The sequence below is a fragment of the Marinobacter alkaliphilus genome (assembly GCF_055394375.1).
Window position 1 is genome coordinate 3,717,179 of record NZ_AP043751.1, and the last position, 57,671, is coordinate 3,774,849.

Annotated in this window: 54 protein-coding genes (1 of these 54 cut by a window edge); 42 read left to right on the forward strand and 12 right to left on the reverse strand. The window is 57.0% G+C overall.

Features of this window, described 5'->3' with window-relative positions:
- Positions 1-2,556, forward strand: partial view of an HD domain-containing phosphohydrolase gene (locus tag ACZ5Q2_RS16975; protein WP_058093085.1) — the 3' portion only. It extends 246 nt beyond the left edge of the window; the window shows 2,556 of its 2,802 coding nt (coding positions 247-2,802); the start codon falls outside the window, past its left edge; it ends in the stop codon at positions 2,554-2,556.
- A gap of 50 nt (positions 2,557-2,606) precedes the next feature.
- Entirely contained in the window at positions 2,607-3,389 is a 783-nt protein-coding gene (djlA, locus tag ACZ5Q2_RS16980; protein ID WP_058093084.1) for a co-chaperone DjlA, read from the forward strand.
- Positions 3,390-3,398: 9 nt separating this feature from the next.
- Here the strand turns inward: djlA and ACZ5Q2_RS16985 are convergent, their stop codons facing one another.
- Entirely contained in the window at positions 3,399-4,037 is a 639-nt protein-coding gene (locus ACZ5Q2_RS16985; RefSeq protein ID WP_230714374.1) for a methyltransferase family protein, read from the reverse strand.
- 154 nt (positions 4,038-4,191) lie between these two features.
- On the opposite strand from ACZ5Q2_RS16985, the gene ACZ5Q2_RS16990 reads away from it, so the two are divergent.
- Positions 4,192-5,658 (forward strand): amidase, encoded by a 1,467-nt coding sequence (locus ACZ5Q2_RS16990; protein WP_061331669.1) that lies wholly within the window; start codon positions 4,192-4,194, stop codon positions 5,656-5,658.
- Here the strand turns inward: ACZ5Q2_RS16990 and ACZ5Q2_RS16995 are convergent.
- From ACZ5Q2_RS16995 to ACZ5Q2_RS17010, 4 genes are all read right to left on the reverse strand, one after another.
- Positions 5,628-7,496, reverse strand: coding sequence for a sensor domain-containing diguanylate cyclase (locus ACZ5Q2_RS16995; protein ID WP_061331668.1), 1,869 nt, complete (start codon positions 7,494-7,496; stop codon positions 5,628-5,630). The genes ACZ5Q2_RS16990 and ACZ5Q2_RS16995 overlap by 31 nt on opposite strands.
- 164 nt (positions 7,497-7,660) lie before the next feature.
- Positions 7,661-8,383 carry a pseudouridine synthase gene (locus ACZ5Q2_RS17000; protein ID WP_061331667.1) on the reverse strand — a complete coding sequence of 241 codons (723 nt, stop codon included), beginning with the start codon at positions 8,381-8,383 and terminating at the stop codon, positions 7,661-7,663.
- Positions 8,383-11,460: an efflux RND transporter permease subunit gene (locus ACZ5Q2_RS17005; protein WP_432210653.1), complete on the reverse strand. Its 3,078-nt coding sequence runs from the start codon at positions 11,458-11,460 to the stop codon at positions 8,383-8,385. The genes ACZ5Q2_RS17000 and ACZ5Q2_RS17005 overlap by 1 nt, the downstream gene beginning before the upstream one ends.
- Positions 11,461-11,465: 5 nt before the next feature.
- A complete protein-coding gene (locus tag ACZ5Q2_RS17010) occupies positions 11,466-12,548 on the reverse strand; it encodes an efflux RND transporter periplasmic adaptor subunit (protein ID WP_061331666.1) in 1,083 nt (360 codons plus the stop codon).
- A 342-nt stretch (positions 12,549-12,890) separates the two neighbouring features.
- Between ACZ5Q2_RS17010 and ilvG the strand changes: the two genes are divergently transcribed.
- The 3 genes from ilvG to ilvD all read left to right on the forward strand — a co-directional run bounded on the left by ilvG (position 12,891) and on the right by ilvD (position 16,853).
- Positions 12,891-14,588, forward strand: a complete 1,698-nt coding sequence (gene ilvG, locus ACZ5Q2_RS17015; protein WP_061331665.1) for an acetolactate synthase 2 catalytic subunit — start codon at positions 12,891-12,893, stop codon at positions 14,586-14,588.
- A complete protein-coding gene (locus ACZ5Q2_RS17020; protein WP_061331664.1) occupies positions 14,585-14,866 on the forward strand; it encodes an ACT domain-containing protein in 282 nt (93 codons plus the stop codon). Before ilvG ends, ACZ5Q2_RS17020 begins: the two co-directional genes overlap by 4 nt.
- 310 nt (positions 14,867-15,176) lie before the next feature.
- Complete coding sequence (gene ilvD / locus ACZ5Q2_RS17025; RefSeq protein ID WP_061331663.1) at positions 15,177-16,853, forward strand: dihydroxy-acid dehydratase; 1,677 nt, start codon at positions 15,177-15,179, stop codon at positions 16,851-16,853.
- 470 nt (positions 16,854-17,323) lie between these two features.
- Here ilvD and cynS read toward each other — a convergent pair whose 3' ends face one another.
- The 4 genes from cynS to ACZ5Q2_RS17045 are packed head-to-tail and all read right to left on the reverse strand — an operon-like array spanning position 17,324 to position 21,010.
- On the reverse strand, positions 17,324-17,767 hold the full coding sequence (gene cynS / locus ACZ5Q2_RS17030; protein ID WP_061331765.1) for a cyanase: 444 nt from the start codon (positions 17,765-17,767) through the stop codon (positions 17,324-17,326).
- A gap of 28 nt (positions 17,768-17,795) precedes the next feature.
- A complete protein-coding gene (locus tag ACZ5Q2_RS17035; RefSeq protein WP_061331662.1) occupies positions 17,796-18,698 on the reverse strand; it encodes an ABC transporter ATP-binding protein in 903 nt (300 codons plus the stop codon).
- Positions 18,699-18,755: 57 nt separating this feature from the next.
- Positions 18,756-19,583 (reverse strand): nitrate ABC transporter permease, encoded by an 828-nt coding sequence (ntrB, locus tag ACZ5Q2_RS17040; RefSeq protein WP_072677764.1) that lies wholly within the window; start codon positions 19,581-19,583, stop codon positions 18,756-18,758.
- Positions 19,584-19,585: 2 nt separating this feature from the next.
- Positions 19,586-21,010, reverse strand: a complete 1,425-nt coding sequence (locus tag ACZ5Q2_RS17045; RefSeq protein WP_152437621.1) for an ABC transporter substrate-binding protein — start codon at positions 21,008-21,010, stop codon at positions 19,586-19,588.
- A 303-nt stretch (positions 21,011-21,313) separates the two neighbouring features.
- Between ACZ5Q2_RS17045 and ACZ5Q2_RS17050 the strand changes: the two genes are divergently transcribed.
- Positions 21,314-23,212, forward strand: coding sequence for a sigma 54-interacting transcriptional regulator (locus tag ACZ5Q2_RS17050; RefSeq protein WP_432210652.1), 1,899 nt, complete (start codon positions 21,314-21,316; stop codon positions 23,210-23,212).
- 126 nt (positions 23,213-23,338) lie between these two features.
- The gene (locus ACZ5Q2_RS17055) at positions 23,339-23,668 is read left to right on the forward strand and encodes a hypothetical protein (RefSeq protein WP_156471731.1); all 330 of its coding nucleotides are present in this window, start codon (positions 23,339-23,341) and stop codon (positions 23,666-23,668) included.
- Between the two features lie 88 nt (positions 23,669-23,756).
- On the opposite strand, the gene ACZ5Q2_RS17060 is transcribed toward ACZ5Q2_RS17055, so the two are convergent.
- From ACZ5Q2_RS17060 to ACZ5Q2_RS17070, 3 genes are all read right to left on the reverse strand, one after another.
- Positions 23,757-24,935, reverse strand: a complete 1,179-nt coding sequence (locus ACZ5Q2_RS17060) for a thiolase family protein (protein WP_152437618.1) — start codon at positions 24,933-24,935, stop codon at positions 23,757-23,759.
- Between the two features lie 467 nt (positions 24,936-25,402).
- Complete coding sequence (locus ACZ5Q2_RS17065; protein ID WP_432210651.1) at positions 25,403-26,551, reverse strand: acyl-CoA dehydrogenase family protein; 1,149 nt, start codon at positions 26,549-26,551, stop codon at positions 25,403-25,405.
- A gap of 80 nt (positions 26,552-26,631) precedes the next feature.
- Positions 26,632-27,393 carry an SDR family NAD(P)-dependent oxidoreductase gene (locus ACZ5Q2_RS17070; protein WP_152437616.1) on the reverse strand — a complete coding sequence of 254 codons (762 nt, stop codon included), beginning with the start codon at positions 27,391-27,393 and terminating at the stop codon, positions 26,632-26,634.
- 104 nt (positions 27,394-27,497) lie between these two features.
- On the opposite strand from ACZ5Q2_RS17070, the gene ACZ5Q2_RS17075 reads away from it, so the two are divergent.
- From ACZ5Q2_RS17075 to ACZ5Q2_RS17240, 34 genes are all read left to right on the forward strand, one after another.
- Positions 27,498-27,938, forward strand: a complete 441-nt coding sequence (locus ACZ5Q2_RS17075; protein WP_432210650.1) for a MerR family transcriptional regulator — start codon at positions 27,498-27,500, stop codon at positions 27,936-27,938.
- A gap of 49 nt (positions 27,939-27,987) precedes the next feature.
- A complete protein-coding gene (locus tag ACZ5Q2_RS17080; RefSeq protein WP_432210649.1) occupies positions 27,988-29,154 on the forward strand; it encodes an isovaleryl-CoA dehydrogenase in 1,167 nt (388 codons plus the stop codon).
- Positions 29,155-29,331: 177 nt separating this feature from the next.
- Complete coding sequence (locus tag ACZ5Q2_RS17085) at positions 29,332-30,939, forward strand: carboxyl transferase domain-containing protein (RefSeq protein WP_432210648.1); 1,608 nt, start codon at positions 29,332-29,334, stop codon at positions 30,937-30,939.
- 14 nt (positions 30,940-30,953) lie between these two features.
- The gene (locus ACZ5Q2_RS17090) at positions 30,954-31,757 is read left to right on the forward strand and encodes an enoyl-CoA hydratase-related protein (protein ID WP_432210647.1); all 804 of its coding nucleotides are present in this window, start codon (positions 30,954-30,956) and stop codon (positions 31,755-31,757) included.
- A gap of 2 nt (positions 31,758-31,759) precedes the next feature.
- Positions 31,760-33,754: an acetyl/propionyl/methylcrotonyl-CoA carboxylase subunit alpha gene (locus ACZ5Q2_RS17095; RefSeq protein WP_432210646.1), complete on the forward strand. Its 1,995-nt coding sequence runs from the start codon at positions 31,760-31,762 to the stop codon at positions 33,752-33,754.
- A complete protein-coding gene (locus ACZ5Q2_RS17100; RefSeq protein WP_061331655.1) occupies positions 33,754-34,662 on the forward strand; it encodes a hydroxymethylglutaryl-CoA lyase in 909 nt (302 codons plus the stop codon). The genes ACZ5Q2_RS17095 and ACZ5Q2_RS17100 overlap by 1 nt, the downstream gene beginning before the upstream one ends.
- A 145-nt stretch (positions 34,663-34,807) precedes the next feature.
- Positions 34,808-35,383 carry a peroxidase-related enzyme gene (locus ACZ5Q2_RS17105; RefSeq protein ID WP_432210645.1) on the forward strand — a complete coding sequence of 192 codons (576 nt, stop codon included), beginning with the start codon at positions 34,808-34,810 and terminating at the stop codon, positions 35,381-35,383.
- A 53-nt stretch (positions 35,384-35,436) separates the two neighbouring features.
- Positions 35,437-37,137 carry an AMP-binding protein gene (locus ACZ5Q2_RS17110; RefSeq protein ID WP_432210644.1) on the forward strand — a complete coding sequence of 567 codons (1,701 nt, stop codon included), beginning with the start codon at positions 35,437-35,439 and terminating at the stop codon, positions 37,135-37,137.
- Between the two features lie 411 nt (positions 37,138-37,548).
- Entirely contained in the window at positions 37,549-38,064 is a 516-nt protein-coding gene (locus tag ACZ5Q2_RS17115) for a flavodoxin family protein (protein WP_432210643.1), read from the forward strand.
- Between the two features lie 238 nt (positions 38,065-38,302).
- A complete protein-coding gene (locus tag ACZ5Q2_RS17120; protein ID WP_464597179.1) occupies positions 38,303-38,458 on the forward strand; it encodes a GDCCVxC domain-containing (seleno)protein in 156 nt (51 codons plus the stop codon).
- Between the two features lie 46 nt (positions 38,459-38,504).
- Positions 38,505-39,206, forward strand: a complete 702-nt coding sequence (locus ACZ5Q2_RS17125) for a VIT1/CCC1 transporter family protein (protein WP_227510316.1) — start codon at positions 38,505-38,507, stop codon at positions 39,204-39,206.
- 104 nt (positions 39,207-39,310) lie between these two features.
- Positions 39,311-39,679, forward strand: coding sequence for a SecDF P1 head subdomain-containing protein (locus ACZ5Q2_RS17130; RefSeq protein WP_061334013.1), 369 nt, complete (start codon positions 39,311-39,313; stop codon positions 39,677-39,679).
- 183 nt (positions 39,680-39,862) lie between these two features.
- Positions 39,863-41,068 (forward strand): ISL3 family transposase, encoded by a 1,206-nt coding sequence (locus ACZ5Q2_RS17135; RefSeq protein ID WP_011785425.1) that lies wholly within the window; start codon positions 39,863-39,865, stop codon positions 41,066-41,068.
- 42 nt (positions 41,069-41,110) lie between these two features.
- Positions 41,111-41,485, forward strand: a complete 375-nt coding sequence (locus ACZ5Q2_RS17140) for a hypothetical protein (protein WP_432210642.1) — start codon at positions 41,111-41,113, stop codon at positions 41,483-41,485.
- A 72-nt stretch (positions 41,486-41,557) separates the two neighbouring features.
- Positions 41,558-42,586: an IS630 family transposase gene (locus tag ACZ5Q2_RS17145; protein WP_054645368.1), complete on the forward strand. Its 1,029-nt coding sequence runs from the start codon at positions 41,558-41,560 to the stop codon at positions 42,584-42,586.
- 137 nt (positions 42,587-42,723) lie between these two features.
- Complete coding sequence (locus tag ACZ5Q2_RS17150) at positions 42,724-43,116, forward strand: hypothetical protein (RefSeq protein WP_432210641.1); 393 nt, start codon at positions 42,724-42,726, stop codon at positions 43,114-43,116.
- A gap of 135 nt (positions 43,117-43,251) precedes the next feature.
- Positions 43,252-43,719, forward strand: coding sequence for a hypothetical protein (locus ACZ5Q2_RS17155; RefSeq protein WP_432210640.1), 468 nt, complete (start codon positions 43,252-43,254; stop codon positions 43,717-43,719).
- A 104-nt stretch (positions 43,720-43,823) separates the two neighbouring features.
- Positions 43,824-44,288 carry a hypothetical protein gene (locus ACZ5Q2_RS17160; RefSeq protein WP_082780663.1) on the forward strand — a complete coding sequence of 155 codons (465 nt, stop codon included), beginning with the start codon at positions 43,824-43,826 and terminating at the stop codon, positions 44,286-44,288.
- A gap of 511 nt (positions 44,289-44,799) precedes the next feature.
- Positions 44,800-45,531 (forward strand): hypothetical protein, encoded by a 732-nt coding sequence (locus tag ACZ5Q2_RS17165; RefSeq protein ID WP_061334051.1) that lies wholly within the window; start codon positions 44,800-44,802, stop codon positions 45,529-45,531.
- Positions 45,532-46,064: 533 nt separating this feature from the next.
- Positions 46,065-46,343 carry a hypothetical protein gene (locus tag ACZ5Q2_RS17170; RefSeq protein ID WP_432210639.1) on the forward strand — a complete coding sequence of 93 codons (279 nt, stop codon included), beginning with the start codon at positions 46,065-46,067 and terminating at the stop codon, positions 46,341-46,343.
- Positions 46,344-46,463: 120 nt separating this feature from the next.
- Positions 46,464-46,781: an antibiotic biosynthesis monooxygenase family protein gene (locus tag ACZ5Q2_RS17175; protein ID WP_432210638.1), complete on the forward strand. Its 318-nt coding sequence runs from the start codon at positions 46,464-46,466 to the stop codon at positions 46,779-46,781.
- 796 nt (positions 46,782-47,577) lie between these two features.
- Entirely contained in the window at positions 47,578-48,051 is a 474-nt protein-coding gene (locus ACZ5Q2_RS17180; protein WP_432210637.1) for a hypothetical protein, read from the forward strand.
- Positions 48,052-49,323: 1,272 nt separating this feature from the next.
- Positions 49,324-49,665, forward strand: coding sequence for a hypothetical protein (locus tag ACZ5Q2_RS17185; protein WP_061334043.1), 342 nt, complete (start codon positions 49,324-49,326; stop codon positions 49,663-49,665).
- 172 nt (positions 49,666-49,837) lie between these two features.
- On the forward strand, positions 49,838-51,409 hold the full coding sequence (locus tag ACZ5Q2_RS17190; RefSeq protein ID WP_094625389.1) for an IS1182 family transposase: 1,572 nt from the start codon (positions 49,838-49,840) through the stop codon (positions 51,407-51,409).
- 202 nt (positions 51,410-51,611) lie between these two features.
- Positions 51,612-51,953: a hypothetical protein gene (locus ACZ5Q2_RS17195; RefSeq protein WP_061334043.1), complete on the forward strand. Its 342-nt coding sequence runs from the start codon at positions 51,612-51,614 to the stop codon at positions 51,951-51,953.
- A 125-nt stretch (positions 51,954-52,078) separates the two neighbouring features.
- On the forward strand, positions 52,079-52,363 hold the full coding sequence (locus ACZ5Q2_RS17200) for a hypothetical protein (RefSeq protein WP_230714368.1): 285 nt from the start codon (positions 52,079-52,081) through the stop codon (positions 52,361-52,363).
- 117 nt (positions 52,364-52,480) lie between these two features.
- Positions 52,481-52,891, forward strand: a complete 411-nt coding sequence (locus ACZ5Q2_RS17205) for an immunity 70 family protein (RefSeq protein ID WP_061334055.1) — start codon at positions 52,481-52,483, stop codon at positions 52,889-52,891.
- A 516-nt stretch (positions 52,892-53,407) separates the two neighbouring features.
- Positions 53,408-53,770 (forward strand): cupin domain-containing protein, encoded by a 363-nt coding sequence (locus tag ACZ5Q2_RS17210; RefSeq protein WP_230714367.1) that lies wholly within the window; start codon positions 53,408-53,410, stop codon positions 53,768-53,770.
- 93 nt (positions 53,771-53,863) lie between these two features.
- A complete protein-coding gene (locus ACZ5Q2_RS17215) occupies positions 53,864-54,274 on the forward strand; it encodes a hypothetical protein (protein WP_230714366.1) in 411 nt (136 codons plus the stop codon).
- 126 nt (positions 54,275-54,400) lie between these two features.
- On the forward strand, positions 54,401-54,649 hold the full coding sequence (locus ACZ5Q2_RS17220) for a hypothetical protein (RefSeq protein WP_432210636.1): 249 nt from the start codon (positions 54,401-54,403) through the stop codon (positions 54,647-54,649).
- Positions 54,650-54,716: 67 nt separating this feature from the next.
- On the forward strand, positions 54,717-55,091 hold the full coding sequence (gene tnpA / locus ACZ5Q2_RS17225; protein ID WP_061333259.1) for an IS66-like element accessory protein TnpA: 375 nt from the start codon (positions 54,717-54,719) through the stop codon (positions 55,089-55,091).
- Entirely contained in the window at positions 55,088-55,423 is a 336-nt protein-coding gene (gene tnpB, locus ACZ5Q2_RS17230; RefSeq protein WP_061333258.1) for an IS66 family insertion sequence element accessory protein TnpB, read from the forward strand. Before tnpA ends, tnpB begins: the two co-directional genes overlap by 4 nt.
- Before the next feature lie 75 nt (positions 55,424-55,498).
- Entirely contained in the window at positions 55,499-57,064 is a 1,566-nt protein-coding gene (gene tnpC, locus ACZ5Q2_RS17235; RefSeq protein WP_230715981.1) for an IS66 family transposase, read from the forward strand.
- On the forward strand, positions 57,064-57,294 hold the full coding sequence (locus ACZ5Q2_RS17240; protein ID WP_432210635.1) for a T6SS immunity protein Tdi1 domain-containing protein: 231 nt from the start codon (positions 57,064-57,066) through the stop codon (positions 57,292-57,294). Before tnpC ends, ACZ5Q2_RS17240 begins: the two co-directional genes overlap by 1 nt.
- Positions 57,295-57,671 lie beyond the last annotated feature (377 nt).

Here is a 57,671-nt window from a genome sequence, read left to right on the forward strand (position 1 = left end):
GCGGCAACCACACTGGACCAGCGCCTTGAGCGCCTGTCGGTACTGGCCGACATCCTGTCCAGCAGCACCATCGTCAGTGCTATTTACGCCGGCTTCGGCGACGGCGATTTCTTTCTCTTCCGCACCTTGAGCAATTCAGGGTCCGTGCAGTTTCCGGATGCTCCCACTGGCAGCCACTTCCTGTTGCAAAGCCTCGAACGGGAAGGTGAGCAACGGGTTGGGGTATGGCGTTTCTACGATACGGGGCTAAACCTGATTGAGCATCGGGTGCTGGAAAGTTATGACTACGATCCCCGCCAACGGCCATGGTATCAGGCAGCCCAGAGCGTCAGCGAACTGCAGCTATCCGCGCCATACGTCTTCTTTACCACTCAGGAAACCGGACTGACACTGTCTCAGCGGGCCAGTGCACAGCCTTCCACGGTCCTTGGCATTGACGTTACGGTGAACGATCTTGGCGCCCAGCTCGCCCAACTGCGCCAGACGCCCGGCAGCCAGATCGCCATCATCAATGATCAAGGGCAGTTATTGGCCAGTTCAGAGTTTGAGCAAGAGGCCGGTGCCGTTATCCAAACGGCCCGGCTGCAGCAAACGGAACGGGGCGTCGGCGGTTTTTCCGCAGAGGGGCGTGACTGGTATGGCGTTGCCGTGGCTCTGGATGCACTGCCGGATGAGTCACTGTCGATTGTGATTGCCATTCCCTCTGATGAACTGCTTGCAGAAGTCTGGGCCGCACTGGCCAGGCAAACCCTCATTGCCGGCGCCATCGCCCTGCTGTTGCTGGTCATCGGCTGGTTTATGGGGCGCCAGGTGGGCAAGCCGCTGGAGCAGCTGACAGACAGAGTCAGCCAGCTGTCACGCTTCCGTTTCGATACAAAGGTTCGTTCCGAGTCTCACATCCGTGAGGCGTCGCAGTTGAGCATTGCGCTGGACGACATGGCCCATACCATCCGGAGCTTCCAGAACATTTCCACCGTACTGAACCGCGGCCAGGACCTGAACCAGCTGCTGCAGGATATTCTCGAGCAGATCGTCAGCATCGTGGGCCAGAAACTCGGCGCGATCTATCTGTTCAACATTCACGATCACAAACTCGAACTGACCGTGAATGGCGGCCTTGAAATACCCAGTGCACTCAGCTCTATCCCCCCTGCCGCCGATGACAACGAACTGATCCGTGTTCTGCGCAGCCACATTCCGGGCCACTCAGTGTTTGCCATTCTCCGCAACCGCCGCCGCAAACTGATTGGCGTGTTGATTATCGAGATCGAGCACGGAGACAAAACAGAACTGAGCGATGACCTGATCCAGTTTGTTGACGAGATTGCCGGTTCTGCCGCCGTTGCCATCGAAACCCGTGAGCTGATCGAAAGCCAGCAGGCCCTGCTGGACGGCATCATTCAACTGGTGGCCAACGCCATCGACTCCAAATCCCCCTACACCGGGGGCCACTGCGAGCGGGTGCCCAAATTGGCACAGATGCTGGCTGAACAGGCTGAGAGCGCCAGTGACGGCCCGTTTGCACGCTTCAGGATGTCCGAAGACGAACGTTATGAATTCCGCCTGGCCGCCTGGCTCCACGACTGCGGAAAGATAACCAGCCCGGAATATGTGGTTGATAAGGCGGTCAAGCTTGAGACCATTCACAACCGGATACATGAAATCCGAACCCGTTTTGAGGTGTTACACCGGGATGCCGACATCCAGTACCTGAAGGCGTGCCTGGAAGGGAAAGATTCTGACGAGGCGCGGCAACAACGGGATCAGTTGCAAGAAACCCTGCAGGAGGAATTCGCGTTTCTTGCGCGGGTCAATCAAGGCAGCGAATCCATGTCGGATGACGATGTCGCGCGCATTCACGAGATAGGCAGCCGCACCTGGCTACGGAACTTTAACGATCGCCTGGGCTTGTCCGGCGACGAACAGCAAGCTCTGGAACACCAGCCAACACCCGAGCTACCCGTTATGGAAACCTTGCTGGCTGACAAACCCGGCCACTTGCGCAGCTGGGGCGACAAACTTCCCCCGGTGCGCAAAGACGATCCCCGTAACCGCTGGGGGTTCGATATGACCTTGCCCGAGCACGCCTACAATCGGGGTGAACTGCACAACCTTACGGTGCGTTATGGCACCCTCACCGACGAAGAGCGATTCAAAATCAACGAGCATATCGTGCAGACCATTTGCATGCTGGATGCCCTGCCGCTGCCAGATCGACTGGCCAATGTGCCGAGGCTCGCCGGCACCCACCACGAGCGAATGGACGGTCATGGCTACCCCTGCAGGCTGACGGGTGAAAACATGAGCATTCCGGAAAAAATCATGGCAATCGCTGATGTATTCGAAGCCCTCACCGCGGTAGACCGCCCCTACAAACGCGGTAAAACCCTCTCCGAATCCTTGGGGCTGATGGCGATTATGGTGGACAAGGGGCACCTGGACAAGGACACCTTTAACCTGTTTTTGCAGTCCCGTATCTGGCTGACCTACGCGCAACAGCACCTGCGGCCGGAACAGATTGATCCGGTGGATGAAAGCCTGTTCATGAAGCCCTGACCAAAAACACGTATATTCTACGGACTGATTTACTCGCTAAGGATATCTGAATGCTGTTCGCAATGATTTTCGGTGGCCTGATCGGTTATGCCTTTGGCCGGTTTCCGGGATTCCTGGTGGGGGCTGCCATTGGCGCATTCCTGTTCCAGCGGATGAAGAGCCGGCTGATAGGCAAGATTCAGAGCCTGCAAAACAACTTCGTTGAATCCGTGTTTGCCGTCATGGGCGCCCTGTGCAAGGCCGACGGCGTGGTGACCCGGGACGAGATTCAACTGGCGGAGGCGATGTTTGAACGGTTTCGTTTGAACGAAGAGCAAAAAGCCATCGCCCGGGACGCCTTCAACCGTGGCAAGCAACCGGATTTCGACCTGGACGCGGAGCTCAACCGCTTTTTGCAGAACTCCGGCCGCCAGCCCGCGTTTCTGCAGATGTTCCTGCAGGTTCAGGTGTCGGCGGTGGCCGCAGATGGCCAGGTACACCCGGCCGAGCACGAGATGCTGGTGCGTATTGCCCGGGGCCTTGGCCTGCCAGAAAGCCAGGTAGACCAACTGGAGGCCATGCTGCGCGGCGCCCATGCCGGGCATGCCGGCGGCAGCCCGAACTACTCCTCGGGGCAGCAGATTGAGGACGCCTACAAGGTATTGGGGGTCTCCGCCTCTGCCTCCGATGCAGAGATCAAACGCGCTTACCGCAAGCTGATGAGTGAGAACCACCCGGATAAACTGGCCGGGCGCGGCATGCCCGAGAGCATGCGGGAGATGGCGGAAGAGCGCACTCGTGAAATCAGCCACGCCTACGATGTGATCAAAGACGCCCGAAAACAGGCATCCTGACGACAGACGTCAGAACCAACGGGGCACCTTTGCCCGGTAAACCTCATAGTCCTGGCCAAAGCGCTGAGCCAGGGCTTTTTCTTCCTCTTTTGCCTGGCGGGTAATCACCAGCACACCCGCCACCAGGCAAACCAGCGAAAACGCACTGGGCAATGCCAGAAAAAAGCCCAGCTGCCCGGTCATAACCGCCAGAAACAACGGATTTCGGGAACGGCTGTAGGGGCCTTGAGTCAGTAGCCTGGCCTTATCTGCAGTGGGTGCGATACCGGAGCGCCAGTCTTCGTGCATATACGCCTGCAGGTAATTCACCGCCGTAAACGATGCCAGCAGTAACACCGCACCGGCCAACAGAACCGGCCAGTGATACAGCCAGGCAAATACCCCGAGCCAGCCATCCAGGTCGACAAAAATCCGCGCCAGACACACCAGAAGAATCGCCGCCCGAAAGACATTGAAGATGTGGCGATGCCACCAGGTCGCTTTACCCCGGGCACCGTAATGAATGTGACTGAACCCCATACGGGCGTATAAGCCCAGTGTTCTGGCAGAGAACTGCAGGCCAATCATCAGAAAAAAGATGCCGAGAAACGTTCGGACAGCGGGTTCAATCAGATCCATTGATGCATTCTGGTTCAACAGGTTGGCCATCAGCTTACTGTCTGATTCCGGTTATTGAAAGTGATCAGAATCAATCTCCAGTTCGCTGGTTTTAACGAAGCATGTGACGCGATACCCAAAATGACATGCCATCACGTTTTCAGGTAGGTTATCGTTAGACGATCTGATCAGTCTGGAGTACACCATGCAGTCCGAGCACCAAGGTCCGTTCCATTGTTTCCGTGATGATGCCATGGGTGAAGATGACGCAACCGCACTGGCGGCGCGCATTCGTGCAGGTGAAGTGTCAGCGCTGGACGTCACGAAAGCCGCCATTGAACGGGCCGAAATGGCACAAGCGGTGATTAACGGAATGGTTGCCACGGATTACGACCGAAGCCTTTCACTTGCCCGGAGCCTCACAAAGCCTGAGGCCCCGTTTGCCGGTGTGCCCACGTTTATCAAAGACAACACCGACGTTCAGGGCCTGCCAACGCGCCATGGCTCGGCGGCCGTGCCCAGCAATACCGCCAGCAAAACCAGCCCGTTCGCTGAGCAGATGCTGGCACAGGGCTACCTGTGTCTGGGCAAGAGCACGCTGCCGGAATTCGGCTTCAATGCCACCACCGAGCCAGCCCATGGCGCCGCCACCCGTAACCCCTGGAATCTGCAATATTCCTCCGGCGCCTCCTCGGGTGGCGCTGCGGCCCTGGTGGCCGCCGGCGTTGTGCCTGTGGCCCATGCCAACGATGGTGGCGGGTCTATCCGAATCCCGGCGGCCTGCTGCGGGCTGATTGGGCTGAAACCCACCCGGGGCCGTGTGGTGGATAACGAGGCCGCCAAAACCCTGCCCATCAATATTGTCAGTGATGGAGTGGTCACCCGCTCTGTACGGGATTCCGCAGGCTTCATTGCAGCTGCGGACGAGTATTTACGCAACCCGGCCCTTCCCCGAGTGGGCCATGTGCAGGGTCCGTCAGGAAAGCAGCTGAGGATCGGAGTGGTTCTGGACTCGGTGACCGGCCACAAAACAGACCCGAAAACCCGCAAAACCGTGGAGGCCACCGCGCGCTATCTCGAGAAACTCGGGCATATCATCGAGCCGATGGATGTTCCCATTCCAGCGTCTTTTCCGGATGACTTCGCGCTTTACTGGGGGTTGCTGGCCTTCGGTGTGAAACTGCAGGGGCGCAAGTTGATGCACCCTCAGTTCGATAAGCGGCAAGTTGACGGGCTGACCAACGGGCTAGAGAGCATGTTCCGGAAGAAACTCTGGAAATTGCCCGCCGCGCTCTGGCGACTCAAGCGCTCGCAGCAGGACTATGCGCGGCATATGTCACAATACGACGCCGTGCTGACCCCGGTCCTCGGCCAGACGACACCGCCGCTGGGGCACCTGAGCCCGACCGTTCCATTTGATCAGCTGTTTGAGAGGCTGACCCGATACGTGTGTTTCACCCCACTCGCCAATACCACCGGCGCACCGGCGATCTCCGTACCCATGGCACTCACAGACGCGGGCCTGCCCGTTTCCGTTCAGTTCATGGCCCGCCATGGTGATGAACGCACCTTGCTGGAACTGGCTTATGCGCTGGAGGCTGACCATCGGCTGCCCCTGATCTCAAATCTGGGAGATAGACGCTACGCGGGCGATGTAGCCGTAATGGTCTGACCCTGATGCCGGTTCGCCACCACACGATTTCTGCCTTGCCCTTTGGCCTCATAGAGTGCCTCATCGGCGCAGGAAAAGATCTCCTTGGTGGCGTCGGCACGGGACGGTGACACACTGCACACGCCGATACTGACGGTCAGATGCAGTATTTCACCGGACACCCGGAAGGCGGTCTTCTCGATTTCCTTCCGAATCCGCTCTGCTACGCGCTCGGCACCATCTCCGGGAGTATCCGGCAGCAGTACCACAAACTCTTCCCCGCCATAGCGGGCAGCGAGATCCTGGGGGCGCGTCACGTGGCGCTTGATACACTGGGCCACCATTTTCAGACAATCGTCGCCGACCAGATGGCCGTAGGTATCGTTGAATTTCTTGAAATGGTCGATATCCAGCACTAGCAGTGACACCACTTCCTCAAACCGGTAGGCATGAACCACCGATGACTGGAACGCCTTGTCGAAATGCCCCCGGTTTTTCAGGCCCGTTAGCGGGTCTGTGGCATTCAATTCCAGCAACTGCTCGTTCAGGGTTTCCAGATCCCGGGTACGTTCCTGCACCCGCTCTTCCAGCATGGCGTTGGCCTCCTGCTGCACCCGCAGCGACTTCTCCTGAGCCAGGCGAGCCTTGCGTTCTTCACGCAGGAGCCTCTGCTGGGCGGCAAATGAACGCTTCTTCTCCCGGTTCAGGCGGTCTGCCAGGGCCAGTGAGAGCAGGATGACACCGAGTGCCGAGCCCACCTGAGTGGCATTCTCTGTCAGCAGGTTGCGCGGCAGGAAGGTGAACTTGTTCAGGGCCAGTACAATTCCCCCAGACAGCATGAACACCCAGGCAACGGTGTAATAGCGAGCCGCGGGATCTTTCTTGATCCAACGCATCACGCTCAGCACCAGCATGGTCGAACAGCCCACCGCAGCGATCAGAATGGTGGGCAGAATCATGTGCTTGTAGGGAATAAACAGACCTGCCCCAGCCATCAGGCCCGCGGCCATGATCATCGCCATGGTCCACCGGTTCAACAACGGGTGATTCTCACGGGTAACGCTGATAAAGCGGATACTGAAGGCCCCACCAAAGACAATCACCAGATTCAGAAACACAATAATGGACTGATCGTTCCACCAGGTGCCTTCCGGCCAAAGGTACTGGAAACCAACCCCGTGAAGACTGGCCAGAAACAGGGGCATGGTGGTGATGTAGCCAACGTAGTAGAGAAAACTGCGCTCGCCCACGGCCATGAACACAAACAGGTTGTACAGGATCATCACCAGAACAATGCCGTAGTAGATACCTTCCAGCATACTGCGGCCCTGGTCTGCCGCATAAAACGCATCCCGCTCCCAGAGTGTCAGCGGCACCTGCATGGAGCTGGTAGTGTCCACCCGGAGGTATACCGTAACTGTTTCATTGGCTGGCAACAGCAAAGGCACAACAAAATGACGGTGGTGGATGGGCCGGTCGTAGAACGGCCGCTTGTCGCCCAGCAGAAGAGGTTCTTGAGCGTCAGGGAGGTAGACTTCGATGTGGTCCAAGACCGGGTAACCAATTTCCATGAAATTGACGGCTTCCACTCCGGTGACGTTGGTCACTCGGAAACGGAACCAGTAAACATCATCGCTATAGCCGAAGTTCGCACTTTCGTCGCCACCGGCGGTCCAGGATTCATCTGGTAACTGAGTGACCTCCGAGAACGAGGTTCGCCCGTTTTCCAACCAGTAATCGACATGGGGCGCCAGCTCCAGTCGCTTCGAGTGCTTGTCCCAGGTTGCCGGCTCTGCCAACACTGACGATGGCAGCAAAAGACTGAGGGCAAGAATGAGCAGTAACGAGAGTCTTGGCACAGTGGGCCTCGGGTATAAGCATTTAGTGTAGTTATGTGCTTATCAACGAGTATGCACCAAGCTTGGGCGCGGCGCCTGCCGCTACTACCAATCGACGCAAAATGACAAAAAAAGATACACAATGGTTATTAATCAAACACTTTTAGCCAATTGTTAAACGGGGCCTAAGAAAACACTTCAAGCACCCGGAGAAAGCTCTCTTCCGGCTCGGATACCAGTGTCAGCTCTTCGCCGGAGACCGGGTGCAACAACGACAGCCGGGTAGCCGCCAGCATCAACCGGCCCTCGCCAAACCGTTCAGCAAAATACCGGTTATGGCGCCCCCGACCATGGTTAGCATCACCGATGATGGGGTGGTTGATGTGTTTCATATGGCGGCGTAGCTGATGCTTTCGGCCGGTTTTCGGGTATAGCTCCACCAGGCTGTACCGGCTGGAGGGATAGCGTTCAATGGCCACCGGAATCTCAGTGGTCGCCAGCCTTCGGAAGTGAGTAAGCGCTTCCCGCACAGGCTGTTCGGTTCCACGTAAACGCCGGTCTTCCGGCTCATCCTTCAGCGGGTGGTCAATCACGCCGGACTCGGGCGCCCACCCCCTCACCATCGCCAGATACGTTTTCTCCACCTCGCCCGCCATCATGGCCTGCCCAACAAGGCGAGCAGTCTCCGGATCTCTGGCAAACAGCAAAACACCCGAGGTGGGCCGGTCCAGGCGATGCACCGGGTACACATGCTCGCCGCCATTCAGCGCACGGGCGTATTGCAGGGCAAACTCGGTTTCGTGTTTGTCGATGGGGCTTCTATGAACCAGAAGCCCCGCCGGTTTGTGGACCGCCAGCAGCCACTGATCGCGATAAAGTTCGACAAGAGGGTTGTCGGCGAATGGCATCAGGAATCCCGACCGAACAACGCCCGAACCCGCTGGCCGGCTTTTTCGCCCAACACCAGCAGCGCCGGCGTCAGGAGCAATGTCAGCAGCGTGGCAAAGGCAAGGCCACCGGCAATGGCGCTGGACAGCTGCGTCCACCACTGCGTTGAAGGGGCGCCCAGCCCGAGCGACGGCTCCAGCAGGTTGACGTTGACGCCCAGCACCATGGGCATCAGGCCCAGAATGGTGGTAACGGCAGTCAGCAGCACCGGGCGCAAACGTAGGCAGCCGGTCTCCAGGGCGGCCTCGTAGGCGGCCTTGCCCTCTTTCTTCATCTGGTTGAAGGTATCAATCAGGATGATGTTGTTGTTCACCACAATGCCTGCCAGGGCGATGATTCCCATACCCACCATCACCACCCCGAAGGACTGGCCGTTGACCAGCAGGCCCAGCAGCACGCCGGCGGTCGACAGCACAATCGCCGACAGGATCAGGAAAGTCTGGTAGAGAGAGTTAAACTGGGTAACCAGTATCAGCAGCATCAGGCCCACCGCCACCAGAAAAGCTGTGGTCAGGAAAGTGGCCGCCTGCTGCTGGTCTTCGTTTTCGCCGGCGAAGCGAACGCTTACCCCCTCCGGCGGCTCTGGCATTTCGGCCTGCAGGCTGCGCAAGACCTCATCCATGCGTCGGCCCGGGGCAACATCGGATTTGATGGTGATGGTGCGCTGGCCGTCTACCCGGACAATGGAGCCGGTTTTATCACCCGGTTCGAGGCTGACAAATTCCGACAGTGGCACCTGGCCGCGCGGGGTGTGGATGGTCTGGCGTTGCAGGTGGTCCAGCTCCCGCCAGTTGTTTGGAACCCGCACGGCAATATCGACTTCATCCCGAACATCTTCCGGCCGGTAGGTAGCCAGCACCAGACCGTTGGTGACCAGGCGCACGGCACTGCCTATACTCAACACGTCGGTACCAAAGCGGGCCGCCGCTTCCCGGTCTACCTGCAGGCGCCACTCGATACCCGGCAGACTACGGTCATCCTCAATATCGGCGAAGCCACCCAACGCGCGCATCTGTCGCTGTAATTCGTCCACGTAGCCATCCAGTTCGCCACTGTCCATACTGCTGACCTGAAGCTCAATGGGCTTGCCCTCTGCCGGGCCACCTTCCTGCTTGCGAAACTCCAGCTCGATACCAGGGATGTCCCTGGTTCGTTCCCGAAAATCCTCCAGAATGTCGGTGGCGGTGCGGCGGGTAAACCAGTCGTTGAACTGGAACTGCAACACCCCGATGACATCCGGCGCCAACTGGCTGCTGGTTGACAGCATGGAACGCGCATACAGGGCTTTTACTTCCGGCATATTCTGCAGGCGCTGCTCCACCTGGCGCACAACGGCGTCTCTCTCCCACACAGATAGATCACCCCGGGCACGCACCTGCACCTGGGCAGAGTCCGGTTCCACACTCGGGAAAAATTCCACGCCGTGGTTGAAACGGCCATAGGCGGCGTAAATCAGGATAATCACTCCCAACGCACCCAACAGGGTCAACCCCGGGCGGCGCAGCAAGGTGCCAAGGGTACTGCGGTAAATGACCATGAACCGCCCTTCCGTGGCGTCCTGGTGCACACGCCGGCCGCCACTGACACCACCCATCACTGGCAGGAACACCAGAGCCATGGCCAACGAGGCAATCAGGCAGATCAGCACCGTCATCGGCAGGAACTTCATGAACTCGCCCACAACCCCGGGCCAGAACAACAGGGGCACAAACACGGCGAGCGTTGTGGCGGTTGAAGCTATAACCGGCCAGGCCATTCGCGAGGCGGCTTCTACCCAGGCGGTTTTCACCGGCTGACCATCGCTGAGGTTCCGGTCCGCCAGCTCAGACACCACAATGGCGCCATCCACCAGCATGCCCGCTACCAGAATCAGGCTGAACAGCACCACGATATTGAGGGTAAGCCCCATGCTCCAGATCACCAGAATACCGGTCAGGAAGGCGCCCGGAATGGTCAGGCCCACCAGGAACGCGGAGCGGGGCCCCATGGTGGCAATGACCACAATGATCACCAGCACGATGGCGGTCATCACGTTATTCAGGAGGTCAGACAGAATATCCCGAACTTCATCGGACTGATCCATGATGTAGCGAATGTCCAGAGTGTCTGGCAGCCGTGGTCTGGCGTCGTCGATCAGCGCGCGGATTTTCTCGATGGTTTCAATGATGTTGGCGCCTGAGCGTTTGGACACTTCCAACACCAGTGCCGGCTCGCCATTGATGCGGGCAAAACCGGTAGGGTCTTTAAAGGTACGCTGCAGCATGGCCACATCGCCAAAGGTGACCACCGAATCGCCGTCTACCTTCACCGGCATCGACATCACATCCTCGATGGTCTCGATCACCCCCGGCACTTTCAGGGCAATACGGCCATTGCCGGTGTCCAGGGAGCCAGCGGCAACCAGCTGATTATTGCGCCTGACCAGAGAGGCCAGTTGGTCAAAATCGATGCCGTAGCTTTCCAGCACCTGGGCATCCACCACAATTTCCAGAAGATCCTCGCGGTCACCGCCAATGTCGACTTCCAATACTTCGGGAATGGCTTCGATAGCATCCTGCAAGCGGCGGGCAATGGTTATCAGCTCGCGCTCGGACAAAGGCCCCGACAAACCAATCGACAATACCGGGAACAGGGAGACGTTGATCTCGTTCACACGAGGCTCGTCGGCTTCCTGCGGCAGCTTGCCGCGTGCGGTGTCTACTTTTTCCCGAACGTCTTGCAGCGCTTTGTCGGGATTGAAGCCTGCATCAAACTCCAGCATCACCGAGGCGTGACCTTCCGAGGCGTTGCCCCGCATCTCCTTGATGCCCTCCAGGGATCGCAGTTCCTGTTCCATGGGGCGCACCAATAGTCGTTCGGCGTCTTCGGGGCTGATGCCCTCCAGGGTCATGGATACATAGATCATGGGTATGGTGACGTCAGGGTTGGATTCCTTGGGAATCGCCTGATAGGCCGCCATGCCGCCCAGTAACAGAAACAGGAACAGCAACAAGGTGGTGCGGCTGCGGTCCATGGCCGCCGAAATCAGCGCTCGCATGGCCGCTAACCCCGCCGATCCGAGCGATCAACGGGCTCGACCTGTTCACCCTCGGCCACAAAACCGCCACCACGGGTAATCAGGCGAATCTGCTCCGGCAGGCCAGAGACCCAGGCACCGTTGGTGGATACGCTCAACAGCCGAACGTTCTGGAAGACCACAGCGTTGCTGTCATCCACATATTTCACGCCGGGCCGGCCGTCATCGTCCAGGCTCAGATACGCCGGTGAGATAAAAATCGCATCCTGCTCGGGCAACCGGATATTCAGGTTGGCCGTGCCCCCGGCCGCGCGTTTCTGTTCGGGATTCTCCACTACAATTTCAACTGCAAAACTGCGGGTTTCAGGGCTTGCCGCGCTGGCTACAAAACTGACGACGCCGGCCAGCCGTGTGCCATCCAGAAGATTAACCTCCACGGCCTGCCCCGGCTGAACATCCTTCACGGTTTGCTGTGGAATTCTGCCGGTGGCTTTCAGCCGGTCAATCTGCACCAGCTCCAGCATCGGCGTACCCACCTGCACCAGATCGCCCTGCTCAACATCTTTACGGTTAACCACGCCGTCAAACGGGGCCTCGGGCCGAAGGTGCCTGACCGCAAGTTCCGCAGCCGCCAGCTCCGCCCGGGCCGCCGCCAGGTCACTCTGCAGCCTGAGAATGTCGGTCTCCGCCGCCAGGTTGTTGGCTCTCAACCGGCGCCCGGCGGCAAGGTCAGCCTCCAGCTTTCGAATGTTGGCGCGCCAGCGCTCTACAACGGCGTCCCGGCCATCAACAGACAGCTGCAACAACTCCTGCCCGGCACGAACGCTTTGCCCCAGCTCTACCTGCATTCGCTCAACCGTGCCGGCTACCCGCGCACCCACCATCACCGAACGCCAGGGCTCAAGCTGGCCCTGTAGTTTCAGGGTTGGTTGGTAACGGGTTGCCTCAAGGGTCTCAATTTCAACCCGAATCCTCTCTGCCTCCTGAACCTGCGGCTCATCCGGTGCCTCTTTACTGGCCACCTTTACATCGCCAGTCGCCATCCAGACAACCAGCAGCACGAGAATCAGAAGTGACAGCCCGAGAGAGCCCAATTTTGCTTTCGTCATGTAACACTCGCCACGGAATCGTTCTTAATTGATGGCCCTGACAACCCGCGATAGGCGGGCGAGGCCACATTTCCGGCAATAAACGGTTGCAACCGGATTTAAACGTGGGTTAGATTCTACACACATTGTTTGAATCAATTCAGAGCAGACTGTCGATTTTATGAATCTCAACGCAATGGTTGTCATCGTGAAGCTAGTCCTGGTGGTCGTGGTACCGTCCGGGGGCTTTTGCGTGGACAAGCGGGTGAGATAGCGACAACCTGACAAAGACACCAGAAACCCCCGGCACCGAAAGGTCCCGGGGGTTTCTTTTTTGCGGCAAAGAAAAAGGGAAAAACGAGCATGAACGGCGCACAGCACATTCTTGAAGCGTTCCACCGCCATAACATCCATACCGTATTCGGCTATCCGGGTGGCTGCATCATGCCGCTATACGATGCCCTGGTGGACGATGTGGGTGTGGAGCACGTGCTGTGCCGCCACGAACAGGCGTGCGCCCTGGCTGCCGATGGATATGCTCGGGCCAGTGGCGGGATCGGCGTTTGCATCGCCACCTCTGGCCCCGGCGCCACCAACCTGATCACTGGCGTTGCCAATGCCTATATGGATTCCATCCCCATGCTGGTAATCACCGGGCAGGTTCCATCCGGATTGATTGGCACCGATGCCTTCCAGGAAACCGACATTCTGGGTATGACCCTGGGCATCGTGAAACACAGTTACCTGGTAGACGACGCCGAGGTCCTGCCCGCCATCATGGAAGAAGCCATTAACCTGGCCCAGAGCGGCCGGCCAGGACCGGTATGGATTGATATTCCCAAAGACATTCAGTTAACGGAGATCGAGGCGCCGGCTGCTGCAACCTGCGCTCAGCCAGATCCGCTTTGCCCGGAGATTTCCGACGCCCTGGCCATGCTTTACTCAGCCAAACGCCCCCTGCTCTACAGTGGCGGCGGCGTATCTCTGGGCCGTGCTGAAGACAGCTTCCGTGAATTTGCCAACACTTCTGCCTTGCCGGGTGTTGTGACCCTCAAGGGGATTGGCAACCCGGGCAAGAACAATCCTCACAGCCTCGGCATGTTGGGCATGCACGGCTCCCGGGCGGCCAATAAGGCGGTTGATGAATGCGACCTGCTGCTGGTTATCGGCGCCCGCCTGGACGACCGTGCCACCGGCAAACTGGACGGCTTCGCGCCCAACGCCCGGATGATTCACATCGACGCCGACGCCGCCGAGATCAACAAGCTGCGCCCGGCAGACCTGGCCCTGCGGGGTGACCTGAACCGGATATTACCTGCGTTCACCGAGGCTTTGAAGGAAAAGCCACTGGCCATTGCCCACTGGCAAAAGCAATGCAGAACCTGGCACACCACCAGTGGCTTCCAGGCGGCGGACAACGAGGAAGCCCTGGCGCCGATCACCGGCCCCGCGTTTATCCGCCAGCTTTCACGGATTACGCCGGATGATACGGTCATCGCCTGTGACGTTGGCCAGCACCAGATGTGGGTTGCCCAGCATTACGAATTCGACCATCCACGGCACCACTTGACCAGTGGCGGCCTGGGCACCATGGGCTTCGGTCTGCCGGCGGCCATTGGCGCCCAGTTTGCCAATCGTCGCGGCACGGTCATCAATGTTACCGGTGATGGCTCGTTCATGATGAACGCCCAGGAGCTGGCCACCATTCGCCGCTATAACCTGCCGCTGAAGCTGATCATTCTGGATAACCAATGCCTGGGCATGGTGCGCCAGCAGCAGGAGCTGTTCTACAACAACCGGGAAAGCCACATCAATCTGGACGACAACCCGGACTTTGTGGCCATGGCGCGGGCGTTTGATATCCCGGCGCTGCACATTGAGCGCACCGATCAGATTCGCCGGGGCATTGAGACGATCCTGGCTTACGACGGCCCGATGTTGCTGCACGTGGCCATCAGCCGGGAGGAGAACGTCTGGCCGATTGTGAAACCCGGCGCCAGTAACCGAGACATGATTGACGAAAAACGTCGCACTACCACCAGCAAGGAGCACGTAGCATGAGCGCGCAAGCACAAACAGAGTTACCGAGTTATACGTTGAACTGTCGGATGAACCAGGAGGCGGCGGCGCTGGAGCGGCTATGCCAGGTGGTTCGGGTTCGGGGGTTCCAGATTTCGCGTATGACCATGGAGGCGGCCGACAACCATCTGGACATCGCCCTGACTCTCTCGGGCAGTCGGCCTATCGGTATGTTACGTTCGCAATTGGAGAAGCTGCATACCGTTGTAGACGTGGCCCTTCAGGAACAGGCGGCTTCGGCTCGCTCTGTTTCTGCCTAAGGGTCTGCTTGGGCTCCCAGACTTCCGGTTGTGGGGGCGGGCTTGCGGGGTGGCTGTTGGATTTTTTTTGGAAAAACAACTCGCTTCGCTCAGACATCTTTTTCCGGCAAAAAATCCAACAGCCACCCCGCGCCGACGGGCATTGGCGGGTTCACGGGGAAACTTCCTGGGAATGTGTTGTCCCCCTACCTACGAGCTGCTCTGGTATAGGCTGCTTTTTGCCTGCGGCGCTTTTTTGACAGCGGTTGCGCTTTGGAGATTTGTGGGTTTTGCTGGTTGGATGACTTTTCTTTTGATGGGAGGCACTTTTATGACCACGGATAAACGACGTCGTTATTCCGCACCGGTGGTGGATGGTATTAACAAGTCTGCCAGTCGCGCGATGTTGCGTGCGGTGGGGTTTCAGGATGAGGACTTTCGGAAGCCGCAGGTGGGTATTGCCTCTACCTGGAGTAATCTGACGCCCTGCAATATGCACATTGACGGTCTGGCCCGGGAAGCGGCCAAGGGGGCAGATGCAGCGGGCGGCAAGAGTCTGATTTTTAACACCATCACGATTTCAGACGGCATTGCCAACGGCACGGAGGGGATGAAGTATTCGCTGGTGTCGCGGGAGGTGATTGCGGATTCCATTGAAACCGTGGCCGGTTGTGAGGGTTTTGACGGGCTGGTGGCGATTGGTGGGTGTGATAAGAACATGCCGGGTTGCATGATGGGGTTGGCGCGGCTTAACCGGCCGTCGGTGTTTGTTTACGGCGGTACCATTATGCCCGGTGAGAATCACACCGATATCATTTCGGTTTTCGAAGCGGTGGGTGCCCATGCCCGCGGCAATATGGACCTGATTGAGGTGAAGCAGATCGAGGAAACCGCCATTCCGGGGCCGGGTTCCTGTGGGGGTATGTACACGGCCAATACCATGGCCTCGGCCATTGAGGCCATGGGCATGAGCCTGCCGGGCAGTTCGGCGCAGAATGCGGTGTCTGACACCAAACTGGCTGACTGCGAAGCCGCTGGTGCAGCGGTGCTGAAGCTGCTGGAAGCAGACATCAAGCCGTCCGACATCATGACTCGTGAGGCTTTCGAGAACGCGATTACCGTTGTCATTGCCCTCGGCGGTTCCACCAACGCGGTGCTGCACCTGCTGGGCATGGCCAGTACGGTTGGTGTGGAGTTGTCGCTGGATGACTTCGTGCGCATTGGTAAACAGATGCCGGTACTGGCCGATTTGCGGCCGTCCGGCCATTACATGATGTCGGAACTGGTAGCCATCGGCGGTATCCAGCCGTTGATGAAGATGCTGCTGGAGAGGGGCCTGCTGCACGGCGACTGCATGACGGTGACCGGAAAAACCCTGGCTGAAAACCTCGCGACGGTAACCCCCTACCCGGAGGACCAGCAGATCATACGGGCCTTTGAAAACCCCATCAAAGCAGACAGCCACTTGCGCATTCTGTTTGGCAACCTGGCGCCGGAAGGCTCCGTGGCGAAAATCACCGGCAAGGAAGGCACCCACTTCTCCGGCAGGGCACGGGTATTCCATTCAGAAGAAGAAGCGCAGGAACGCATCCTCGACGGTACCGTGGTGGCCGGCGATGTGCTAGTGATCCGCTACGAAGGCCCCAAAGGCGGCCCCGGCATGCGGGAAATGCTCAGCCCAACTTCCGCCATCATGGGCAAGGGCCTGGGCAGCGATGTCGCCCTGATCACTGACGGCCGTTTCTCCGGCGGCAGCCACGGCTTCGTGGTTGGTCACATCACCCCGGAGGCGGCCGTTGGTGGGCCGATTGCCCTGGTAGAAGATGGCGACACCATCACCATTGATGCAGTCAACAACTCTATCATCCTGGAGATCTCTGAAGAGGAAATGGAGAAACGCCGCCAGGCCTGGACGCCGCCCGAGCCAAGATTCACTCGGGGTGTTCTCGCCAAGTATGCCCGGGTGGTCAGTTCTGCATCTACGGGGGCCGTTACTGACCTGCCCTAGTCCGGACTGGGGGTCGGGCTTGGGCTCCTAGCCTGCTGGTTGAGGGGCGGGTACCGTTTGGCTTGGGCTCCCAGCCTTCCGGTTTGCGGGCGGGCTTGCGGGGTGGCTGTTGAATTTTTTTTGGAAAAACAACTCGCTTCGCTCAGACATCTTTTTCCGGCAAAAAATCCAACAACCACCCCGCGCCGACGGCGCATTGGCGGGTATTCGCTTGATAAAAACCCTTGTAGGTTTTGCGCTTAGAAAGGGAAAGGATAGATTCAGTGCAACACTCACACTTACCCCAGGGTACTTTCTTTGTTTTTACCCTTGGCATTCCTGTACTGCACGTCGGTAGGGGGGTATGGGGTATTTTTCTGGCAGGGAAAAAGATGTCTGAGCGAAGCGAGTTGTTTTTCCCAGAAGAAAAATACCCCATACCCCCCGTACCCGCCCCATAACCAGAAGGCTAGGAGCGGGCAAACTCAAAACTACCAAGCTTTGTAAGGCAGGAACTTCCCGTTAAGCGTAACCACCACCCGGTCACCCTTGGGGTTCTCCTCCTTCTCGATATCCATGGTGAAATCAATCGCACTCATAATGCCATCACCAAACTTCTCATGGATCAGCTCCTTCATGGTGTCGCCATACACCCCCACAATCTCGTACAAGCGGTAGATCAGCGGGTCCTGGGGTACACCGCCTTCCCAGGCTTTCTTCGGGCAAACCTGCAATGCCTCAGCCACCGGCTTGTCCAGGCCCAGGGTTTCGCACAGGGCGAACGCCTTGTCTTCGGTGAAGCTGTTCATGCCCAGGCAGGCTGAGGTGGTGAACACCGGGGACATGCCAATCGCTTCAGCAATCGCTTCCCAGGTCATGCCCTTGCTAACTTTGGCTTCCAGAATTTTTGCGGTCATCAGTTCTTTGTTCATCATGGTTATTTCCTCTTTGGGATAATCAACATCAGGCATTCACCGCTCGCGCGGTGGTTTCGGTCTTGGTTTCAGCGGGCGCCGGGTCGGGCGTCAGCTCATCGGTGCTGGGGTCTACTACTCTCGGGCTGCCATCTTTCTCCGGCAGCGCTGAGCCGCTGCGATTCACCAGGAAATCCACCAGGTAATGGCGAATCTTCTGGTGGGCAGGGTTCTGGAAGATCGTGGCCCGGGAGCGCGGGTGTGGCAGGTTCACCTTCACGCTTTCGGCGATGCGGGCGTTGGGGCCGTTGGACATCAGGAAGATGCGGTCAGACAGCAGAATGGCCTCGTCCACATCGTGGGTGATCATGAACACGGTCTGGCGGGTTTCTTCCCAGATTTTTACCAGCTCGTCCTGAATCACCCCGCGGGTGAGGGCATCCAGAGCCCCAAAGGGTTCATCCAGCAACAGCAGCTCTGGCTGGGTGGCGAAGGCGCGGGCGATGCTCACCCGCTGGCGCATACCGCCAGACAGCTGGGAAGGCTTGCGGTCCATGGCGTGGTCCAGACCGACCATTTTCAGGTATCGCTCGCTGTGCTCTCGCACCTTCTCTTTGGACCAGCTGGGCCAGCGAGCCTTTACCCCAAAGATGATGTTGTTCAGGGCGGTTTTCCAGGGCAACAGGCTGTAGTTCTGAAACACCACGCCGCGCTCCAGGCCCGGGCCTTTCACTTCTTTTCCGTTCATCACCACGTTGCCGGTACTGGCCTCGTCCAGGCCGGCCAACACGTTCAGGATGGTGGATTTGCCACAGCCGGAATGGCCGATGATGCACACAAACTCGCCTTTCTGCAGGGCGAAGCGGATGTCTTCGAAGACTGTCAACTCACCGCCCTGGCCGTCCGGGTATACCTTCGACAATCCATCTACTTCCAGGAATGACTTACTCATATCAATTCTCCAGTCGGAGGGTTCTGGCGGGCGCCAGACAACCGGCGCCCTGCCCGATCATTCTTTGTATTCAACCAGCTTCTGAGCCTTGCCCAGGGCCAGGTCCAGCAGCATGCCCACCACCCCGATCATCAGGATGGAGAAGATCACACTGGCGAGGTCCAGGTTGTTCCACTCATTCCACACGTAGTAGCCAATGCCGGTTCCGCCCACGAGCATTTCCGCCGCCACAATCACCAGCCAGGCGATACCGATGGAGATGCGCATGCCGGTCAGGATGGTTGGCGCTGCTGCAGGCAGAATCACCGTAATCGCGGTCTTGAACGGATTGAGCTCGTGGGTGCGGGCCACGTTGACCCAGTCCGACCGCACGTTGGCCACGCCGAAGGCGGTGTTCAGCAGCATGGGCCAGATGGAGCAGATGAAGATCACGAAGATGGCCGACGCATCCGAATCCTGGATGATGAACAGGGCCAGCGGCATCCAGGCCAGGGGCGAGATCGGTCGCAGCACCTGGATGTACGGGTTGAGCGCCTTGTACATCAGCGGCGACATGCCAATCAGAAAGCCCAATGGCAGGGCAATCGCCATGGCCGCCAGATACCCCGTCAGCACCCGGTAAACCGAGTAGGCCAACTGAATGCCGATACCTTTATCATTGGCACCCGCGTCGTAGAACGGGTTGGACAATTCAGCCCAGGCCACCTTGAGAACCGCCGTGGGTGGCGGCACACGGGATTCCTGGTCCGCACCGCCCATCAGCAGTTCATACTCCGACATGGCTTCCTGAGCGGCCGGGGGCTGTGTGGCCATTTCCCACATACCCAAAGCCAGAATCAGGAAAGACACCGACAGCAGCGCTGCCCTCACATTCAACGAGGCCATGATCAAATCCTCCCGATGGCAAAGCTGCGGGCATACTCTTCCGGGGTTTCCGGATCGAAGGTTTTGCCCATGATGGTGTGGGTTTTGTAGGTCTCGGTGGGTGCCGTATAACCCATCTCACGCATCAGCTTGCCGGTTTCACCCGCCAGGTAGACCTGCTCAGCGATGCCTTTGTAATCCACATCGCCCTCGATGTAGCCCCAGCGTTTCATCTGGGTAAGAATCCAAACGCCCATGGAGTGCCAGGGGAACGGGTCGAAGTCGATGCGGTCCGGCACGTTCTGCACCTCGCCCAGGCCATCGGCGTATCGGCCGGTCAGCACCTGCTGGATCACCGGCACCGGCTGGTTCAGGTAGTTTCGGGGGGCAATGGCCTCGGCGATCTCTTTGCGATTTTCAGGCTCATTGGAGTACTGGGTGGCGTCGATGATGGCGCGCAACAAAGCGCCGTAGGTGTTCGGGTTCTGGCTGGCAAATTTCTGGCTGCAGGCGAAGGCGCAGCAGGGGTGCCCTTCCCAGATATCCTTGGTGAGCATATGAATGAAGCCGACCTTCTCCCATACCGCTCGCTGGTTGAACGGGTCTGGTGACAGGTAGCCATCCAGGTTGCCGGCGCGCAGGTTGGCCACCATCTCAGGTGGCGGAACCACCCGGATCTGAACGTCTTTATCCGGATCAATACCGTTTTCAGCCAGGTAATAGCGCAACAGGAAGTTGTGCATGGAATACTCGAACGGCACCCCGAATTTGAAGCCTTTCCACTGCTTCGGGTCGCGCTTGTCCATGTGGTCCACGTGCAGCACGATCGCCTGGCCGTTGATGTTCTCAACCGCTGGCATGATGAACGGCTCCGGCGTGGAACCGGCGCCCATGGTCATGGCCAGGGGCATGGGAGTGAGCATGTGTGAGGCGTCATATTCACCCGCCAGAGACTTGTCCCGAGCCACGGCCCAACCCGCCGTTTTGGTGACGGTGACGTCCAGGCCATAGCGCTCATAAAACCCCATCGGAGCGGCCATAATGATGGGCGTGGCGCAGGTGATCGGCACAAAGCCAACGTTCAGTTTGGTTTTTTCCAGCTTGCCCAGAGATTCCTTCACCGCCGCCTTGGCTTTATCCATGGGGAACACAGAGCCCAGCAATGCCGCTGCGGTGCCTGCCCCCATCATCTTCATGAAGCTGCGGCGACTGTGATCGTTGTGACCGAACACCGAACGCACCACGGCGCTTTCGATGGCGCGGTCCATCATGGCTTCGGAATCCATCCCGGCCGTAGAGCCTGTGGCTTGCTCGCCCGCAGTCTCACGAAGGTTCAGCGATACAGACGGCAGGCCGTCACCAGGCTTGCATTCCGGGCAACCACAGGTTTTCGCGTGGATCAGTGACTGGTCGCCGTCAAACGGGTTTCCAAGGCTTTTGGTTGTCATGGTGCACTCTCCCTACTCTCAGATAGTTTTTTTGCACTCTTGCGGTGCAACTAAGACTCTGGTTCTGCCCGGCCAGGATTTGGCCTTGGCAAACAGCACGTTCTGAGATGACTATTGCGGGGTTCGTGCCAACTTTATTAAAACCTCTACCTCATTGTTTTTATGGGGCTTAATACAAACTCATGCTAACCAGGTGCACTACGAAATTTCGCAATGCACGATTTATCGTAGTGAGCGCTTCGATTTTTCGTAGTTGGCACAGGCTTTGTTTGGCATTTACCGTCACTCAAGCGGAGGCCCGGCATGAACCAGCCCGAACGCATGGAAACACACCAATGGATCAACCACCTGCCAGAGGCTGCCCTTCTGGTAGATGCGGGCCAGGACCTGATCCTCTCCGCCAACAGCGCCATGGCACGAATGGCCGGCACCGACCGACAATCCATTGCCAACATGGCATGTACCCAGCTGTTTGCTGACCAGCGGCCCCAGCTGATCAATTTCACCGAAGAAACCCTGTTCCGCAGCCACAGCTGGAGCCGTGATTTCCACCTGAAACACCGGGATGGCCACACGGTTGAACTGGAAATTTCTTCTTCCTGCGTGGGCGAGGCAGAAGCGCAAACCCTGCTACTGCTCCTGCGTGATCGGCGACAATTGAGAACCCTGCGCGAACGCCACGAAGCCAATCACTACCACCGGGGTGGCCTGCTGGAGTGGCGACGAGTGGAAGAGCTGTTCAAGGATATGGAGCGGGAGAACCAGCTGATTCTCCACGCCGTTGGCGAAGGCATTTACGGGGTGGACGCCGAAGGCCGCACCACCTTCGCCAATCCCGCCGCCGAGCGCATGCTGGGCTGGCGCATGGATGAACTCATGGGGCGCGTGATACACCGTGTTGTGCATCACTCCCACGAAGACGGCAGCCTGTTCCCACTGAAAGAATGCCCCATCTACGGCGCTTTCCGGGATGGCAGCATCAAGCGCGTTGGCGACGACTGGTTCTGGCGCAAAGACGGCACCGGGTTTCCGGTGGAGTACACCAGCACCCCGATCATGGACAACGGCCACCCGGTGGGTGCGGTTGTGGTGTTCCGGGACATCTCCGCCAGACTGCAAGCCCAGAAGGAACTGCAGTCAGCACTGGAAGAAGTAGAGAGCCTGAAACGCCGGCTGGAAATGGAAAATGCCTACCTACAGGAAGAACTCAGCGCGGAGTTCCACTTCCACGAAATCCTCGGCCAGAGCGACGCCATCAAGGCCATCGTGCGGCGCATCGGCATGGTGGCTCCGACAGACGCCAACGTTCTGATCACCGGCGAATCCGGCACCGGCAAGGAGTTGATTGCCCGCGCCATCCACCAGGCCAGCACCCGACGCGACCGCCCGTTGATCCGGGTAAACTGCGCCGCGATTCCAAAAGACCTGTTTGAGAGCGAGTTCTTCGGCCACATCAAAGGCGCCTTCACTGGCGCCGTGAACGACAGAATCGGCCGATTCGAACTGGCCGACGGCGGCACCCTGTTTCTGGATGAAGTGGGTGAAATCCCTTTGGAATTGCAGGGCAAGCTGTTGCGGGTGCTTCAGGATCAGCAGTTCGAACGCGTGGGTGAGAACAAGACTCGCGCCGTCGATGTAAGGGTAATAGCGGCCACCAACCGGGAGTTAAAAACGGAGGTGCAGGAGAAAACCTTCCGGGAAGACCTGTATTTTCGCCTCAACGTCTTCCCCATCGAGTCCATCCCCCTGCGCAGGAGACTTGAAGACATCCCGATGCTGGCCCAGGAGTTCCTGAACCGGGCGTGTCAGAAGTTCAACCGGCCACCGCTGGTTCTGACAGAACGAGATGTGAGTACCCTCAAGGCCTACCACTGGCCGGGCAACGTTCGGGAACTGGAAAACGTGATCGAACGCCAGGTGATTACCGCCGTTGGCCGCCTGGACCTGGACCTTCCGGGTGTCGAACCTTCTGCGCATGCCGCAGCGAACTCAACGCCATCGCGTCATTACGGTAGTGAGTTGTTGACCGAGGTAGACTTGAAGGAGCTGGAGAAACAGAACCTGATCAAGGCGCTGAGAATGACCGGCGGGCGCATCTTCGGAGATGACGGGGCAGCGGCACTACTTGGCATCAAGCCAACGACCCTCAATTCCCGCCTGGGCAAGCTCAAGCTTGATGCCCGGCAGTTTCGGGCTTCTTGAGTGTTGGCTTGGGTTTCTGGGTTCGGGCTTGGGCTCCTGGCCTTCTGGTTGGGGGGCGGGGTTTGGCTTGGGCTCCTAGCCTTCTAGCTGTGCGGGCGGGCTTGCGGGGTGGCTGTTGGATTTTTTTTGGAAAAACAACTCGCTTCGCTCAGACATCTTTTTCCGGCAAAAAACCCAACAACCACCCCGCGCCGACGGGCATTGGCGGGTATTCGCTTGATAACAGAGCCAATATATTTGGCACTTAAAATTGCAAAAGATCGATTCAGTACGATGGTCGCGCTTATTTCAGGGTGCTTTCGTTGTTTTTTCCTTGGTATTCCTGTGCTGCACGTCGGTAGGGGGGTGTGGGGTATTTTTCTGTCAGGGAAAAAGATGTCTGAGCGCAGCGAGTTGTTTTTCCCAGAAGAAAAATACCCCATACCCCGCGTACCCGCCCGCCAACCACCAGGCTAGGAGCCGAAGCCATACCCAGCCCGCAAACCGGGAAGGCCAGGAGCCCAAACCAAACCCCACACCAAAACCAGAAGGCTCAGAACGGAACTCAGACCACCTCGATGGCCACCGCAGTTGCTTCACCACCACCAATGCACAGCGATGCCACACCACGCTTCAGGCCACGTTGTTTGAGGGCGTTGATCAGGGTAATGATGATACGGGAGCCAGAGGAGCCGATGGGGTGGCCCAGGGCGCAGGCGCCGCCGTGCACGTTGACCTTTTCCGCAGGTAATTTCAGCTCATTGATGGCGGCCAGGGTGACCACTGCGAAGGCTTCGTTGATCTCGAACAGGTCGACATCATCCAGCGTCCAACCGGCTTTCTTAAGCACTTTTTCGATGGAGCCAATCGGGGCCAGTGTGAACTCTGCCGGCAAGCGGGCATGGGTGGCGTGGGCCACGATTCTGGCTTGTGGAACAAGGCCTCGGGCATCTGCTTCAACCGCTGAAGTCAGCACCAGGGCAGAGGCACCGTCGCTGATAGAGCTGGAGTTGGCGGCGGTTACCGAGCCGTCTTTGGCAAAGGCCGGTTTCAGTTGCGGGATCTTTTCGGGTTTGGCGTTACCGGGTTGTTCGTCGGTGTCGACTTCGGTATAACCACCGCGGCCGGCAACGGTCACCGGAGTAATTTCATCCCGGAACCAGCCATTCTGGATCGCCGTCAGGGCTTTTTGCAGAGAGCCGATGGCGAACTCGTCCATGGCCTGACGGGTGATGTTGAATTTATCAGCGGTGCGCTGGGCAAACACGCCCATCAGCCCGCCTTCGTAGGCGTCTTCCAGGCCATCCAGGAACATGCTGTCCATCACCTGGCCGTGGCCCATGCGCATGCCGGCGCGGGCTTTCGGTAACAGATACGGTGCCTGGCTCATGTTCTCCATACCACCGGCGATCATGATGTTGTTGGTGCCGGCTTTGATCTGGTCGTGGGCCATGATGACGGCTTGCATGCCGGAGCCGCACATTTTGTTGATGGTGGTGCAGCCACTGCTATCCGGAATACCGGCAGCGCGGGATGCCTGCCGCGCAGGTGCCTGGCCGAGGCCGGCGGGTAGCACGCAGCCCATGATGATTTCCTGTATATCTGCCGGCTGCAGCCCGGCACGTTCAATGGCCGCCTTGATGGAAACGGCGCCCAGTTCCGGTGAACGCACAGAGCTCAAAGAGCCCATCATGCCCCCCATCGGGGTTCTGGCGGAACCGGCTATTACGATATCGTTGTTCATGTTTTATGTTCTCCTGCAACGGAATCTAGTTGGTGTTCTTATTTTGCTCATCGGTCTTGTTTGGGTTCCTAGCCTTTCGGGTGTGCGGGCGGGTACGCGGGGTATGGGGTATTTTTCTTCTGGGAAAAACAACTCGCTTCGCTCAGACATCTTTTTCCCTGCCAGAAAAATACCCCATACCCCACTACCGACGTGCAGTACAGGAATGCCAAGGGTAAAAACAAAGAAAGTACCCTGGGGTAAGTGTGAGTGTTGCACTGAATCTATCCTTTCCCTTTCTAAGCGCAAAACCTACAAGGGTTTTTATCAAGCGACTACCCGCCAATGCCCGTCGGCGCGGGGTGGTTGTTGGATTTTTTGCCGGAAAAAGATGTCTGAGCGAAGCGAGTTGTTTTTCCAAAAAAAATCCAACAGCCACCCCGCAAGCCCGCCCGCAAACCGGAAGGCTGGGGGCCCAAGCCAGCCCCTCAGCGCCCAAGTACCGAACGGGCAATAACCTCCTTCATCACCTCTGAAGTACCGCCGTAAATCCTCTGAACCCGAGCGTCGATAAAGTTCCGGGAAATCGGATACTCGGTGGTGTAACCGTAGCCCCCAAACAACTGCAAACAGCCATCGGCCACCCGGCACTGCATCTCCGTGGCACTGTACTTGGCCATCGACGCCGTGGGCGCATCCAACTTGCCGTCTTCGTATTCGCGGATGCACTGATCAACAAACGCCTTGTTGATGCGGTAGTCGGTTTCCATGCGGGCGATTTCGAAACGGGTGTTCTGAAGCTGGCTGAGCTTCTGGCCGAACAGTTCCCGCTCCTGGGCGTAGGCAATGGTGAGATCCAGGGAGCCCCGGGCCGCAGCGACGCCGAGGGCGCCGATCACCAGGCGTTCGCGGGGCAGTTCGCGCATCAGGTACATGAAACCCTGCCCTTCTTCGCCCAACAAAGCGGATGCGGGAACACGCATGTCGGAGAAGAACAGCTCGGAGGTGTCGCCAGAATGCTGGCCGATTTTGTCCAGGTTGCGGCCCTTGCTGAAGCCCGGTAGTGAAGTGTCCACCAGGAACAGGCTGATGCCGCGGGCCCCGGCTTTCGGGTCGGTTTTGGCGGCGACGATTACCATGTCGGCGTGCTGGCCGTTGGTGATGAAGGTTTTGGAGCCATTGAGGATGTAGTCGTCGCCGTCTTTAACCGCGCTGGTGCGCATGGCCTGCAGGTCGCTGCCAGCGCCGGGTTCGGTCATGGCGATGGCGCCGACGGCTTCACCGGAGACCATTTTGGGCAACCATTGCTGGCGCTGGGCCTCGTTGCCGATGTGGCTGAGGTAAGGCGCCACGATGTCTGAGTGCACCATCACATTGGTGGACAACGCCCCGAACCCCATGCGGGCCATTTCTTCACCCACCACCACAGAAAACTGGAAAGGCGCACCAATGCCGCCGCAGTCTTCCGGCACGTCGACACACAGTAAACTGGCGTTGCCCAAGGTGTTCCATAGCTCCCGTGGCACAATGCCGCTTTTCTCCCAGGCCTCGTAGTGCGGTTTCACCTCGGCTTCCAGAGCCTTGATCACCGACTCCCGAAACATGGCCAATTCTTCTTGATCGACGTGGTTGGTCATATCACTCACCTGTTGTTATTTGTTCGCTTGTGGCGAATCCTGTTGCCTGAACCCGCTTGTGACGGGTGGTTTGCGTCAATTCACTTGGGCGCCATGCGCAGGGCGCAATCCAGGCGAATCACTTCGCCGTTCAAAATCGGGTTGCGCACCATCTGGTCTACCATCATGCCGAACTCTTCCGGCTTACCCAATCGCTTGGGGAACGGCAGTGTCGCCGCCAGGCTGTCCTGCACTTCTTCCGGCATACCGGCCATCATCGGGGTCATAAACAGGCCCGGAGCAATGGTGTTCACGCGGATACCTTCACGGGCCAATTCGCGGGCGGATTGCAAAGTTAACGCCACAACCCCGCCCTTGGAGGCACTGTAGGCAGCCTGGCCGATCTGGCCCTCATAGGCGGCCACAGAAGCAGTATTGATGATCACGCCTCGCTCGCCATCGGCGTTCGGCTCGCGCTGGGCCATATCTGCCGCAGCAAGACGCAGGATGTTGAAGGTGCCAATCAGGTTGACCTGGATCACCTTGCTGAAGCTGTCCAGCGGCATCACACCTTCCCGGCCCAGAATCTTCGCCGCCGGCGCAATGCCTGCGCAGTTAACTGCGACACCACAGGGGCCATGGGCTTCCCGCGCAGCGTTGATGGCCGCTTCGGCACTTTGTGCGGAGCTTACATCGCACTCAAGGAAGATCCCGCCGATGTCTGCGGCCACTTTCTCACCCTGTTCTTTCTGAAGATCCAGGATGGCCACCTTGCACCCGGCAGCCGCCAGCGCACGCGCAGCGCCCTCGCCCAGCCCAGACGCTCCGCCTGTTACAATGGCCGCCACATTATTGAATTCCATCATGCACTCCTATTCTCAGGATTGTATTTGTTGAAAATCGGACCCGAAAACTACTTTACGTTTACGTAAACTTTATCTAACCTTGGTCTAAAAAGGAAATCGTGATGAACGAAAAAAGAACCTTCAGCATCAGCGAGCTCTCCCAAGAGTTCGACGTGACAACCCGAAGCATCCGATTCTATGAGGATCAGGGCTTGCTCAAGCCCACCCGAAGGGGCCAAACCCGGATCTTCAGCACCAAAGACCGGGTTCGGTTGAAGCTTATTCTCCGGGGCAAGCGCATGGGCTTCTCCCTGGCAGAAACCAGGGAACTGTTCGACCTGTGGGACGAAACCCTCACCGGTAACGAAAAACAGCTTTTGAAGATGCTGGAAATCCTCGCCGACAGGCGCGCCCAGCTGGAACAACAGAAAAACGACATCGCCCAGGCGGAAATGGAAATCGAAACCGCCGAAACCCGGTGCCGCGAGGCACTGGAAGAGCTGCAGAAGAAAAAGAAACAACAGGGCGAAGGGCAAAAAGAATCCAAACAAACCGTCACCTGAGCGTGACGAAGCACACAGATCCGATTCAAGAACAACAAGGTAGCCAACGATGAAATCACAATACTCAGAACTCAATTTCGGTCTCGGCGAAACCCTCGACATGCTGCGCGAACAGATCAACGGCTTCGCCGCCGCTGAAATCGCCCCGCGCGCTGAAGAGATCGACCGCAACAACGAGTTCCCCATGGACCTGTGGCGGAAAATGGGCGACATGGGCCTGCTGGGTATCACCGTGGGCGAACAGTACGGCGGCTCAGACATGGGCTACCTGGCACACGTGATCGCCATGGAAGAAATCAGCCGCGCCTCCGCCTCCGTTGGTTTGTCTTACGGTGCCCACTCCAACTTGTGCGTCAACCAGATTCACCGCAACGGCACCGAAGAACAGAAACAGAAATACCTGCCCAAGCTGGTCAGCGGCGAACACATCGGCGCCCTCGCCATGTCTGAGCCCAACGCCGGCTCAGACGTTATCTCCATGAAACTCAGTGCTCGCGACGAAGGCGACCACTTCGTCCTCAACGGCACCAAAATGTGGATCACCAACGGCCCGGATGCCCACACCTACGTCATCTACGCCAAAACCGACGTCAAAGCCGGCTCCAAAGGCGTCACCGCCTTCATCGTAGAACGCGACGCCCCGGGCTTCAGCCGCCACCAGAAACTCGACAAACTCGGCATGCGCGGCTCCAACACCTGCGAACTGGTGTTTGAAGATTGCAAAGTACCCCGTGAAAACATCCTCGGCGGCGAAGGCAACGGCGCCAAAGTGCTCATGAGCGGCCTGGACTACGAACGCCTCGTCCTCTCCGGCGGCCCGCTGGGCATCATGCAAGCTGCCATGGACGTGGTCGTCCCCTACATCCGCGAACGCAAACAATTCGGCCAGGCCATCGGGGAATTCGAACTGGTACAGGGCAAAGTCGCCGACATGTACACCTGGATGAACACCGCCAAATCCTACGTCTACATGGTCGCCATGTCCGCCGACCGCGGCGAAACCACCCGCAAAGACGCCGCCGGCGCCATCCTCTACTCCGCCGAAATGGCCACCAAACTAGCCCTGGATGCCATCCAGCTGCTCGGCGGCAACGGCTACATCAACGAATACCCCACAGGCCGCCTGCTGCGAGACGCCAAACTCTATGAAATCGGCGCGGGCACGTCTGAGATCCGGCGGATGCTGATCGGGCGAGAGCTGTTCCTGAACAAGTAAGCGCCCCCGACGAATCCACTGAAGAGGTTGGACGAGGGTTTGGCGGGGTGTCCTTTCCGGGAGTGTCTGTGGCCATGGATGGCCACAGCCAAGCGCACATGGATGTGCTCGTAGCGTCTCCCGGAAAGGACACCCCGCCAAACCCGGACGCCCCCAAAACTGAGGGACAAGAACACCATGACCGTGCTGCAAAGCAAAATAAACCCGAGGTCCGATGAGTTCCTGGCCAACCAGAACGCCATGGCCAAAGCCGTCGCAGACCTGAAAGAAAAAGTCGCCACCATCCAGCAAGGCGGCGGCCCAAGCTACCAGGAACGCCACATCGCCCGCGGCAAACTGCTGCCCAGAGAGCGCATCAACCGCCTCCTCGATGACGGCTCCCCGTTCCTCGAAATCGGCCAGTTCGCCGCCTACAACGTCTACGACGAAGAAGTCCCAGCAGCTGGCGTCGTCGCCGGCGTGGGCCGCGTCTCCGGCACCGAATGCATGATCATCGCCAACGACGCCACCGTCAAAGGCGGCAGCTACTACCCGCTCACGGTCAAAAAACACCTGCGCGCCCAGGAAATCGCCCTGGAGAACCGCCTGCCGTGCATCTACCTGGTCGACTCAGGCGGCGCCAACCTGCCCCGGCAGGACGAAGTCTTCCCGGACCGCGACCACTTTGGCCGCATCTTCTACAACCAGGCCCGCATGAGCGCCGACGACATCCCCCAGATCGCCGTCGTCATGGGCCTGTGCACCGCCGGCGGCGCCTACGTGCCCGCCATGGCCGATGAATCCATCATCGTGCGCGATCAGGGCACCATCTTCCTGGCCGGCCCGCCACTGGTCAAAGCCGCCACCGGCGAAGTGGTCAGCGCCGAAGACCTGGGCGGTGCAGACGTGCACTGCAAAATCTCCGGCGTAGCCGACCACTACGCCGAAAACGACGCCCACGCCCTGGACATCGCCCGGCGCTGCATCTCCAACCTCAACCGCCGCAAACCGGTGGACGTGGAGATCCGCAAACCGAGAGCGCCGCTGTACAGCGCCGACGAAATCTACGGAATCGTCGGCACCGACTTGCGCAAACAGTTCGACGTGCGCGATGTGATCGCCCGCATTGTCGACGGCTCCGAATTCGACGAATTCAAACGCTATTACGGCCAGACCCTGGTCACCGGCTTTGCCCACATCCACGGTTACCCGGTGGGCATCATCGCCAACAACGGCATCCTGTTCAGCGAATCCGCCCAGAAAGGCGCGCACTTCATCGAGCTGTGCTGCCAGCGCAACATCCCGCTGCTGTTCCTGCAGAACATCACCGGCTTTATGGTGGGCCAGAAATATGAGGCCGAAGGCATCGCCAAACACGGCGCCAAAATGGTCATGGCCGTGGCCTGTGCCAACGTACCGAAAATCACCGTACTGATCGGCGGCTCTTTCGGCGCGGGCAACTACGGCATGTGCGGCCGCGCCTACAGCCCGGATTTCTTATGGATGTGGCCGAACGCCCGTATCTCTGTAATGGGCGGTGAACAGGCCGCCGGCGTACTCGCTACCGTCAAAAGGGAAGGCATGGAGCGCAAAGGCCAGGACTGGAGCAGCGACGAAGAAGCCAAATTCAAGCAGCCGATCATCGACACCTACGAACACCAGGGCCACCCCTACTACGCCAGCGCGCGCCTCTGGGACGACGGCGTGATCGACCCGGCCCAGACCCGCGAAGTGGTTGCCCTGAGCCTGTCTGCCACCCTCAACCGACCCGCCAAGCCAACACGCTTCGGCGTGTTCCGGATGTGATGGAGGACATCGCCATGACCGATCAGGAACAAGCGGTTCGCCTCAATCACCGCGCCAAGGGTGTCACCGAAGTGGTCCTCAACCGCCCGGACAAACGCAACGCCTTTGACGACGTGATCATCCAGCAACTGATCAAGGCGCTGGAACAGGTAGACGCAGACAACAACACCCACGTTGTCATCCTTCGCTCCGAAGGCAAACACTTCTCCGCCGGGGCGGATCTGGGCTGGATGCGCCGCATGGCCGACAACAGCCGACAGGAAAACCTGGACGACTCGCGGCAACTGGCGCGGTTGATGAACGTGCTCAACCACCTGTCCAAGCCGGTGATCGGCCTGGTTCAGGGTGCCGCCTTCGGAGGCGCCGTTGGCCTGGCCGCCTGCTGCGACATCGTGCTGACCACCGAGAAGGCCAGCTTCTGCCTGAGCGAAGTCAAACTCGGCCTGATTCCCGCCGTGATCAGCCCCTACGTGGTGCGCGCCATCGGCGAGCGCCAGGCCCGGCGCTACTTTATCAGCGCCGAAGTCTTCACCGCTCGGCAAGCCGAGCACTTCGGCTTGGTGCATGAAGTGTGTAAAGACGAAAGCGCCATGGAACGCCGCTGCGACGAACTGCTTTTGCAGCTTGCCCTCAACGGGCCAGAAGCCATGAAAGCCGCCAAAGATCTGGTATTTGCCGTCAGCCACAAGGTGATCGGCCAGGACGTGATCGACGACACCGCACAACGCATCGCGGACATCCGGGTGGGTGAAGAAGGTCAGGAAGGGCTCAACGCGTTCCTGAACAAACGCAAGGCCAACTGGGTTCCGGAGGAATAATAATGTTCAGTAAGATACTCATCGCCAACCGCGGCGAAATCGCCTGCCGGATCATACATACCGCCCATCGCATGGGCATCCGCTGCGTTGCCGTGTATTCCGATGCAGACGCAGATGCCCGGCATGTGGCCATGGCAGACGAAGCCTTCCACATTGGCCCGGCCCCCAGCTCCGAGAGTTACCTGAAAGCCGACAAGATCATCGAAATTGCCAAAGAAAGCGGCGCCCAGGCCATCCATCCCGGTTACGGCTTCCTGTCTGAGAACACCCAGTTCGCCGAAGCCTGCGAAGCCAACAACATCGTGTTCATCGGCCCGCCCTCCTCGGCCATCGCCGCCATGGGTTCCAAGTCCGCAGCCAAGGCCATCATGGAGAAAGCCGGCGTGCCGCTGGTGCCCGGCTACCACGGCGACGACCAATCCCCGGAAACCCTTCGCCAGGAGGGTGAGAAATGCGGCTTCCCACTGCTGCTGAAAGCCGTTGCCGGTGGCGGTGGCAAAGGCATGCGGGTGGTGGAACGCATGGAAGACTTCGACGACGCCCTGGCCGCCGCCAAACGGGAATCCAAGAACGCCTTCGGCAACCCGGACATGCTTATCGAACGCTACCTGACCCAGCCACGGCACGTGGAAATCCAGGTGTTCTGCGACCAGAGCGGCAAGGGCGTGTACCTGGCGGAACGGGATTGTTCCGTGCAGCGCCGCCACCAGAAAGTACTGGAAGAAGCCCCGGCGCCGGGCCTGAGTGAGGAAACCCGCAAAGCCATGGGCGAAGCCGCCGTTAAAGCCGCACAAGCCATCAACTACGTGGGTGCCGGCACCGTCGAATTCCTGTACGACGTGGACGGCTCTTTCTTCTTTATGGAAATGAACACCCGCCTGCAGGTGGAACACCCGGTCACCGAAATGGTCACCGGCCAGGATCTGGTGGAATGGCAGCTGAAAGTGGCCTGGGGCGAGCCCCTGCCGCTGGAGCAATCCCAGGTAAAAACCCGGGGCCACGCCCTGGAAGCGCGCATCTACGCCGAAGACCCGGACCAGGACTTCCTGCCCGCCACCGGCAACCTGCGCTACCTGAGCACCCCGGATGAAAGCGCCCACGTGCGGGTGGATACCGGCGTCACCGAAGGCGACGACATCAGCATCCACTACGACCCGATGATCGCCAAACTCATCGTGTGGGATGAAACCCGGGACCAGGCCATCAACCGCATGGTCCAGGCCCTGGAGCATTACCGCATTGCCGGCGTGAAAACCAATATCCGCTTCCTGCACGCCCTGGCCGACGCCCAGCCGTTCCGGGAAGCGGACCTGACCACCGGTTTCATAGACGACCACCGGGAACTGCTGTTCCCGAAATCCAGGCTGGATACCCACAAAGCCCTGGTGCTGGCCGCCGGCTTTGTGCTGGAACAACGCAAATCCCGGGAAGTGATCAGCACAGACCCCTGGTCGCCCTTCGCCCGCCAGAACAGCTGGCGCATGAACTCCGAATACGCCCAGCCGCTGCAGTTACAGGTAGGCGACGACATACACGACCTGAAAGTTCTGGAGCGGGACGACCGTTACCAGGTCTACGTGGGCGGCAGCGTGTACAACCTCACCATGCGCCTGGACGACGACTACCTGCAGGCGGTGATTAACGGCCATCGCATCAGCGTTCACGGCAACCTGCACAACGACCAGTTGGTGCTCTTCTACGAAGGCGACACCTTCAACTGCACCCTCTACAAAGAAAGCTACGGCTTTGAAGAAATGGCCGGCGAAGGCAGCCTGGCCGCACCCATGAACGGCGCCATCGTCGCCGTGCAAGCGAAAGTCGGCGACAAGGTCAAAGCCGGCCAGAGCCTGGTGATCATGGAAGCCATGAAAATGGAACACGCCATCAAAGCACCGGCCGACGGCGTAGTCACCGAGATCTTCTTCGCCGAAGGCGACCAGGTGTCCGAAGGTGCCGAATTGATCGCCATTGAAGTGACGGAAGAGGAGGCAGGCTGATGGCCTTTCCCAAACAGGTGCGCCTGGTTGAGATGAGCCCCCGGGACGGCCTGCAGAACGAGCCCGGCGCGGTGATTGCCACCGCCATCAAAACCGGCCTGATCGACCGCCTGGCCGACTGCGGCCTGAGCCACATCGAAGCCGCCAGCTTTGTGTCGCCCAAATGGGTGCCACAAATGGCCGATGCAGCAGACGTGATGGCCGGCATCACCCGCAAACCCGGCGTACGCTACTCCGCCCTCACCCCGAACCTGAAAGGCTTCGAGGGTGCCCTGGCCGCGAAAGCAGATGAAGTCGCCGTATTCGGCGCCGCCTCCGAAAGCTTCACCAAAAAGAACATCAACTGCACCATCGCCGAAAGCCTCGAACGCTTCGCCCCGGTGCTGGAAGAAGCCCGCAAACACGGCATCCCCGTGCGCGGCTACGTCTCCACCGTCATGGGCTGCCCCTACGAAGGCGACATCGCCCCGGCACAAGTCGCCACCGTGGCCAAAGCCCTGTACGACATGGGCTGCCACGAAATCTCCCTGGGCGACACCATCGGCGTAGGCACCCCGCTAAAAGCCAAACGCATGCTCGAAGCCGTCGCCGCCCACGTACCCATGGACAAACTCGCCGCCCACTTCCACGACACCTACGGCCAGGCCCTGGCCAACCTGTATGCGGTGCTGGAAGAAGGCGTCTCGATCATCGACGCCTCCGCCGCCGGCCTCGGCGGCTGCCCCTACGCCAAAGGCGCCTCCGGCAACGTCGCCACAGAAGACGTGCTATACCTGCTTAACGGCCTAGGCATCAACACCGGCGTGGATCTGAACAAACTGGTCGCCACCGGCGACTGGATCAGCAGCCAACTGAACCGCCACAACGGCTCAAAAGTCGGCCAGGCATTAGGCGGAAACTGCCAATGATCGAAGTGGAGGGCGGGTACTCCTTCCCGGGACTGTCTGCAGCATGGATGCTGCAGTCAAGCGTACAAGGACGTATTCACAGCGTGTCCCGGGAAGGAGTACCCGCCCTCCACCACACAGAATCAAGCAGGCTAGGAGCCCAAAAATGAGCAACAAAAACGTAGTGGCCCTCGATCTCCCCATCCCGGAGATCAGCGACATGCCCGAAGACACCCAAAAGTACTTCCAGATCTGCCAGGAAAAACTCGGCATGATCCCCAACGTACTCACCGCCTACAGCCACAACCTAAAACAGCTAGAAGGCTTCACCCGCCTCTACAACGAACTCATGCTCGGCGAAAGCGAACTCAGCAAACTCGAGCGTGAAATGGTGGCCGTGGTCGTCTCCTCAGAGAACAAATGCTTCTACTGCCTGGTCGCCCACGGCGCCGCAGTGCGGGTACTGAGCGGCGACCCAGCCCTGGGCGAACACATGGTGATGAACTACCGCAGCGCCAAACTCGACCAACGCCAGCGCGCCATGCTCGATTTCGCGTCCCTGCTCACCCGCACACCCGCCCTGGTGACCGAAGAACACACCCAGGCCCTGCGAGACGCCGGCCTGAGTGACCGGGGCATCTGGGACCTGAGCAACCTGATCGGCTTTTACAATATGAGTAACCGCGTGGCCATCGCCAGCGACATGCAACCCAACCCGGAATACCACAGCCAGAGTCGCTAGCAAGTGCGTTGACTTGCCAGCCCTCAATTACAAAAACAAATGGAGGCAGAGACATGAGCAAGACTCTCCCAAGCTACAATCCCAGCTATACGAGCAGCACCGCCGACAAGCCGCTACTGGGCATGACCATCGGCGACATGCTCGACCGCACCGCCGAGAGATTCCCCAACAACGACGCCCTGGTGTGCCTGCACCAGGACATCCGCTGGACTTACAAAGAGTTCGTTGAAAAGGTCAACGAAGCCGCCCGCGCCTTTATGGCGATCGGCGTCAAACGCGGTGACCGGGTGGGCATCTGGTCCCCCAACCGGTATGAGTGGACCGTTACCCAGTTCGCCACCGCCAAAGTCGGCGCCATCCTGGTGAATATCAACCCGGCCTACGGCGTGCACGAACTGCAATACGCCCTCAACCTGGCCGGCATCACCACCCTGGTCACCGCAGACAGCTTCAAAGCCTCCAACTACCGGGAAATGATCTACGAGCTGGCACCGGAACTAAAACGCAGCGCACCAGGCAAACTCAAAGCCGATCACCTGCCAGACCTGCGCGCCGTGATCAACATGCACGACGACAAGCACGACGGCATGTGGACCTGGAAAGAGTTCATCGGTTTTGCCAGCCAAGTGTCCGAAGCCGATCTCAGCCAACGCCAGAGCGAGCTGCAGTTTGATGACCCCATCAACATCCAGTTCACCTCCGGCACCACCGGCAACCCCAAAGGCGCCACCCTCACCCACCACAACATCCTCAACAACGGCTACTTTGTAGGTGAAAGCCAGCGCCTGACCGAGAACGACCGCCTGGTTATCCCCGTACCCCTGTACCACTGCTTCGGTATGGTGATGGGCAACCTGGGCTGCATTACCCACGGCACCGCCATGATCTACCCGGGCGAAGGCTTTGACCCGAAAACCGTACTGCAGGCCGTGCACCAGGAAAAAGCCACCGCCCTGTACGGCGTGCCCACCATGTTCATCGCCGAACTGGCCGACCCGGAGTTCGACAGCTACGACCTTTCCACCCTGCGCACCGGCATCATGGCTGGCTCCATCTGCCCGGCGGAAGTGATGAAAAAGGTCAACGGCAAGATGAACATGAAGGAAGTGCAGATTGCCTACGGCATGACCGAAACCAGCCCGGTCTCCACGCAGACCAGCTCCGAAGACCCGTTCGAGAAGCAGGTGACCACCGTGGGCCGCACCCAGCCCCACCTGGAAACCAAGATTGTCGACCCCGGCACCGGCAACGTGGTGCCCCGTGGCGAAATTGGCGAACTCTGCACCCGTGGCTACAGCGTGATGCTGAAGTACTGGAACAACGAAGAGAAAACCCGTGAAGCCATAGACGACGGCGGCTGGATGCACACCGGCGACCTGGCCACCATGGACGAAGACGGCTACATCCAGATCGTCGGCCGCATCAAAGACATGGTGATTCGCGGCGGCGAGAACATCTACCCGAAAGAAATCGAAGAATTCCTCTACACCCACCCCGCCATCGAAGACGTGCAGGTAACCGGCATACCCGATGAAAAATACGGCGAAGAACTGATCGCCTGGGTAAAACTGCGCCCAGACACAGACCCGGTAACCGGTGAGGACTTGCAGGCATTCTGCAAAGGCAAAATCGCTCACTTCAAAATCCCCAAGAACTACAAGTTTGTGGATGCCTTCCCGATGACCGTGACCGGGAAGATTCAGAAGTTCAAGATGCGGGAGATTTCGATTGAGGAAATGGGGTTGAAGAAGTAACCGACCTTCTTACAGCATCACTCCGGCCCAGAGTCACACTGGGCCGGCCTCCCTTCCCGGCTGTATACGCCAGAGTTCAAACAGGGCGTGTGCCACTGCAAATTCACGGTCGATAGTGGAAATAGACGACAACTGTCGTAAAACTCTGTGAACGTGGTCTCTCTTGGCTTGTAACCTAATGAAAATCATGGAATAGTCAGAACGTTAAATTGTAAATAGGCGCTCCACTGATTCGGGGAAACACCGACAACTGGCGCTTATTTCTCGGTGCGTCATATTTGGTGGGCCGGTAGTAGTTTGATTTTGAAAATAATTTGATGAATGACCTTCCTAGTGCCTCGGGATAAGCGCATTTTGGATAGCTGTAATTTGTCGTTGAATTAGCTGTTATACAAATAAAAGGAGTCAGCAGTGAGCAAAACAATAGCAGTATTTGCGAGTGCCAGAAGGAATGGCAATACAGGTAAATTTATAGATTGGATTTCTTCGGAGTTAGATATTGATGTAATCAATTTGTTGGATAAAGACATATCACCCTATGACTATGATCACAAAAACATAGGCGATGACTTTCTTTCCGTGATGAACAAATTGTTAGATTACGAGAATATAATTTTTGCAACACCAGTTTATTGGTACGGCCCAAGTGCTCAAATGAAGATATTCATTGATAGGACATCGGATTTTTTGGATGTTGATGAGCTAAAGGATATTGGGAGGCGGCTGCGCAACAAAACAGGTTTTGTTGTTTGCACATCTATTAGCAGTGATGCTGATAGCTCATTTCTCAATTCATTTAAAGATACCTTCAGGTATCTTGGAATGGGGTACGGCGGGTATGTTCACGCAAACTGCGAAAACGGTTTCAATTTACAAGACTACCAAGCCGATGTTGATAAGTTCATACAGCTTATAAAAGGCTATTGATTCCCCAAAAATGGCCAATTTGGCTACCAGAAAAATTTGTATAACAAGTCGTTCAAGCCGACCGCGCTACGCGCGGCGGCTTAACTCCGGCGTTATAGGCCTGGTCGATTTCTGTGCAGAGCCTAGTCCAATGTGGGTTGGGCTAATTCATACCTTTCGGGAGGGTGTGGCTATGGTAGAAATGATCTTGGAATCAACGATCAAATGCCCAAACTGTGGCCATCAGAAATCGGAAACCATGCCTACCGACTCATGCCAGTATTTTTACGAGTGTGAGTCTTGCCATGTTTTACTGAAGCCCAAGCATGGCGACTGCTGTGTCTTTTGTTCATTCGGCACAGTGCCGTGCCCACCAATTCAACGAGGGTCAGGGTGTCGTGCTCCTGGCCTATAACAAGTCCCGTAAGGCGGAGGCGTGAGACGCGCAGCTTCCTTTTTAATTGGAATTCCGTATGAGGCATGCTGAAAGGCACAGGACAGAACGGATTGGCTGGCTCCGTGCTGCGGTTCTGGGTGCAAATGACGGCATTGTATCTACCGCTAGTCTGGTTCTGGGAGTGGCGGCGGCAGGGGCGGACTCCAAGGCTGTCTTGGTTGCTGGTGTTGCCGGTCTTGTTGCAGGCGCTATGTCGATGGCAGCGGGTGAGTATGTGTCAGTCAGCTCTCAATCTGATACCGAGCGGGCGGATCTTGCCAGAGAGAGTGGAGAGCTCGTTAGCGAGCCCGAACAAGAACAAGCGGAATTGGCTGAGATCTACGTAAGGCGAGGGTTGGACCCAGAACTTGCAAGCACAGTAGCAATTCAACTCATGAAGCACGATGCGCTTGGGGCGCATGCCCGCGATGAACTTGGTATTTCGGAGGTATCGACGGCTCGCCCGATTCAGGCCGCGTTTGCGTCGGCAGGTACATTCTCGGTTGGCGCGGCACTTCCTCTGCTCATCGTCTTGTTGTTGCCGAGTCACCTACTTATGTGGGCTGTTCCAAGCAGCTCTCTCTTGTTCCTTGCCTTGCTGGGCTCACTAGCAGCGAGAACGGGGGGCGCTCCCGTTCTTGTAGCTGCCTCTCGGGTAACTTTTTGGGGCGCCCTGGCAATGGCCCTGACTGCGGGGATCGGTGCCCTTTTTGGGGTGACCATTTGATTTGCCGACCGTGCATTGTCTCGCCTAACAAGGCGCTGCTGCCGGACATATTTTCCGCTGCACTCCAAATTTGCCGCAGAGCGCGGCGTTAGGCAATCGTCACGATGAAATGGATCGCAATTCTGTTGCTGGTTACCCCCGGCATTGTAGTGGCAGAAACTGAGCTAGAGTTTCACCTGTGTTCGGCCTACGTGGAGCAGTCGGCAGTAGGGGCACAGACCGAAAGTGGGTGGCCGGTTCGCGTAAAGTTGACGCAACAGGGAGCCACAAGTTTTGAGAGGTTCACTGAAGCAAACATTGGCAGAATGAGCCGCCTTGTTGTCGGTGATCGGGAGTTCTTTAGGGCGACAATGTGGGTGCCAATTTCTAGTGGGAGCATATATGGGGCATTCAGTTCCCAAGAAGCTGCCATAGCCTGGCAGCGAACTCTGGCAGGCAAACTACCGGCAGCTCCGTGCGGTGCGGGAGACTGAGAAATGCCTAACCAATCATTCAAGTTCGTTCCCGGCCTGGCGGCCGTCCACCGGACGCCCTGGTCGGGCGCCGCTTAATTTTGGTTCATCGCGGGTTAGCGTGAAAAAGTAGGAGACGGCGGTCAAACCGGTTAGTTTTGAGTTCGCCAAAACAACAAACCTGACCGACTCACCGCCGTCCCTATGAATGCTAATCCTCTTGCCCTGTTCTGGGAAGGATTCACGATAGAATCGTATGCCCAGATTGACGCTCAATCTCTGCTCATCCGACTGCAACCTGCCGACGATTACTTGCCATGCTGCAGTGGTTGTAATCAGCACACGCTTGCCATCCATGACATCAGCACCCGACGAGTCCGAGAACGCGACCTGTTCCAATACCGCGTCTGGCTGGACGTGCCAGTTCGCCGAGTTCGTTGTACGACCTGTGGCCCCAAGCTTGAACAGATTCGCTGGTTACCAGGGCGACAGCGTCTGACGGCAGGCATGGTCAGTTGGATTGAATCCCTGGTACGACTGATGCCGATCCAACATGTGGCAACGCTGCTAGGGTTGCATTGGCATACGGTCAAGGCCATCGACCATCGGCGCCTCAAACGAGAAGTGACTGAGCCAGATAAACGCCGGATTCGTCGACTGATCATGGATGAGTTCGCCTTGTTCAAGGGACACCGCTACGCCACCGTGGCGATTGATGCGGATACTCAACAAGTCCTCTGGGTTGGAGAAGGCCGCAGTCGAGCAGCGGTACGCCCCTTCTTTGAATGGCTGGGGCCGGAAACCTGTGGCCAGATCGAAGCCGTGGCGATGGATATGAATACCGCCATGGACCTGGAAGTTCAGCACCACTGCCCACAAGCACGGGTGGTCTATGACCTGTTCCACGTTGTAGCAAAGTTCGGACGGGAAGTGATTGACCGTGTCCGGGTCGATCAGGCCAATCAGCTTCGACACGACAAGCCGGCTCGCAAAGTAGTGAAACGAAGTCGCTGGCTGTTGCTCAGAAACCGAGGCAACCTCAAGGACGAGCAGGCTCTGAAGCTCGAAGAACTGCTGCAAGCCAACCAGCCCCTGATGACTGTCTACGTCCTGAAAGACCAGCTCAAAGAGCTCTGGTACGCTCCCTCAGAGGCCGATGCCAGACAACGCTGGCAAGACTGGCTAAATCTGGCTATGAGTAGTGGGCTGGCCCCCGTGCAGCAGTTTGCCAGGCGCCTCAAGGGCTACGTCGACGGCATTATCGCCAGCGCGGTCTACCGGTTGAACACCAGTGTGTTGGAGGGAATGAACAACAAGATCAAGGTGATCAAGCGGGTGGCCTACGGCTACCGGGATAACGACTACTTCTTTCTGAAGATAAAAGCAGCATTTCCCGGTAAAGCGCGATGAACCTTAATTTTGGCGTTAACTGAATCGAGAGTTGGTGACCCTATGGAAGATTTTGAACTGGTCAAACAGCACACGATATCCAATGGTGAAGTTATTACTATTGCCATAGATGAGGATGAGTGCTCGATTTTAGTGTTCAATGAAAAAAATGAGAAGATCGGGAATATTGACCTCAAAGAAGTTGATGATGGTTTCTACATAACTTGGATGTACCTAGATCAGATTAATCCAAGGTACACACACAAAGGTATAGGTCGAGAAGCACTTAAATTTTTCAAAGAGGTCTACCGGACTGGTCTGTATGCTGCACCGAATGACGGGCACGTTCGCTCGGATGGTAGCCATCTCACAGGTGATGCACCTGGTTTCATTTCGAAAATGGCCGAAGAAGGCATTATCGGGAAATTCAGTTACTAATGAGTTCGAAAGTAAGCGAACATCATTTATAATGTAGGCTCCGTTCGCCAAGCTTATCGGATATTTACACACATGCGCCACGATGACGGTCGTAAACTTGATCACAAAACATTAGAAGCCATTCGCGTTCGCGCCGTTCAACGGGTCATGGATGGCGAGAGTCCAGAAGTCGTCATCAAAGCGCTGGGGATGAGCCGAGCACGAATCTATGAATGGCTGGCTGCCTACCGCGAGGGTGGCTTTGACGCGCTCAAGGCCAAGCAGATTTCCGGTCGTCCCAAGAAACTGAGCGGTGCTCAGATCCGGGAGCTGTATATCTGGATAACGACCTTTACGCCGGACCAGTTGAAGTTTGATTTTGCCCTGTGGACTCGGGGCCGAGTGCGTGAGCTCATCCGGCAAAAGTTCAACGTCCGGTTAAGCGATGTCTCGGTCGGTCGTCTGCTTCGAAACCTGGGGCTGACGCCTCAGAAACCCCTGCATCGGGCCTACCAGCAAAAGCCAGAGGCCGTGAAACAATGGAAAGAAGAGACCTACCCGGAAATTCGCAAGGAAGCAAAAAAAGTCGGCGCCACCATCTATTTCGGCGATGAAGCCAGCATTCGGTCTGATTATCACAGTGGCACCACCTGGGCACCCAGGGGTGAAACTCCGATCATCCGTAATACGGGCAGTCGCTTCAGCATCAATCTGATCTCGGCCATCTCGCCTCGCGGCGAGCTTCGCTTTAAGACCATTCAGGGCAACATGAACACCGATGCGTTTCTTGGTTTCCTCAAGGCTCTGGTGCAAGACGTTGACAAGCCGGTTTTCCTGATCCTCGATAACCACCCGGTTCATCATGCTCGTCGGGTTCGAGACTATGTTGAGAGTCTCGACGGCAAGCTCAGGTTGTTCTTCCTGCCGCCGTACTCGCCGGAGCTGAATCCTGACGAGTCTGTTTGGGGCTATATCAAATACCATCACGTCGGTAAAAAGATCATTAACAGCAAAGAACAACTTCGGAGCACTGTTTACCGGCAGCTTCGACGTTTGCAAAAATTGCCACGACTATTGAAATCGTTTTTTGGCCATCCGGATTTGGCTTATATCTCCGGGTAATGTTCGCTTACTTTATTTCGAATTAGTAACAAGTCGCTGTAGTACGCGGCCGATGGCCGCCGGACGCCCTTTCCATGGCTCCTTCGTCGCCATTCCAAGGTCGCCGCTAAGCTTAGCGTTAAAAATCAAGGGAAGTCATGCTCAGCACCGTTATCGCCATAATCGGCGCACTTACAGCTTTAGGGAGCCTTTGGTTCACCGAACGGCAGTGGCGAAAGATCAATCGAAAGATTGCGATGCTAAATGATGCAGGCGCTGCAATAGAAATACTGCCAGCCTGGTACACGGGTCGAATGATGATGGATCAGTGGTGGTTCGGACTCAAAACCATAGATGGTAGCCTCATCGCAATTAGCACAATTCACGCAATATCCGATGACGGTAAATGGATGGATGTGGAGCTTTTGACTGAAGACGAAGTGCCCGAACTAAATCATTCAAACATAGTCTGCGCTGTAGCTGATGACCGTCGTAGGGCTTCGGTGCAGATAGACAAGATTGTCGCGGCATATGACATTGTTACGAGCTAGCCCGCAACAAATTTTTAACAAGTCGCAGCAGTACGCGGCCGATGGCCGCCGGACGCCCTTTACGTGGCTCCTTCGTCGCCACTCCAAGGTCGCCGCTGTGCTTCGGCGTTAAATTTTCAGGGAGGAGATAACACCGTGCCCTTCACACGTTTCTCTACAATTTTGGCATTGGTTATAGCAAGCCCCGCGTTTGCTGGCTCGTCTCTTTTTCAGCCGAAGGGATTCATCCAAAATGATCAGGGAGAGCAGTGCTGGTATCACCAAGAAGTTGTTGAGGGCTCCCATTACTTTCACGACGGGGTCACCGCAAATATCGGTGTGCTGACCTTTGATGATCAGAGTTGTATGCAAGCATCTGAGTTCGGTCAAACCGTGAACAAAATGATGATCAATAACGTGATTTCTCGGTGGTATTCCCGCGGTGACGCAAATTTCCAAACTCGCGAAAGTGAGCTTTTTCCAACGAGCCTGCTTCAGAAGCGGGGCCAGTGTATACAATCCAAAAAGTATCCGGCCACCGGCATTGTAGTTGATTACGAGGAAAGCCAGGAATCCATAGTCCGTGTTCGCCACGGAATGAGTGCCCAGGGTTGTAAGAAATAATTTAACAAATAGTTCCAGTACGTTCCGGGCCTGAAGGCCCTCCACCGGACGCCCCTGACGGGCCGCCGCTGAACAAAAGCGTTATGTGTTCATGGGGAGGTAGTGTGGATCATAATCGAGAACGTTTGGCTGCTCACATTCTCCCCCTTTCAGTGGCAACCGATTTTGATACCGCGAGAACTGAATGGGCGCTCATTGGGGTGGAGGTCAGCGAAGAATTTGATAGCTGCCCTTGCGGCCAAGACATCAAAGAGCATTGCTACATCCGCAATCAGATCAATGGCAACACCACGTACGTCGGTAACGTATGTATTAATCGCTTCATCGGTATTAAGACCGGCAATCTTTTCGCTGGGCTTCGCCGCATAGCGGCAGACGACACCGCCAATGCAAACGAAGACCTGATCTATCATGCTTTCAAGCTTGGCTACATCTTTGATCAAGAATACAAGTTCTTGATGGACACACGCAGAAAACGGAAATTATCGCCCAAGCAAATTGCCTGGAAGCAGAAGATCAATCGACGCGTCATCAATAAAACCGTGGTGCAGCGCCGTAGCAGCACATAACCAGTGCAGGCACGGCGACGCCCATTACATTGCGCCTTTGGCTCCATTCCATGGGCGCGCATGCTGCAAGCGTTAATGGCCCAGGCCGTCTTCATTTTTGGCGGGCTCAGTGCAAGGGCCTTGGCATCGGACTTGGCTGCAAGGCCGCCCGTGTTGGTGATGGCCAAGGCCGGAAAAGTTGCTGTCGGGGTTGGTTGCCAAAGTCACCCGCAGCATGGTTATTCATGGCGTGCCCTAGTCGCGGGGCCGTCCAGTTCAAACAGTAATCGGGTTGGTGCGGTTTGCGTTCTGGTTCCTTTCGCCATCCGTCTGGTTGGTGCAAGCTGTTCGGGAGAGGGCATGCAGCGCTGGGTGCCAAGGGAGACCTTGGTGGTGACCGGCCACTAACCAGGCGGTCAACCGGACGCCAAAAGCTTACAGCTTTTGGTTCCCTCCGCTGCGCTCCGGCGCCGGTTACCTCAGCGTTAGTGGACTTACTCGCCATCCACCAAGCTTAAAAAGTTTAACCTTAATGTCAAAAAATCGAAAAACTAGAAAGAAGAAGCAGGCAAGGAGCAAACCAGCCAAGCGCGTGAATACACCGACCAAGAGAAGCTGGCAAAAGCAGCTCTCTCGCGCCAACACTGCGCTTATGTGGTTGGCTGCAACTGGCCTTCTTGCGTTTGCCAGCCAGTTTGCATTCAAATATTTTACTGGCGAAGTAGAAGCCCGTTATGTGGAACCAGCGGGGAGAGGCTATGAATTCAGACTTACAAACAACAGCTCTACTGCCCAAATCATCGAGTATTTAAAGGTGGTCCCTGATCTTGAACAACAATTTCTCTTCAAGATCACTGAAAACGTATACGGGAGTTTCTCTGAGAATGGTGTATCAATTCCTGGAGGAAGCACAACTTACATGCCCGCGTTCGAATTTGAGGGCATGGATGGTTATGTCATTCCGGCCAATTCTTCGACTGAATTCAGAATTCCACCCCTAGTTGCGCGGACTTACATGCAGCCAGAGTCCGTAGTGGTGTTCGTTGAGTATCGAACTAGATCTGCTAATAGTGTAATAGGTTGGTTTGAGGAGCTTGCTAAGGGTGTCGGTATCGTCAGCAGCGAAAAACGATTGCGGTTTCTCGTTGCTGAGAACTATTGGACTCCAATTGGTGATGGAGCATCCGTAGACGCCATAAAAACGGCCTGTCGTGACAATGACCGTTTCGGTAAATCGTCTGTATGCGCGGAGCGCGATCGATGACTGCAACTCAGTCCCAGTGGTCCACTAACAAATGCAGGCACGGCGACGCCCACTACATTGCGCCTTCGGCTCCATTTCGCGGGCGCGCATGCTGCAAGCGTTAATGGCCCAGGCCGTCTTCATTTTTGGCGGACTCAGTGCAAGGGCCTTGGCATCGGACTTGGCTGCAAAGCCGCCTGTGTTGGTGATGGCCAAGGCCGGAAAAGTTGTTGTCGGGGTTGGTTGCCAAAGTCACCCGCAGCATAGTTATTCATGGCGTGCCCCAGTCGCAGGGCCGTCCAGTTCAAATGGTAATCGGGTTGGTACGGTTTGCGCTCTGGTTCCTTTCGCCATCCGTTGGGTTGGTGCAAGCTGTTCGGGAGAGGGCATTCAGCCTTTGGTGCCAAGGGAGACCTTGGTGGTGACCGGCCACTAACCAGGCGGTCAACCGGACGCCAAAAGCCTACAGCTTTTGGTTCCCTCCGCTGCGCTCCGGCGCCGGTTACCTCAGCGTTAAACGCTCAAGACACTGATCATCAACGGGAGGGGCAGCCATGGAATTCGATTACAGAGCAGACGACGACTCTGGCCTCATGTATATGGGCGACTATGAACCCGGGACAAGCCTGTCACAAACCATCGAACCCGGTGATGAGGTGACACTCAAGGTTAGTGGAAACAGGGTTAACGTCATAGTCGACACGATCAATGGTGATTCGTACGAGGGGACTGTAAACCGCATCATCGACGATTCCGATGCATTCGGTGACCTCGAGGCTGGTGATGAGGTGGAATTTCTACACTCCAATATCTGGGCTAGGTATCGGAGTTAATGAGCGTCTAACCAGTCGCTGTAGTACGCGGCCGATGGCCGCCGGACACCCTTTTCATTGCGGCTTCGCCTCCATTACAAGGGCGCCGCTAAGCTTAGCGTTAAATGCCTAGAGGGATCTATGTCAGAGATAGCCAAAACTCCTGAGCCGCCGTATTACGCGGTCATTTTCAGTAGCCATCGCACCGAGGGTGACAACGGTTACGGGGAAATGGCAGACAGGATGGTCGAGTTGGCGGCATCCCAACCAGGTTTCTTGGGTATGGAGTCTGTGCGGGAGAATTTGGGTATCACGGTCTCTTACTGGGAAAGCCTGGAATCCATCACCAATTGGAAAAAGAACGCAGAGCATCGAGAAGCTCAGCGACTTGGCCATCAGAAATGGTACTCCAGCTTTCGGGTTCGTGTGGCAAGGGTGGAGCGTGATTACGGCATTTAACCAAGCCAGGCACGGCGACGCCTGCTACATTGCGGCTTCGCCTCCATTCCGTAGCCGCGCATGCTGGCGGCGTTATCTGTTTGGTTTGGCGTAGTTTTTTGTTGGCTGTGTGCCCATCGGTTTCAAACCGGCGTCATAATCGCAGCCAACTCGATCATCGGCATTTTTGGCAACTCCGGTGTTCGCCGCGTGGGGCAATCCGCCAATAACTCGGTTGTGATCTGCTAGTCTGAAGTTCAGGTTCGCTCACCGCATCGACTGTGGTGGATTCATCAAAGTGCATCGGCGGCTGCCGGTGCCAGGGCAGCGCAGTAGGCCGTCATGTTGTTAGCCAGGGAACAGGCATCGCAATTACCCCCAGCTAACCAGTCGCGTCAGTACGCGGCCAAAGGCCGCAGGACGCCCTTGACAGGGCGCCTCTGCGCTCAGCGTTAAAGGCCTGGCTGTCGTGTTCTCGGGTATGGTGTTTGGCTCCGGTTTCAATGGTTGCCCGCAGGCAGAAAACAGCCCTCAGTCGGGCAACGGTTTTGGCCGGTAATCTGGTCTACAGGTCGCGGTGCAATCCGTCGAATCCGCCGGGCAAATCCGGTCATTTGGTGCTCTGGTTCCTGGCGCAATGGTTCAAGTTGGTACAAGGTATCGGGAGTGGGCATTCGGCATTGAGTGCCAATACAAAACAACGGGTAAACGGCCCTTAACCAGGCGGTCAACCGGACACCATATCCCTTGCGGGCTATGGTTCCCTGCGCTTCGCTCCGGTGCCGGTTACCGCTAGCGTTAACAATATGGAGATCAAATGAGATACGTAGTATTCCTTGCGTTTGCATTCTACGCGGCCAGTTCGTTGGGTTTCGATAGTTTCAATAACGAATCTGACAAGGTTACGGATCAGATTAAATGTGCTAGTCCAAAAATAACCCCCGGAAGTGGTAACTGGGGAGCTCTATACGGCTGTGTCGGCGGACAGTCAGAGACCGTTAAGTTTTTCATCAATGAAGACCCGAGCAACGGTCAGGTCAAAAATGTGAAGTTCCTATGGAACGATTGGACTCGAGATGGGGGCTATGGCAAACATGCGGATGAAGCCCTAGCCAGGGCATGGGTATCTGTATTGGGGACAATGTATGCGCCTCGGAAAGTTGATCAGGTGCTTGACGCTTTTTTCGGCACTACTGACACCTCAATCGATGGTGAGTCACACATCTTGAAGTATACCTATCATTCAGGGCCCGGAATTGACGAGCGTATGTTTGTCGTCGTCGAGAAATAATTGTTAACAAGGCCAATCACGGCGACGCCTACTACATTGCGGCTTCGCCTCCATTTCGTAGTCGCGCATGTTGGCTGGCGTTATTGGCCCAGGCCGTCGCCATTTTTGGCGGGCTCCGTGCAAAGGCCTTGGCATCGGGTTTGGCTGCAAAGCCGCTTATGTCGATGATGGCCAAGGCCGGAAAAGTTGCTGTCCGGGTTGGTTGCCAACATCACACGCAGCATAGTTATTCATGGCGTGCCCCAGTCGCGGGGCCGTCCAGTTCAAATGGTAATCGGGTTGGTGCGGTTTGCGTTCTGGTTCCTTTCGCCATCCGTTGAGTTGGTGCAAGGTGTTCGGGAGAGGGCATGCAGCGTTGGCTGCCAAGGGAGACCCTGGTGGTGACCGGCCACTAACCAGCCGGTCAACCGGACGCCAAAAGCGTACCGCTTTTGGTTCCCTCCGCTGGCGCTCCGGCGCCGGTTACCTCAGCGTTATTGGCCCGGCATTCGTGAGTTTTTAGCAGGTGGGGTGCAAAGGCCTTGGCACCGGGATTGGTTGTAAGCCCGCTCACTCTGGTGATCGCCAAGGCCGGAAAATTCGCTGTCTGGTTTGGTTGCCACAATGGTCAGCGGTGTTGGTATTCATGGCGTGCCCCAATCGTGGGGCCGTTCGTCTTAATCTGTAATCGGGCCAGTAGCCTTTGCGTTCTGGTTCCTGTCGCCATCCGTCGAGTTGGTGCAAGCTGTCCGGGAGAGGGCATGCGGTCTGGATTTCCAGGCTCAACCACGGTGGTGAACGGCCATTAACCAGGCGGTCAACCGGACGCCAAAAGCGTACCGCTTTTGGTTCCCTCCGCTGCGCTCCGGCGCCGGTTACCTCAGCGTTAATGGCCCGGCATTTGTGAGTTTTGGCGGGTGCGGTGCAAAGGCCTTGGCACCGGGTTTGGTTGCAACGCTCGTTCACTCTGGTGATTGCCAAGGCCGGAAAATTCGCTGTCTGGTTTGGTTGCCACAATGGCCAGCGGTGTTGGTATTCATGGCGTGCCCCAGTTGTGGGGTCGTCCGTCTCAAACGGTAATCGGGTTGGCGACTTTTGCGTTCTGGTTCCTTTCGCCATCGGTCGAGTTGGTGCAAGCTTTCCGGGAGAGGGCATGCGACCTGGGTGTCAGGCTCAACCACGGTGGTAAACGGCCATTAACAAGGCGGTCAACCGGACGCCAAAAGCGTACCGCTTTTGGTTCCCTCCGCTGCGCTGCGGCACCGGTTACCTTCAGCGTTAGAGTTTTAAAAAATGGAAGAAATTGGAAGTTTGATAGGGAAGATTTTGCTCGTCGGAATCACTTTAATGGATGATGAAGAGCAGCTTATTGGCCAAGTGCAAGTATATGGTCCTATCACCCACGTAGATGGGAGCGGTATTATCATAAAGAGAAATGGCAGCGGAACCGAGTTCTACTTGCCTCCCGATTTCTCGAATATCCTGCCAGCGGATGAGGGCGAGTATCGTCTCAGGTCGACTGGAGAAGTTGTTGTCGACCCCGACTACCTCTCGAGCTGGACGGTTCGAGGGGCCAAGCCTGGGTCACTCGAAGAGTATTCCAACAATGGATTTCCGGGTTTTGAGCCTGAATGACTCTAACTATACATTCCAGTTCGTTCCGGCCCTGAAGGGCCTCCACCGGACGGCCTTTTCTCCGCTTCGCTACGCAAAGGCCGCCGCTGAATATCGGCGTTGAGGCTGTAGAAAAACCCCGATATCGCCCTCGGTTTTGGTAGCATCAGGCAAACGGACAAGGAGTGGTCAGATGCCCCGCTTCAAGCACTACAACTACGACCAAGACGCCATGGTCGTCATCAACTACCAAGAACAGCTGCAGCCCGGCACCTTTGAACACGCGGTGCATTATCTGATCGAGCACAAACTGGACCTGTCGGTATTCCATCCAAGGTATCGCAATGAAGACACCGGCCGGCTGGCCTACGATCCGGCGATCCTCCTGAAGATCATCCTGTTCGCCTACTCCAAAGGCATCACCTCCAGCCGCGAGATGCAGTGGTGCTGCGAGACTAACATCATCTTCAAAGCTCTGTCCTGCGACACGGTTCCACACTTCACCACCCTGGCTAAATTCGTCAGCAGCCACTCGGATGAGATCGAAGAACTATTCGAGCAGGTATTGTTGGTCTGCCACGAACAGGGCCTGCTGGGCAACGAACTCTTCGCCATCGACGGGTGCAAGATGTCGTCGAATGCTGCCAAAGAATGGTCCGGCACCTTTAAGGAACTGGAAGAGAAACGCACCAAACTGCGCCGGCTGGTTCGCCATCATCTCAAGGCCCATTACGAGCGGGACGAGGCAGAGACCGAAGCCGAACTGGACCGGGATATCCGACGAGCCAAAACCATCCTGTCATTGGATGAGGCTGCCAAGAAAGTCGACCGCTTCCTAAAGACGAACCGCCCAAGGATGGGCCGGGGGAAGCGAAACAAGGAAGTGAAGAGCAACATCACCGATAACGAAAGCGCCAAGATGACCACCAGCAAGGGCACGATCCAGGGCTATAACGGCGTGGCCACGGTGGACAAGAAGCACCAAGTCATTATTGATGCCCAGGCCTTTGGCGAAGGCCAGGAACATCACACCCTGCAACCAGTGCTGGAGAGCGTGGAGGCCCGCTTCAAAAAGCTCGGTATCGCTGACAGCATTTATCAGCAGGGCACTGTGATCACCGCCGACACCGGCTTCGCCAACGAAGCCAACATGAAGTACTTGCACGAACGGCAGATCAACGGCTACGTGCCAGACAACAAGTTCCGCAGCCGCGACCCGAAGTTCCAGAACCAGAAAGACAAATACGGCAAGCGCCATCAGAACCAGCCAAGCACGGGTTGGAAAGAGATCATCCCGGCCAGTGAATTCCGGTTCGATCCTGTGAACCTGACCTGCATCTGCCCGGCGGGAGAAATCCTCAAGTACCACGGTACCCGGGCAGACCAGAACGGCCAGAGCCGAGCCTATTTCCAGGGGCGTTTACTGCAATGCCGTCATTGCCCGAGGAAGCATCAGTGCATGCAGAACCCGGACGCCGCCAATCATCGGAAAGGCAAAGGCCGACAAGTGTCGTTCACCATCGAGCACAAGCGCCTGCCGAACTACACCGACTGGATGAAACACCGGGTGGATAGCCCGCAGGGCAAAGAGATCTACAGCCACCGTATGTCGGTGGTGGAACCGGTGTTCGGCAACATCGGCACGAACAAGGGCCTTAATCGCTTCAGTTTGCGGGGCAAGAAAAAAGTGCAGGGCCAGTGGCAGCTATACTGCCTGGTGCACAATATTGAGAAGCTAGCGAATTACGGGCGAATGGCGGCGTAATGCTGAGAGCGGAAGTGCCGGAAGAGCACCTGCTGGAAACCAGCAATGCCGGCGCCAAAAGCCCCAAAAGGCCAAAGCGGATGGCTGAATATAGAAATCACGAGAATCGGCCAGTTGAAGGCCGCGATAAAAATTACAGGAATCAGGCGCTGGGAATGACTCGGAATCGGGTTTTTCTACGGCCTCGTTAGAGTTTTAAAAAATGGAAGAAATTGGAAGTTTGATAGGGAAGATTTTGCTCGTCGGAATCACTTTAATGGATGATGAAGAGCAGCTTATTGGCCAAGTGCAAGTATATGGTCCTATCACCCACGTAGATGGGAGCGGTATTATCATAAAGAGAAATGGCAGCGGAACCGAGTTCTACTTGCCTCCCGATTTCTCGAATATCCTGCCAGCGGATGAGGGCGAGTATCGTCTCAGGTCGACTGGAGAAGTTGTTGTCGACCCCGACTACCTCTCGAGCTGGACGGTTCGAGGGGCCAAGCCTGGGTCACTCGAAGAGTATTCCAACAATGGATTTCCGGGTTTTGAGCCTGAATGACTCTAACTATACATTCCAGTTCGTTCCGGCCCTGAAGGGCCTCCACCGGACGGCCTTTTCTCCGCTTCGCTACGCAAAGGCCGCCGCTGAATATCGGCGTTATACGGAAGTAGGTTCGAGACAAAGTGCTTAAAGCTCGAAAAGTGATTTCAGCGTTAATTCTGGTCGGTTCAGCCGGTCTGGCTCTGTTTGGCTGGTTTAGTGAACAGGCGGAGATGTTTTATCTTGCTGGTTTCGTTGGGCTTATTTTGTTCTCGGGTATCTGGCCGTGGGCAAGTAGCAAGGGCGGGAAACAAAAGCCTGATTTGGCAAGTTCTGCTTCGGAACTCCCCATTGGCGACTGCCGGTCACGTATGAATCGCGGCTCACCCGGGTCTTCAAACGATGGCTCAGGTATCGAAATTGAGTAACGTATAACCAGTGCATTAAATACGTTCCGGCCCGAAGGGCCTCCACCGGACGGCTTTTTCTCCGCTTCGCTACAAAAAAGCCGCCGTTTATGCAGGCGTTAGCCAATAGGAGAAGTCATGGCAGTAGGGATTACGGTAGGATCAATTACCGCTGAAATTGGTGCCGGAAGTTTTGTTCACTCATTTTTTTCTACAGTCACCATTCACTGTGAACCACATGGTTGGGGCAGTCGATACCCCCATTTAATGAACGAGCTTTATCAAGGCTATCTGCCCCACTCCCATGCAGCTGCAGCGCTCGAAGAGCTTCGTGACGCAAAGGCGGTGCTCGATAGGATTCCACCTTCAGATGTTGTGTGGGACATAGAAAACCGAGATGCTCAACCGCCATGGGGTACCAGCATATCCCCTGATATCACGAGTCTTGGTAATTACTTTGTCTCTAGCACTGGTCGGGATTTGTTTGCGTTACTAGAAGAGGTCTTGCAGTTATCAGTAGATAAGCAGAAGGACGCGAAACTTGGCTAACAAATCATTCAAGTTCGCTACCGGCCTCGCGGCCGTCCGCCGGACGCCTACTACGCTGCGCTACGAAGGCGCCGCTTAATATTCAGCGTTATACACAAGGAATGTTCATAGATCATGGCAAGGAATCGCGGCCAAGGTGGGCCGATTGAAACAAGGTTGATCAGCCTTTTTGCATCGCTGTTTTTCTCTATCCCAACGGCAGTGTTCGTTTGGCTCTGGGTCAATTTGGAGTTGGCCGTCTACTGGGATGGATTTCTCAGCAGTCGTTACCTTATTTCCTGCATCGTAGTTTTCGCGGTGTTGGCGTTGCTGCTCCCGAAACTGTTTCCGTCTATTCTCGGGGGTGTCTGGCGCGGTATCGCCAAGGTTTGGCATTGGTGGGGGTGGTAGCCTTATGTATAACCAATCGTTCAAGTTCGCTACCGGCCTGGCGGCCGTCCGCCGGACGCCTACTACGCTGCGCTCCGCAGGCGCCGCTTAACATTCAGCGTTAACTGCAATCGAAAAGGAGTTCACATGAGCTATCAGGCGGTAAACTTTAAAGACAAGCTCGGCCTCTTCAGCGAGCAGTGGTCACCAAAGGTGATCGCCGAGATGAATGACTATCAATTCAAGGTAGTCAAAATCCAGGGTGAATTCGTTTGGCATGACCATAAGGACACGGACGAGACGTTCATAGTACTTGAGGGCAGTCTTAGAATCGATTTCAGAGATGGCCATGTAAATCTTGCTCAGGGCGAAATGTACGTGATACCAAAGGGGACCGAACACAAGCCCTATGCGGAGCAAGAAGCAAAAGTATTGCTCATTGAGCCAAGGGGAGTCGTGAATACCGGAGCCGAGGGCGGTAGCCGGACGGCAGAAGATGCTTGGATCTAAAGCAGTTAACAAAACGCGTCACACGGATGTCCTTTACGCCGCTTTGCTCTGTAAAGGCCACCGGTGCGCTCTGCGTTAGGCATTGAGGGAGTAATGGACTTCGAAACGTACAAAAAGATTCACGACGTGCTTATGCAGGAGCACGAAGCGAAGTACGATTCCTTTACTCGCTTGATGCTTGGCCTTTCCGTCACTCTGGTCAGCCTGATTGTTGGTCTCCGTAGTGGTGACGCCGGTGGGCTGAGCTTCTTGTTGAAATCAGGACTGGTTCTTCATTCTGTTTCTATACTCTTCGGGATATGGCTACAGTTCATTGTAATGGCCAAGCCCATTAGTGATCTCAAAAGGGCGTATAAGCTGGCTGAAGAGGTGCGGAATGGCGAGCGCGAAAATCCCGCTTGGTTCAGCCGGAATCCGGACCAGAAGCAGGTGTTTTGCTTCTATGCGCAGATCAGCACTTTTGTTATCGCTTTTTTGATCGTTGTGTTGAGCATCGTTCTGTAGAAAAGCCTAACAAATAGTTCCAGTTCGTTGCGGGCCTGATGGCCCTCCACCGGACAGCCTTGTCTCCGCTTCGCTCTGCCAAGGCTGCCGCTGAACAACGGCGTTATGGGGCAGGATGATTCGAGCATGGAGTTTTTGAAGAAGCCCAGCGAAGAGGAAGTCGAAACACTGCTGCCTCAATGGTCTTGGTTAGTTCCCTCTGGCGTCACGCCACTATTCCTCAGCGCTTTCGGTGACTGGGTTTTCGGGGATCCAGACGGATCTTTATCCGTGCTTTCTCTGCTCGACGGCAACTATGAAAAGGTAGCGGGCAGTTCAGAAGAATATAATCGGTTAAATAAATCTGCTGAGTGGTGTGACGTAACCGTCCGGTAAACCCATCTTGAGCCAGGCGCTGCGGCCGTCAGGATAGTGTCCACTTATTTTTAAGTGGACACTTAATATGACCAACATAAGCGTAACCAAGCCCTACCAAAAACGTCGTCGTTACTCCAAAGAGCTGAAGGCTCGTATCGTCGCCGAATGCCTGAAGCCCGGAGCGTCTGTTTCCCGGATTTCGCTGGATAATGGCCTCAACGCCAACATGGTCCGGCGCTGGATGAGCGAAGCGCGAAGAGCGGGTAAAACACCGGAAACACCTGGATTCGTTCCGGTCCGTCTGCCAGCCGCAGCGCCTGTGCCGGACACTCCGTCAGTCTCGAGTCAATGTAGCACCATCCGCATCGAAATCCCCCGCGCCGGCGGCACGGTTGTGGTGGAGTGGCCTGCGGAGCAAGCCCATCAGTGTGCGGCTTTGCTTCGGGATCTGTTGGGATGATCCGCATTGACGAGATCTGGCTGGCCACCGAACCGCTGGATATGCGGGCCGGGCCCGACAAGGCCCTGGCGCGGGTTATTCAGGTATTCGGTTCGGCCAAACCCCATTGCGCCTACCTGTTCGCCAACAAGCGAGGCAATCGGATGAAGGTGCTGATCCATGATGGGCTCGGCATCTGGTTGTGTGCCCGCAGGCTGAACCGGGGCAAATTCCACTGGGGCGAAGCCTGGCGTGGTGACCAATTGCGCCTGACCGAAGAACAGTTGTCCGCCCTCGTTCAGGGCCTGCCCTGGCAGCGCATAGGCGCTGAAGGCGTGATCTCTATCCTGTAACCACAAGCCCTGCGGTCTCGCTATAACCAGAACCGCGAATCGCTTGTGGCATACGGGCTTGGCATACTAGGCGGCATGACTCAGCGCCCCGATATCAACCAACTCTCAGCCGATCAGCTCCGCGCTCTGGCGACGGAACTGATGGACTCCCTGGACGCCAAGGATCAAGCCTTGGGCCGGAAGGAGCGGGAGTTGGTGCGCAGGAATGCCGTCATCGAGAAACTGACCCACGAAGTCGCCATCCTCAAACGTCACAAGTTCGCCCGCCGCAGTGAGCAACTCGATGCCGTTCAGGGCAAGCTCCTGGATGAGCTGATCGACAGCGACCTGGCGGCGATCGAAGCCGAGCTGGACCAGGCGATGACTGAGGAGCAGAAGGCTGCCCAGCCCAAGCAGAAGCCTAAGCGCACCCCGCTGCCACCGGAACTGCCCCGTACCCTGATCCACCACGAACCGGACAATACCCACTGCCAATGCGGCTGCCAGCTCAAGCGTATTGGCGAAGACGTCAGTGAGAAGCTGGACTACGTCCCCGGTGAGTTCACGGTGGAACGCCACATCCGGGGCAAGTGGGCCTGCAACCAGTGCGAGACCTTGGTCCAGGCACCGGTACCACCGCAGGTGATCGACAAGGGCATCCCCACCGCCGGCCTGCTGGCTCAGGTGTTGGTGGCCAAGTACGCGGACCATCTGCCTCTGTACCGTCAGGAACGTATCTTCGGCCGTGCTGGCCTGGAAATACCCCGTTCCACACTCGCCGAATGGGTCGGTGCCTGCGGTGTGCAGTTGCAGCCCCTGGTCGATGCACTGAGAAACGCCTTGCTGGAACACAACGTTCTGCACGCCGATGAAACGCCGGTCAGCATGCTGGCTCCGGGCAAGAAGAAAACCCATAAGGCCTACGTCTGGGCCTACTGCACCACACCGTTCTCGGATCTGAAAGCCACCGTTTATGACTTCGCCCCAAGCCGGGCGGGTGAACACGCCCGCACCTTCCTGGGTGACTGGCAGGGCAAGCTGGTCTGTGACGACTACGCCGGCTACAAGGCCGGGTTCGGTAATGGCATCACTGAAATCGGCTGTATGGCCCACGCCCGGCGCAAGTTCTACGACCTGCACGAAGCCAACAAAAGCGAACTGGCAGCCAAAGCATTGGACTACATCGGCGGACTCTACGAGATCGAGCGGGATACCAAAGACCTGCCGCCGGATAAGTGCCGGAAAATCCGACAAACCAGAGCCAAACCACTTGCTGACGCCCTGCATCAATGGATGCTGGCGCATCGCCAGAAAGTACCGGATGGCTCCGGCACCGCCAAAGCGTTGGATTACAGCCTCAAACGTTGGGCAGCGCTGACGCGCTATCTGGACGATGGTTCTGTGCCCATCGACAATAACTGGGTGGAAAACCAGATCCGACCCTGGGCGCTGGGGCGCAGCAACTGGCTGTTCGCGGGATCACTGCGCAGTGGTCAGCGTGCGGCTGCGGTGATGACGCTGATCCAGTCGGCCAAGCTGAACGCGCATGATCCGTATGCCTATCTGAAGGATGTGCTGACCCGACTGCCGACGCAGAAGAACAACGCCATCAACGAGCTATTGCCCCACAACTGGACCCCGGCTATACCTGACAAGGTGTGATGGCCGGACGCTTACGGTGTGACGAGGTCTTTATTGCAAGCTGGTATCCCATAGCTCTGGAGAACGGCCTTGTCCCCAGTGAGGGCGAGTGTATCGGGTGGCAGCTTCATCCGATTCTTGGCGGGGACTTTAGCGTGGAAAACCTTCAAATCTTCAATATGGCTGTGTATCAATCTTTGATGTCTCAGCTACATCTCCGGGTCAAGGGGGGTGGACGTGAACGCCCATAACAAGTCGGTCAACCGGACGCCAAAAGCGTACCGCTTTTGGTTCCCTCCGCTGGCGCTCCGGCGCCGGTTACCTTAGCGTTAGAAGTTCTTCTACATCTGCCCAGAGAAAGGAATGGTTTGTATATGGTTCTATTCACTGCGGTCTGTAACTTGGTGCTACTAATCTTCGCGATATTCATGTGGGTTTCAGCGCCTCGCATTAGTGGTGAAGAGTTTTTGATACTTTCAGGACTTACCCTTCTGCCGTTGATTAATATCTTTACGCTATGGTCAATCCGCAGCCAAGCGTCACCTAGCTTGATTGGCACGTACATCAAGCGCAAACGGCTTGAAGAAGAGCAAAAAATTAGAGAGTTAGAGCAAAGTTCTGGTACTGA

Bases quoted from the DNA above. Each gene is read 5' to 3' on its own strand.
- ACZ5Q2_RS17175 (WP_432210638.1), top strand. From the start codon at position 46,464: ATGTCAGAGATAGCCAAAACTCCTGAGCCGCCGTATTACGCGGTCATT.
- tnpB (WP_061333258.1), top strand. From the start codon at position 55,088: ATGATCCGCATTGACGAGATCTGGCTGGCCACCGAACCGCTGGATATG.
- ACZ5Q2_RS17070 (WP_152437616.1), bottom strand. From the start codon at position 27,393: ATGGAATTCAATAATGTGGCGGCCATTGTAACAGGCGGAGCGTCTGGG.
- ACZ5Q2_RS17110 (WP_432210644.1), top strand. From the start codon at position 35,437: ATGAGCAAGACTCTCCCAAGCTACAATCCCAGCTATACGAGCAGCACC.
- ACZ5Q2_RS17195 (WP_061334043.1), top strand. From the start codon at position 51,612: ATGGAAGAAATTGGAAGTTTGATAGGGAAGATTTTGCTCGTCGGAATC.
- ACZ5Q2_RS17000 (WP_061331667.1), bottom strand. From the start codon at position 8,383: ATGCCATTCGCCGACAACCCTCTTGTCGAACTTTATCGCGATCAGTGG.
- ACZ5Q2_RS17150 (WP_432210641.1), top strand. From the start codon at position 42,724: ATGCTCAGCACCGTTATCGCCATAATCGGCGCACTTACAGCTTTAGGG.
- ACZ5Q2_RS17170 (WP_432210639.1), top strand. From the start codon at position 46,065: ATGGAATTCGATTACAGAGCAGACGACGACTCTGGCCTCATGTATATG.
- ACZ5Q2_RS17035 (WP_061331662.1), bottom strand. From the start codon at position 18,698: ATGAGTAAGTCATTCCTGGAAGTAGATGGATTGTCGAAGGTATACCCG.
- ACZ5Q2_RS17010 (WP_061331666.1), bottom strand. From the start codon at position 12,548: ATGACGAAAGCAAAATTGGGCTCTCTCGGGCTGTCACTTCTGATTCTC.
- ilvD (WP_061331663.1), top strand. From the start codon at position 15,177: ATGACCACGGATAAACGACGTCGTTATTCCGCACCGGTGGTGGATGGT.
- ACZ5Q2_RS17020 (WP_061331664.1), top strand. From the start codon at position 14,585: ATGAGCGCGCAAGCACAAACAGAGTTACCGAGTTATACGTTGAACTGT.
- ACZ5Q2_RS17090 (WP_432210647.1), top strand. From the start codon at position 30,954: ATGACCGATCAGGAACAAGCGGTTCGCCTCAATCACCGCGCCAAGGGT.
- ACZ5Q2_RS17190 (WP_094625389.1), top strand. From the start codon at position 49,838: ATGCCCCGCTTCAAGCACTACAACTACGACCAAGACGCCATGGTCGTC.
- ACZ5Q2_RS16990 (WP_061331669.1), top strand. From the start codon at position 4,192: ATGCAGTCCGAGCACCAAGGTCCGTTCCATTGTTTCCGTGATGATGCC.
- ACZ5Q2_RS17205 (WP_061334055.1), top strand. From the start codon at position 52,481: ATGGCAGTAGGGATTACGGTAGGATCAATTACCGCTGAAATTGGTGCC.
- ACZ5Q2_RS17060 (WP_152437618.1), bottom strand. From the start codon at position 24,935: ATGAACAACGATATCGTAATAGCCGGTTCCGCCAGAACCCCGATGGGG.
- ACZ5Q2_RS17085 (WP_432210648.1), top strand. From the start codon at position 29,332: ATGACCGTGCTGCAAAGCAAAATAAACCCGAGGTCCGATGAGTTCCTG.
- tnpA (WP_061333259.1), top strand. From the start codon at position 54,717: ATGACCAACATAAGCGTAACCAAGCCCTACCAAAAACGTCGTCGTTAC.
- ACZ5Q2_RS17065 (WP_432210651.1), bottom strand. From the start codon at position 26,551: ATGACCAACCACGTCGATCAAGAAGAATTGGCCATGTTTCGGGAGTCG.
- ACZ5Q2_RS17185 (WP_061334043.1), top strand. From the start codon at position 49,324: ATGGAAGAAATTGGAAGTTTGATAGGGAAGATTTTGCTCGTCGGAATC.
- djlA (WP_058093084.1), top strand. From the start codon at position 2,607: ATGCTGTTCGCAATGATTTTCGGTGGCCTGATCGGTTATGCCTTTGGC.
- ACZ5Q2_RS17140 (WP_432210642.1), top strand. From the start codon at position 41,111: ATGGAAGATTTTGAACTGGTCAAACAGCACACGATATCCAATGGTGAA.
- ACZ5Q2_RS17120 (WP_464597179.1), top strand. From the start codon at position 38,303: ATGCCTACCGACTCATGCCAGTATTTTTACGAGTGTGAGTCTTGCCAT.
- ACZ5Q2_RS17080 (WP_432210649.1), top strand. From the start codon at position 27,988: ATGAAATCACAATACTCAGAACTCAATTTCGGTCTCGGCGAAACCCTC.
- ACZ5Q2_RS17130 (WP_061334013.1), top strand. From the start codon at position 39,311: ATGAAATGGATCGCAATTCTGTTGCTGGTTACCCCCGGCATTGTAGTG.
- ACZ5Q2_RS17240 (WP_432210635.1), top strand. From the start codon at position 57,064: ATGGCCGGACGCTTACGGTGTGACGAGGTCTTTATTGCAAGCTGGTAT.
- ACZ5Q2_RS17215 (WP_230714366.1), top strand. From the start codon at position 53,864: ATGGACTTCGAAACGTACAAAAAGATTCACGACGTGCTTATGCAGGAG.
- ACZ5Q2_RS17100 (WP_061331655.1), top strand. From the start codon at position 33,754: ATGGCCTTTCCCAAACAGGTGCGCCTGGTTGAGATGAGCCCCCGGGAC.
- ACZ5Q2_RS17105 (WP_432210645.1), top strand. From the start codon at position 34,808: ATGAGCAACAAAAACGTAGTGGCCCTCGATCTCCCCATCCCGGAGATC.
- ACZ5Q2_RS17180 (WP_432210637.1), top strand. From the start codon at position 47,578: ATGAGATACGTAGTATTCCTTGCGTTTGCATTCTACGCGGCCAGTTCG.
- ntrB (WP_072677764.1), bottom strand. From the start codon at position 19,583: ATGGCCTCGTTGAATGTGAGGGCAGCGCTGCTGTCGGTGTCTTTCCTG.
- ACZ5Q2_RS17005 (WP_432210653.1), bottom strand. From the start codon at position 11,460: ATGCGAGCGCTGATTTCGGCGGCCATGGACCGCAGCCGCACCACCTTG.
- ACZ5Q2_RS17075 (WP_432210650.1), top strand. From the start codon at position 27,498: ATGAACGAAAAAAGAACCTTCAGCATCAGCGAGCTCTCCCAAGAGTTC.
- ACZ5Q2_RS17220 (WP_432210636.1), top strand. From the start codon at position 54,401: ATGGAGTTTTTGAAGAAGCCCAGCGAAGAGGAAGTCGAAACACTGCTG.
- ACZ5Q2_RS17165 (WP_061334051.1), top strand. From the start codon at position 44,800: ATGTCAAAAAATCGAAAAACTAGAAAGAAGAAGCAGGCAAGGAGCAAA.
- ACZ5Q2_RS17095 (WP_432210646.1), top strand. From the start codon at position 31,760: ATGTTCAGTAAGATACTCATCGCCAACCGCGGCGAAATCGCCTGCCGG.
- ACZ5Q2_RS17045 (WP_152437621.1), bottom strand. From the start codon at position 21,010: ATGACAACCAAAAGCCTTGGAAACCCGTTTGACGGCGACCAGTCACTG.
- ACZ5Q2_RS17050 (WP_432210652.1), top strand. From the start codon at position 21,314: ATGAACCAGCCCGAACGCATGGAAACACACCAATGGATCAACCACCTG.
- ilvG (WP_061331665.1), top strand. From the start codon at position 12,891: ATGAACGGCGCACAGCACATTCTTGAAGCGTTCCACCGCCATAACATC.
- tnpC (WP_230715981.1), top strand. From the start codon at position 55,499: ATGACTCAGCGCCCCGATATCAACCAACTCTCAGCCGATCAGCTCCGC.
- ACZ5Q2_RS16985 (WP_230714374.1), bottom strand. From the start codon at position 4,037: ATGGCCAACCTGTTGAACCAGAATGCATCAATGGATCTGATTGAACCC.
- ACZ5Q2_RS17210 (WP_230714367.1), top strand. From the start codon at position 53,408: ATGAGCTATCAGGCGGTAAACTTTAAAGACAAGCTCGGCCTCTTCAGC.
- ACZ5Q2_RS17145 (WP_054645368.1), top strand. From the start codon at position 41,558: ATGCGCCACGATGACGGTCGTAAACTTGATCACAAAACATTAGAAGCC.
- ACZ5Q2_RS17135 (WP_011785425.1), top strand. From the start codon at position 39,863: ATGAATGCTAATCCTCTTGCCCTGTTCTGGGAAGGATTCACGATAGAA.
- cynS (WP_061331765.1), bottom strand. From the start codon at position 17,767: ATGATGAACAAAGAACTGATGACCGCAAAAATTCTGGAAGCCAAAGTT.